Source organism: Arthrobacter sp. A5 (assembly GCF_051131705.1).
GTDB lineage: Bacteria > Actinomycetota > Actinomycetes > Actinomycetales > Micrococcaceae > Arthrobacter_M.
Genome location: NZ_CP180316.1, coordinates 57,672 through 113,942, shown reverse-complemented (window position 1 = coordinate 113,942; position 56,271 = coordinate 57,672). Strand labels below are relative to the sequence as shown.

At 63.8% G+C, this 56,271-nt stretch carries 55 protein-coding genes and 6 pseudogenes (2 of these 61 running past the window's edge); 22 read left to right on the top strand and 39 right to left on the bottom strand.

The features are described from left to right. Positions 1 to 814: the 3' portion of a GmrSD restriction endonuclease domain-containing protein gene (locus ACLLJI_RS00575; RefSeq protein ID WP_434616692.1), read on the top strand. Its footprint begins 86 nt before the window's first position; 814 of the gene's 900 nt are visible here — the last part of the coding sequence; the start codon falls outside the window, past its left edge; it ends in the stop codon at positions 812 to 814. A gap of 139 nt (positions 815 to 953) precedes the next feature. Here the strand turns inward: ACLLJI_RS00575 and ACLLJI_RS00570 are convergent, their stop codons facing one another. The 5 genes from ACLLJI_RS00570 to ACLLJI_RS00550 all read right to left on the bottom strand — a co-directional run bounded on the left by ACLLJI_RS00570 (position 954) and on the right by ACLLJI_RS00550 (position 6,390). Beyond that, positions 954 to 1,313 carry an isocitrate/isopropylmalate family dehydrogenase gene (locus ACLLJI_RS00570; protein WP_434616689.1) on the bottom strand — a complete coding sequence of 120 codons (360 nt, stop codon included), beginning with the start codon at positions 1,311 to 1,313 and terminating at the stop codon, positions 954 to 956. Positions 1,314 to 1,459: 146 nt separating this feature from the next. Beyond that, a complete protein-coding gene (locus ACLLJI_RS00565) occupies positions 1,460 to 2,929 on the bottom strand; it encodes an amidase (protein WP_434616686.1) in 1,470 nt (489 codons plus the stop codon). Positions 2,930 to 3,167: 238 nt separating this feature from the next. Continuing rightward, positions 3,168 to 3,302, bottom strand: coding sequence for a hypothetical protein (locus ACLLJI_RS00560; RefSeq protein WP_434616683.1), 135 nt, complete (start codon positions 3,300 to 3,302; stop codon positions 3,168 to 3,170). A gap of 174 nt (positions 3,303 to 3,476) precedes the next feature. Next, entirely contained in the window at positions 3,477 to 4,868 is a 1,392-nt protein-coding gene (locus tag ACLLJI_RS00555; RefSeq protein ID WP_434616680.1) for an aspartate aminotransferase family protein, read from the bottom strand. Between the two features lie 34 nt (positions 4,869 to 4,902). Further along, positions 4,903 to 6,390, bottom strand: coding sequence for a CoA-acylating methylmalonate-semialdehyde dehydrogenase (locus ACLLJI_RS00550; RefSeq protein ID WP_434616677.1), 1,488 nt, complete (start codon positions 6,388 to 6,390; stop codon positions 4,903 to 4,905). Positions 6,391 to 6,532: 142 nt separating this feature from the next. On the opposite strand from ACLLJI_RS00550, the gene ACLLJI_RS00545 reads away from it, so the two are divergent. From ACLLJI_RS00545 to ACLLJI_RS00530, 4 genes and pseudogenes are all read left to right on the top strand, one after another. Further along, entirely contained in the window at positions 6,533 to 8,179 is a 1,647-nt protein-coding gene (locus ACLLJI_RS00545) for a PucR family transcriptional regulator ligand-binding domain-containing protein (RefSeq protein WP_434616674.1), read from the top strand. Positions 8,180 to 8,240: 61 nt separating this feature from the next. Beyond that, positions 8,241 to 9,064 (top strand): annotated as a pseudogene (locus ACLLJI_RS00540) (amidase family protein); the annotation flags it as partial. A gap of 226 nt (positions 9,065 to 9,290) precedes the next feature. Further along, the gene (locus tag ACLLJI_RS00535) at positions 9,291 to 9,506 is read left to right on the top strand and encodes a hypothetical protein (protein ID WP_434621777.1); all 216 of its coding nucleotides are present in this window, start codon (positions 9,291 to 9,293) and stop codon (positions 9,504 to 9,506) included. Next, a complete protein-coding gene (locus ACLLJI_RS00530) occupies positions 9,503 to 9,694 on the top strand; it encodes a hypothetical protein (protein ID WP_434616671.1) in 192 nt (63 codons plus the stop codon). The genes ACLLJI_RS00535 and ACLLJI_RS00530 overlap by 4 nt, the downstream gene beginning before the upstream one ends. A gap of 163 nt (positions 9,695 to 9,857) precedes the next feature. On the opposite strand, the gene ACLLJI_RS00525 is transcribed toward ACLLJI_RS00530, so the two are convergent. Next, positions 9,858 to 10,661 carry a class I SAM-dependent methyltransferase gene (locus ACLLJI_RS00525; RefSeq protein WP_434616668.1) on the bottom strand — a complete coding sequence of 268 codons (804 nt, stop codon included), beginning with the start codon at positions 10,659 to 10,661 and terminating at the stop codon, positions 9,858 to 9,860. Positions 10,662 to 10,905: 244 nt separating this feature from the next. Beyond that, complete coding sequence (locus ACLLJI_RS00520; RefSeq protein WP_434616665.1) at positions 10,906 to 12,288, bottom strand: FAD-binding oxidoreductase; 1,383 nt, start codon at positions 12,286 to 12,288, stop codon at positions 10,906 to 10,908. Positions 12,289 to 12,385: 97 nt separating this feature from the next. Between ACLLJI_RS00520 and ACLLJI_RS00515 the strand changes: the two genes are divergently transcribed. The 6 genes and pseudogenes from ACLLJI_RS00515 (at position 12,386) to ACLLJI_RS00490 (ending at position 16,825) form a co-directional block, all read left to right on the top strand. Beyond that, positions 12,386 to 13,171 (top strand): SDR family NAD(P)-dependent oxidoreductase, encoded by a 786-nt coding sequence (locus tag ACLLJI_RS00515; protein WP_283559541.1) that lies wholly within the window; start codon positions 12,386 to 12,388, stop codon positions 13,169 to 13,171. Between the two features lie 2 nt (positions 13,172 to 13,173). Continuing rightward, positions 13,174 to 13,305: a hypothetical protein gene (locus ACLLJI_RS00510; protein ID WP_434616660.1), complete on the top strand. Its 132-nt coding sequence runs from the start codon at positions 13,174 to 13,176 to the stop codon at positions 13,303 to 13,305. A 76-nt stretch (positions 13,306 to 13,381) separates the two neighbouring features. Continuing rightward, positions 13,382 to 14,746 carry an MFS transporter gene (locus tag ACLLJI_RS00505; protein WP_434616657.1) on the top strand — a complete coding sequence of 455 codons (1,365 nt, stop codon included), beginning with the start codon at positions 13,382 to 13,384 and terminating at the stop codon, positions 14,744 to 14,746. Between the two features lie 269 nt (positions 14,747 to 15,015). Beyond that, positions 15,016 to 16,038, top strand: coding sequence for a patatin-like phospholipase family protein (locus ACLLJI_RS00500; RefSeq protein ID WP_434616654.1), 1,023 nt, complete (start codon positions 15,016 to 15,018; stop codon positions 16,036 to 16,038). A gap of 72 nt (positions 16,039 to 16,110) precedes the next feature. Then, positions 16,111 to 16,244 (top strand): annotated as a pseudogene (locus ACLLJI_RS00495) (ISL3 family transposase); the annotation flags it as partial. Between the two features lie 239 nt (positions 16,245 to 16,483). Next, entirely contained in the window at positions 16,484 to 16,825 is a 342-nt protein-coding gene (locus tag ACLLJI_RS00490) for a GNAT family N-acetyltransferase (RefSeq protein WP_434616651.1), read from the top strand. 215 nt (positions 16,826 to 17,040) lie between these two features. On the opposite strand, the gene ACLLJI_RS00485 is transcribed toward ACLLJI_RS00490, so the two are convergent. From ACLLJI_RS00485 to ACLLJI_RS00465, 5 genes are all read right to left on the bottom strand, one after another. Further along, positions 17,041 to 17,394, bottom strand: a complete 354-nt coding sequence (locus ACLLJI_RS00485; protein WP_434616649.1) for a hypothetical protein — start codon at positions 17,392 to 17,394, stop codon at positions 17,041 to 17,043. Positions 17,395 to 17,559: 165 nt separating this feature from the next. Further along, positions 17,560 to 17,745: a hypothetical protein gene (locus ACLLJI_RS00480; protein ID WP_434616646.1), complete on the bottom strand. Its 186-nt coding sequence runs from the start codon at positions 17,743 to 17,745 to the stop codon at positions 17,560 to 17,562. Positions 17,746 to 17,766: 21 nt separating this feature from the next. Beyond that, positions 17,767 to 18,228, bottom strand: coding sequence for an SRPBCC domain-containing protein (locus ACLLJI_RS00475; protein WP_434616643.1), 462 nt, complete (start codon positions 18,226 to 18,228; stop codon positions 17,767 to 17,769). A gap of 9 nt (positions 18,229 to 18,237) precedes the next feature. After that, on the bottom strand, positions 18,238 to 18,885 hold the full coding sequence (locus tag ACLLJI_RS00470; protein WP_434616640.1) for a dihydrofolate reductase family protein: 648 nt from the start codon (positions 18,883 to 18,885) through the stop codon (positions 18,238 to 18,240). Between the two features lies 1 nt (position 18,886). After that, positions 18,887 to 19,225, bottom strand: a complete 339-nt coding sequence (locus ACLLJI_RS00465; protein WP_434616637.1) for an ArsR/SmtB family transcription factor — start codon at positions 19,223 to 19,225, stop codon at positions 18,887 to 18,889. Positions 19,226 to 19,696: 471 nt separating this feature from the next. On the opposite strand from ACLLJI_RS00465, the gene ACLLJI_RS00460 reads away from it, so the two are divergent. The 4 genes from ACLLJI_RS00460 (at position 19,697) to ACLLJI_RS00445 (ending at position 23,293) form a co-directional block, all read left to right on the top strand. Further along, a complete protein-coding gene (locus tag ACLLJI_RS00460) occupies positions 19,697 to 20,932 on the top strand; it encodes an IS110 family transposase (RefSeq protein ID WP_434616634.1) in 1,236 nt (411 codons plus the stop codon). Between the two features lie 225 nt (positions 20,933 to 21,157). Then, positions 21,158 to 21,484 carry a hypothetical protein gene (locus ACLLJI_RS00455; RefSeq protein ID WP_434616631.1) on the top strand — a complete coding sequence of 109 codons (327 nt, stop codon included), beginning with the start codon at positions 21,158 to 21,160 and terminating at the stop codon, positions 21,482 to 21,484. A gap of 315 nt (positions 21,485 to 21,799) precedes the next feature. Further along, a complete protein-coding gene (locus tag ACLLJI_RS00450) occupies positions 21,800 to 22,390 on the top strand; it encodes a carboxymuconolactone decarboxylase family protein (protein ID WP_434616628.1) in 591 nt (196 codons plus the stop codon). Positions 22,391 to 22,393: 3 nt separating this feature from the next. Beyond that, on the top strand, positions 22,394 to 23,293 hold the full coding sequence (locus ACLLJI_RS00445) for an RNA polymerase sigma-70 factor (RefSeq protein ID WP_434616625.1): 900 nt from the start codon (positions 22,394 to 22,396) through the stop codon (positions 23,291 to 23,293). A gap of 148 nt (positions 23,294 to 23,441) precedes the next feature. Here ACLLJI_RS00445 and ACLLJI_RS00440 read toward each other — a convergent pair whose 3' ends face one another. The 3 genes from ACLLJI_RS00440 to ACLLJI_RS00430 are packed head-to-tail and all read right to left on the bottom strand — an operon-like array spanning position 23,442 to position 24,884. Next, positions 23,442 to 23,570, bottom strand: a complete 129-nt coding sequence (locus tag ACLLJI_RS00440) for a transposase (protein ID WP_434616622.1) — start codon at positions 23,568 to 23,570, stop codon at positions 23,442 to 23,444. A gap of 43 nt (positions 23,571 to 23,613) precedes the next feature. Further along, positions 23,614 to 23,790 carry a recombinase family protein gene (locus ACLLJI_RS00435; RefSeq protein ID WP_434616619.1) on the bottom strand — a complete coding sequence of 59 codons (177 nt, stop codon included), beginning with the start codon at positions 23,788 to 23,790 and terminating at the stop codon, positions 23,614 to 23,616. Between the two features lie 11 nt (positions 23,791 to 23,801). Further along, positions 23,802 to 24,884 (bottom strand): IS630 family transposase, encoded by a 1,083-nt coding sequence (locus ACLLJI_RS00430; protein WP_434616348.1) that lies wholly within the window; start codon positions 24,882 to 24,884, stop codon positions 23,802 to 23,804. 170 nt (positions 24,885 to 25,054) lie between these two features. Between ACLLJI_RS00430 and ACLLJI_RS00425 the strand changes: the two genes are divergently transcribed. Further along, positions 25,055 to 25,474 (top strand): VOC family protein, encoded by a 420-nt coding sequence (locus ACLLJI_RS00425; protein WP_434616616.1) that lies wholly within the window; start codon positions 25,055 to 25,057, stop codon positions 25,472 to 25,474. Positions 25,475 to 25,900: 426 nt separating this feature from the next. On the opposite strand, the gene ACLLJI_RS00420 is transcribed toward ACLLJI_RS00425, so the two are convergent. Next, on the bottom strand, positions 25,901 to 26,206 hold the full coding sequence (locus tag ACLLJI_RS00420; protein WP_434616613.1) for a type II toxin-antitoxin system PemK/MazF family toxin: 306 nt from the start codon (positions 26,204 to 26,206) through the stop codon (positions 25,901 to 25,903). After that, on the bottom strand, positions 26,196 to 26,432 hold the full coding sequence (locus ACLLJI_RS00415) for a hypothetical protein (protein ID WP_434616610.1): 237 nt from the start codon (positions 26,430 to 26,432) through the stop codon (positions 26,196 to 26,198). The genes ACLLJI_RS00420 and ACLLJI_RS00415 overlap by 11 nt, the downstream gene beginning before the upstream one ends. Positions 26,433 to 26,673: 241 nt before the next feature. Here ACLLJI_RS00415 and ACLLJI_RS00410 point away from each other — a divergent pair. Both ACLLJI_RS00410 and ACLLJI_RS00405 read left to right on the top strand, forming a co-directional pair. Beyond that, positions 26,674 to 26,778: pseudogene (locus tag ACLLJI_RS00410) on the top strand (type II toxin-antitoxin system RelB family antitoxin); the annotation flags it as partial. Between the two features lie 109 nt (positions 26,779 to 26,887). After that, positions 26,888 to 27,154, top strand: a complete 267-nt coding sequence (locus tag ACLLJI_RS00405) for a type II toxin-antitoxin system RelE family toxin (protein WP_434616607.1) — start codon at positions 26,888 to 26,890, stop codon at positions 27,152 to 27,154. Positions 27,155 to 27,195: 41 nt separating this feature from the next. Here ACLLJI_RS00405 and ACLLJI_RS00400 read toward each other — a convergent pair whose 3' ends face one another. The 11 genes from ACLLJI_RS00400 to ACLLJI_RS00350 all read right to left on the bottom strand — a co-directional run bounded on the left by ACLLJI_RS00400 (position 27,196) and on the right by ACLLJI_RS00350 (position 40,131). Continuing rightward, on the bottom strand, positions 27,196 to 29,172 hold the full coding sequence (locus tag ACLLJI_RS00400) for a hypothetical protein (protein ID WP_434616604.1): 1,977 nt from the start codon (positions 29,170 to 29,172) through the stop codon (positions 27,196 to 27,198). Between the two features lie 191 nt (positions 29,173 to 29,363). Further along, positions 29,364 to 30,446, bottom strand: a complete 1,083-nt coding sequence (locus ACLLJI_RS00395; protein ID WP_434616601.1) for a glycoside hydrolase family 130 protein — start codon at positions 30,444 to 30,446, stop codon at positions 29,364 to 29,366. Between the two features lie 5 nt (positions 30,447 to 30,451). Further along, positions 30,452 to 31,318: a carbohydrate ABC transporter permease gene (locus ACLLJI_RS00390; RefSeq protein WP_434616598.1), complete on the bottom strand. Its 867-nt coding sequence runs from the start codon at positions 31,316 to 31,318 to the stop codon at positions 30,452 to 30,454. A 1-nt stretch (position 31,319) separates the two neighbouring features. Next, on the bottom strand, positions 31,320 to 32,354 hold the full coding sequence (locus ACLLJI_RS00385; RefSeq protein WP_434616595.1) for a carbohydrate ABC transporter permease: 1,035 nt from the start codon (positions 32,352 to 32,354) through the stop codon (positions 31,320 to 31,322). Positions 32,355 to 32,367: 13 nt separating this feature from the next. Beyond that, on the bottom strand, positions 32,368 to 33,672 hold the full coding sequence (locus ACLLJI_RS00380) for an ABC transporter substrate-binding protein (RefSeq protein WP_434616592.1): 1,305 nt from the start codon (positions 33,670 to 33,672) through the stop codon (positions 32,368 to 32,370). Positions 33,673 to 33,702: 30 nt separating this feature from the next. Then, positions 33,703 to 34,776, bottom strand: coding sequence for a LacI family DNA-binding transcriptional regulator (locus ACLLJI_RS00375; protein WP_434616589.1), 1,074 nt, complete (start codon positions 34,774 to 34,776; stop codon positions 33,703 to 33,705). A 167-nt stretch (positions 34,777 to 34,943) separates the two neighbouring features. Next, positions 34,944 to 35,606 (bottom strand): GntR family transcriptional regulator, encoded by a 663-nt coding sequence (locus tag ACLLJI_RS00370; protein ID WP_434616586.1) that lies wholly within the window; start codon positions 35,604 to 35,606, stop codon positions 34,944 to 34,946. 104 nt (positions 35,607 to 35,710) lie between these two features. Next, a complete protein-coding gene (locus ACLLJI_RS00365; RefSeq protein ID WP_434616583.1) occupies positions 35,711 to 36,439 on the bottom strand; it encodes a maleate cis-trans isomerase family protein in 729 nt (242 codons plus the stop codon). Beyond that, positions 36,439 to 37,869 carry a dihydroorotase gene (locus ACLLJI_RS00360; protein WP_434616580.1) on the bottom strand — a complete coding sequence of 477 codons (1,431 nt, stop codon included), beginning with the start codon at positions 37,867 to 37,869 and terminating at the stop codon, positions 36,439 to 36,441. Before ACLLJI_RS00360 ends, ACLLJI_RS00365 begins: the two co-directional genes overlap by 1 nt. 4 nt (positions 37,870 to 37,873) lie before the next feature. Then, entirely contained in the window at positions 37,874 to 38,641 is a 768-nt protein-coding gene (locus ACLLJI_RS00355) for an aspartate/glutamate racemase family protein (protein WP_434616577.1), read from the bottom strand. A gap of 146 nt (positions 38,642 to 38,787) precedes the next feature. Further along, positions 38,788 to 40,131: an MFS transporter gene (locus tag ACLLJI_RS00350; RefSeq protein WP_434616574.1), complete on the bottom strand. Its 1,344-nt coding sequence runs from the start codon at positions 40,129 to 40,131 to the stop codon at positions 38,788 to 38,790. Between the two features lie 338 nt (positions 40,132 to 40,469). Here ACLLJI_RS00350 and ACLLJI_RS00345 point away from each other — a divergent pair, with 338 nt between their 5' ends. Then, positions 40,470 to 41,312, top strand: coding sequence for a fumarylacetoacetate hydrolase family protein (locus ACLLJI_RS00345; protein WP_434616571.1), 843 nt, complete (start codon positions 40,470 to 40,472; stop codon positions 41,310 to 41,312). Between the two features lie 453 nt (positions 41,313 to 41,765). On the opposite strand, the gene ACLLJI_RS00340 is transcribed toward ACLLJI_RS00345, so the two are convergent. Beyond that, complete coding sequence (locus tag ACLLJI_RS00340; RefSeq protein WP_434616568.1) at positions 41,766 to 42,590, bottom strand: DUF6602 domain-containing protein; 825 nt, start codon at positions 42,588 to 42,590, stop codon at positions 41,766 to 41,768. Between the two features lie 98 nt (positions 42,591 to 42,688). Here ACLLJI_RS00340 and ACLLJI_RS00335 point away from each other — a divergent pair. Continuing rightward, positions 42,689 to 43,989: pseudogene (locus ACLLJI_RS00335) on the top strand (ISL3 family transposase). Positions 43,990 to 44,965: 976 nt separating this feature from the next. After that, positions 44,966 to 46,048: an IS630 family transposase gene (locus ACLLJI_RS00330; protein WP_434616348.1), complete on the top strand. Its 1,083-nt coding sequence runs from the start codon at positions 44,966 to 44,968 to the stop codon at positions 46,046 to 46,048. Here ACLLJI_RS00330 and ACLLJI_RS00325 read toward each other — a convergent pair. From ACLLJI_RS00325 to ACLLJI_RS00285, 9 genes and pseudogenes are all read right to left on the bottom strand, one after another. Beyond that, entirely contained in the window at positions 46,045 to 46,767 is a 723-nt protein-coding gene (locus ACLLJI_RS00325) for a TIR domain-containing protein (RefSeq protein WP_434616565.1), read from the bottom strand. The two genes, ACLLJI_RS00330 and ACLLJI_RS00325, sit on opposite strands and share 4 nt — an antisense overlap. Positions 46,768 to 46,959: 192 nt before the next feature. Further along, a pseudogene (locus tag ACLLJI_RS00320) lies at positions 46,960 to 47,646 on the bottom strand (transposase); the annotation flags it as partial. 155 nt (positions 47,647 to 47,801) lie between these two features. Further along, the gene (locus ACLLJI_RS00315) at positions 47,802 to 50,945 is read right to left on the bottom strand and encodes a DUF3427 domain-containing protein (protein ID WP_434621747.1); all 3,144 of its coding nucleotides are present in this window, start codon (positions 50,943 to 50,945) and stop codon (positions 47,802 to 47,804) included. A 221-nt stretch (positions 50,946 to 51,166) separates the two neighbouring features. Beyond that, positions 51,167 to 51,691: a GNAT family N-acetyltransferase gene (locus ACLLJI_RS00310; RefSeq protein ID WP_434616562.1), complete on the bottom strand. Its 525-nt coding sequence runs from the start codon at positions 51,689 to 51,691 to the stop codon at positions 51,167 to 51,169. Further along, positions 51,688 to 51,984, bottom strand: coding sequence for a DUF1778 domain-containing protein (locus ACLLJI_RS00305; RefSeq protein ID WP_434616559.1), 297 nt, complete (start codon positions 51,982 to 51,984; stop codon positions 51,688 to 51,690). The genes ACLLJI_RS00310 and ACLLJI_RS00305 overlap by 4 nt, the downstream gene beginning before the upstream one ends. A 265-nt stretch (positions 51,985 to 52,249) precedes the next feature. Continuing rightward, positions 52,250 to 52,478 (bottom strand): annotated as a pseudogene (locus ACLLJI_RS00300) (LLM class flavin-dependent oxidoreductase); the annotation flags it as partial. A 328-nt stretch (positions 52,479 to 52,806) separates the two neighbouring features. Beyond that, positions 52,807 to 53,070 (bottom strand): type II toxin-antitoxin system RelE family toxin, encoded by a 264-nt coding sequence (locus ACLLJI_RS00295; RefSeq protein WP_434616556.1) that lies wholly within the window; start codon positions 53,068 to 53,070, stop codon positions 52,807 to 52,809. Next, complete coding sequence (locus ACLLJI_RS00290) at positions 53,067 to 53,333, bottom strand: type II toxin-antitoxin system Phd/YefM family antitoxin (protein WP_434616553.1); 267 nt, start codon at positions 53,331 to 53,333, stop codon at positions 53,067 to 53,069. The genes ACLLJI_RS00295 and ACLLJI_RS00290 overlap by 4 nt, the downstream gene beginning before the upstream one ends. Before the next feature lie 251 nt (positions 53,334 to 53,584). Further along, on the bottom strand, positions 53,585 to 54,649 hold the full coding sequence (locus ACLLJI_RS00285) for an LLM class flavin-dependent oxidoreductase (protein WP_434616550.1): 1,065 nt from the start codon (positions 54,647 to 54,649) through the stop codon (positions 53,585 to 53,587). Between the two features lie 182 nt (positions 54,650 to 54,831). Here ACLLJI_RS00285 and ACLLJI_RS00280 point away from each other — a divergent pair, with 182 nt between their 5' ends. Beyond that, entirely contained in the window at positions 54,832 to 55,293 is a 462-nt protein-coding gene (locus tag ACLLJI_RS00280; protein WP_434616547.1) for a helix-turn-helix domain-containing protein, read from the top strand. Here ACLLJI_RS00280 and ACLLJI_RS00275 read toward each other — a convergent pair. Then, positions 55,290 to 56,271, bottom strand: partial view of an IS630 family transposase gene (locus ACLLJI_RS00275; RefSeq protein WP_434612124.1) — the 3' portion only. The gene runs 101 nt beyond the window's last position; the window shows 982 of its 1,083 coding nt (coding positions 102-1,083); its start codon lies beyond the right edge, outside the window; its stop codon occupies positions 55,290 to 55,292. The genes ACLLJI_RS00280 and ACLLJI_RS00275 overlap by 4 nt on opposite strands.

Sequence of the window (56,271 nt, the reverse complement as noted above, 5' to 3'; positions counted from 1 at the left end):
GGCATTGGATCTGTTGGCTGCGCTGCCGGTCAAGGGTCGTGCGCCCAAGACCGGGTATGGCCGCACCGAATTTGGGCAGGCATGGGCCGACGTGGACCGCAACGGCTGCGACACCCGTAACGACATTCTGAAGCGGGATCTGACGGCCATCGCTTTCAAAGCCGGCACCGGCGATTGTTTGGTCCTGACCGGCAGCCTGCACGATCCGTACACAGCCACCGCGATTGCGTTCACCCGCGGCACGTCCACCAGCAGCGCGGTGCAGATCGACCACGTCGTGGCGCTCAGCGATGCCTGGCAGAAGGGTGCTCAGCAACTTACGCTGGCCCAGCGCACGGCGTTAGCCAACGATCCCTTGAACCTTCTGGCCGTGGACGGCCCCACCAATCAGAAGAAGAGCGACGGCGACGCTGCCACCTGGCTGCCGCCGGTCAAGGCCTACCGCTGCGACTACGTCGCCCGGCAGATTTCTGTGAAAGCCACCTACGGCCTATGGGTCACACAGGCCGAGCACGACGCAATGTCTACGATTCTGGGCGACTGTGCTGGCGCACTGGCGCCGACGGACCAGCCCGACCCGGTCCAGCCCGCGCCGGTGCAGCCGCCGGCCCCGGTGATCGCCCAGGCCCCGGTGCAGGAAGCGGCGCCTGTCCAGCCCGCCGTTCCTGCTCCCGGCGCCCAGCCCGCTCCGGGCCCCGCCTACTATGCGAACTGCACGGCCGTACGGGCAGCCGGCGCGGCGCCGATACGGGCCGGCCAGCCCGGGTATCGGGTCGGCCTGGACCGGGACGGCGACGGTATCGGCTGCGAATAATCCGCAGATAATCAGCGCGCGGTGCGCATCCCCGCCAGACCGTCCATCACGGATTACCCCGGCACCGCGGAAACCGTCCCGCCCGGAACGATCCGAGCTGTACGGACCAGCGCTGCGATATTCTCGCCGAGCTGCGCGGTTATACGTCCCATGCCGGGGCCGGAGAGTGCAGGCTGCTGGGCCAGGGACGTTCACCGTGGCGGCCTCGATCACGCTGGCCGCGACGCCGGGCCCGCACTGAATGACGGCGCCCAGGTCGGCGATGATGTCGCCCGAACAAATTGTCCGTGACCACCCCGTCGAAGCGTTCCGGAGCGACGGGCAGGTGGAAAAACATCGCATCGACGTGCACATAATCAAGATCCACCTCCGGGTAGTGGAGGCTCAGGTCGTTCACCGTGTCCTGCCACAGATTTCCAGCTTCAATCAGGCTGTTTTTCTTGTGGCAAAGTGTCAACTTCCCCCGGCGCTGCCGGGCCAGCCGGAAGGAGTAGTCCACGACGCGCTCCACGCCTACCCGCGGGTTCGGCACCCCGGGCGACCATTGACTGATGTGATGTGCGGAACCGACCCCCGTTACCAATCTCGGCTGCCGCGTGGGGTTTGTTTCGGGGGAACTGGCCGCAACGCGGGCATCCAAGATTCTTAGGGGAGGGCCGACCAGTCGGGTATGGCGGACTCCGGACGGATGGATTCATACCAGGCCGCGGCGCGCAGAATGTCGGCGTCGGCGCCTACCCGTCCTGCCATTTGTACACCGATGGGACGCCCGTCCTGGGTGAACCCGCAGTTCACGGTCGCGGCCGGCTGCCCGGACATGTTGTAGGGGACTGTAAAGGCAATGTGCGCCATGGTGCTGTCAGGATCATCGACCGGCATCGGCTGTTCGGCGGGGAAGGCCGCCATCGGCGCGACGGGTGAGAGCACGACGTCGAACGCGGCGGTGGCCGCCAGCGTCGCCTTCTGCATTTCACCTATTCGGTTGAAGTTCCGGATAGTTTCCGCCCCGTCGAACCGGGCACCGCGTGAGCACCAGCGTGCAATGTAGGGCAGAACCAGCTCCTGCTGCTCCGGCGGCAGGACGCTGTAGTCTGCCCACGAGCGGGTTCGCCAAAAGTTGTCCAACCCGTCCATCATCCCCTGATTGATGAACGCCCCGAGAAGGGTGACCTCCGCCCCTGCCGCCGCAAACTCCTCCGCCACGGCCCGAACCGCGGCCAGGACTTCCCGGTCCACCTCGGCTCCGGCACCGGCCTCCGTCTGCAGCGCCACCCTCAGTCCGCCGACGTTTAGCCCGGCAATATTGAATCCCGCAATATTGAATCCCGCAGCATTTAGCCCGGCCCGATCGGAGTGTCCGTCCACCCAATTCATCGGCGGATAGGGACGAGCGGTGTAGTCCCGGATATCGGGCCGGGCCAGCAGCGTCATGAACAGCGCCGCATCGGCCACCGTCCGCGTGAGGGGGCCTGCCACCCTGCCAAGATACGGCGCGTCGAGGGGAATCAGCCCCGCGCTGGGTTTGAGCGTGACCAGTCCCTGCCAGGTGCCTGGCAGTCGGATGGAGCCGCCGATATCGGTGCCGACATGCAACGGCCCATACCCGGCGGCCGCTGCTGCTCCGGCGCCGGCGCTTGAACCGCCCGTGGTCCAGGCGGGGTTCCAGGCGCTGCGCGTGATGCCATGCAGGCTGGAGACTCCGGATGACAGCATGCCCCAGTCCGGCATGGTGGTGGAGCCCATGATGACGGCACCGCCTTCCAGGATGCGGTCAGTGACAGGCGCGTTGGCAGCCGCCACCTTCGGGTTCGGCAGCGCCGTTCCGCCGGGCATCGGCACACCAATCCTGGCGATATTTTCCTTGACCGTGACGGGGACGCCGTCCATGGCGCTGCGCTGTGTTCCTTCTTTCCAACGTCTCTCGCTGGCCCGGGCAGCCTGAAGTGCGGCATCCGGATCAAACACGTAGAGGGCATTGAGTACGGGCTCGCGCACCTCGATGCGCTCAATTACGGCGGCACACACTTCCACCGGGAAAAGCTCCCCCGCGGCGTAGCCGGCGCTCAGCTCGCATGCGCTGAGCTGGTGGAGTCCGGTGGAGCTGATGGCTGGCATATGGTCTTCCTTCCCGCCGTGCAGTGCTCCCGTTGCCGGTGCTGCCAAATTGTTGTGCTGCCGAATTGTTGGTGCTTGTTAGTGCTGCCGAATTGTTGGTGCTGCAGTGCCGCTTCCCGGGCGACCGTTTCCGCCCGCAGGGACTTGGAGGCGCCCACCAAAGTACGGGTGTATTCATGATGTGGATGCTCATAGACCTGTTCCGTACCGCCGCTTTCCACGATATCCCCCTGGTTCATCATGACCACGTTGCCATGCCGGCGATGTTGGGCAGCACGTGTACCGGCACCGAAGACGGCCCGAACATAACGGCGACCAACAGCGCCGGGAAGGCCAGCAGAATGTCCGCTCCGCGGCGGGCCGTCCGCGTCAAATCCGGCGCTCATGTACAACCCGGTAGCTGCTGTGGGTCATCCCCCGAACCGGAGGTTGACGTGCCCAGATGGATCAGCTCGATGTCGCGGAGCAGGGGGCCGAAGAGGCTAATGCCCTCTCCCAAGAGCACCGGGACACGGGTAACCGTCAGTCATGGTCACATCCCTTTGTCTCAGGCGGCAAACCCGTCGGCGATGTCCAGCACACCGTCCACTATGGCGAGGCCCAGCCGTGCGTCGTGGGCGCTGATATTGCACGGCGGCACCACGTGGATCCGGTTGAAATTGGCAAAGACCAGCAGCCCGCGGGACTTTGCCTCAGCTACCAGCTGATTCATCTCCGGGCTCGAGCCACCGTAGGCGGCCAGCGGTTCCCGCGTTTCCTTGTCCTTGACCAGCTCAATCGCCCAGAACACGCCGGTGCCGCGGACTTCGCCCACCGAGCGGTGCCGCGCGGCGAAGTCACGCAGTGCCGGTCCGATGATGGTTTCCCCGGTGCTGGCCGCGTTTTCCACCATGCGCTCATCCGTCATCGCGCCGATGGTGGCGACGGCGGCCGCGCAGGCCAGCGGGTGGCCCGAGTAGGTCAGCCCGCCGGGGTAAACGCACTTTCCGAACGTCGCAGCTATCTCCGGGCTGATGGCGACGCCCCCCAATGGAACGTAGCCCGAGGTCACGCCCTTGGCGAAGGTGAGCAGGTCCGGCACCACATCGAAATGCTCGACGGCGAACCACTTGCCGCTGCGTCCGAACCCCGCCATCACCTCGTCCGCGATGAAAACGATGCCGAATCTCGTGGCCAGGTCCCGGACACCCGCCAGATAGCCCGGCGGGGGAAGGTAGATTCCCGCGGTGCCCGGGATGGACTCCAGCATGATGGCCGCGATGGTGTCCGGGCCCTCATAGCGAATCACCTGCTCCAGGTGTTCCAGCGCCCGCTCGCTCTCCTCCTCTTCCGTGCTCGAGTGGAATGCCGACCGGTACAGGTACGGCGGGAAGAAGTGGATGGTTCCGGAAGTACCGGTATCACTGGGCCAGCGGCGCGGATCCCCGGTGATGTTGACCGCGAGTTCGGTGCCGCCATGATAGGACCGGTAGGCGGACAGCACCTTGTGCCGCCCGGTGTGCAGCCTCGCCATCCGAACGGCGTGTTCATTGGCATCCGCGCCGCCATTGGTGAAGAACATTTTGTCCAGCTCCCCGGGTGTGCGCTCGGCAATGAGTCTGGCCGCCTCGGAGCGGGCGTCGTTGACGTAGCTGGGGGCTATGGTGCATAGCTTCGCGGCCTGCGCGGCGATCGCCGCCGTCACCCGCGGGTGTTGATGCCCGATGTTGGTGTTGACCAACTGGGAGGAGAAATCCAGTAATTTATTGCCCTCCCCGTCCCAGACAAAGGACCCCTGCCCGGCGCTGATGACCATCGGGGTGATCAGATCCTGCGCGGACCAGGAGTGGAAGACGTGTTTGCGGTCCAGCTCGTAAGCACGCTGCGCGCCGGCTGTATCTATAGGCGTAACGGCATCTACAGGCGTAACGGCAGTGTCCGATGCAAGAGTGAAAGTCATGATCTGTTCCTTTCTTCGGCGCTCGGACATCGGACTAATCGCTCTGCGGAAAGCCGAGATTGATCCCGCCGTGGCTCGGATCGAGCCAGCGCGAGGTGACCACCTTGCCGCGGGTGAAGAAGTTCACGCCCTCGGCACCGTGCGCGTGCGTGTCGCCGAAGAGCGAGTTCTTCCAGCCGCCAAAGGAGTAATAAGCCATCGGAACAGGCACCGGAACATTGATGCCCACCATGCCCACCTGGACCTCGTTCTCGAAACGGCGGGCCGCGCCGCCGTCGTTGGTGAAAATCGCTGTGCCGTTGCCGTACGGGTTGGCGTTGATCAGTTCCAGCGCCTCGTCGTAGCTCTCCACCCGGAGCACGGACAGCACCGGGCCGAAGATCTCGTCCGTGTAGAGGGACATGTCCGTGCTGACATTGTCGAACAGTGTGGGACCGACAAAGAAACCGTCGCCCTCCGCGTCGGGGGAGATCGTGCGTCCGTCCACCACCAAGGTGGCGCCTTCCGCCTGGCCTGCATCCACGTATCCCGTCACCCTGTCCCGTGCCGCAGCGGTGATAAGAGGCCCCATGTCGCAGCCGCGCAGTCCGTCACCGGTGCGCAACGCCGTCGCCCGGGCGGAGATCTTCGCCACCAGTTCGTCGGCAATGCCGCCGACGGCGATCAGGGCCGAGATGGCCATGCAGCGTTCCCCTGCGGAGCCGAAACCGGCGTTGATGGCGGCGTCCGCCGCCAGGTCCAGATCCGCGTCCGGCAGCACAATCATGTGGTTCTTGGCGCCGCCCAGCGCCTGCACCCGCTTGCCCTGCGCCGTCGCCGTCTCGTACACGTACTTGGCAATCGGCGTTGAGCCCACGAAGGACACCGCTTTGATGTCCGGGTGAGTCAGGAGAACATCCACGGCCACCTTGTCCCCGTGCAGAACATTGAAGACCCCGTCCGGCAGGCCCGCTTCCTTCCACAGTTCGGCCATCCAGTTCAGGGCTGTCGGGTCCTTCTCGCTCGGCTTGACCACCACGGTGTTCCCGGCGGCGATCGCGACGGGGAAGAACCACATCGGGACCATGGCCGGAAAATTGAAGGGGCTGATCACGGCCACCGGTCCGACCGGCTGGCGGATGGAATGGACATCAACCTTGGTGGAGGCATTTTCCGTGTACCCGCCCTTGAGCAGGTGCGGGATACCGCAGGCGAACTCCACAACCTCCTGGCCGCGCGACACCTCACCCAAGGCGTCGCCGAGGACCTTGCCGTGTTCGGACGTAATGATGGCCGCCAATTCACCCTTGCGGGCATTGAGCAGCTCGCGGAATGCAAACAGCACCTGGGTCCGCTTGGCGATGGATGTGTCCCGCCATGCCGGGAACGCCTCGGCCGCGGCGGCCACGGCGGCGTTGCTCTCCTCGACGCTGGCCAACGCAACCTGTCCCGCCTCTTTGCCGGTTGCCGGGTTGGTCACCGGGGCGGTGCGTCCTTGCGCCCCAACGTAGCTGCCGTTGATCCAATGCTCAATCGTGTTCAAAGTTTGTCCTTGGGGTAGATGTGACGCAAGTCGAGACCGGCTCCGGGCGTGATCAGGTGCTGCTGTCCAGTCTGGTCCGGTCACGGGCAGGCCGGAATAGGCACTGTGTAATGAATCGCGCCTCATCGCTTACACTGTGTAAATGCTCCCGACCGTTCGTCAGGTTTTGGACCTACCCGTCCTCCGCAGAGCCGTCCCCGAAGTGCTGGGCGGAGCCGCCGGGCTGGACCGGCCCGTCCGCTGGGTGCATGTCAGTGAGGTCAGGGACCTTTCCGGGCTGCTCACCGGCGGCGAGCTGCTGCTCACCACGGGGTTGGAACTCGGACCTTCGGCCGCGCAGACGCTGACGTATCTGAAGGCGCTGGAATCAACCGGTGCGTCAGGTCTTATTGTGGAGCTGACCGGCCCGCGCTCCGGCACAGAAGCCGCCCTGCGCGCCGCGGCGGCCGACGTTTCAATGCCGGTCATCACCGTGGCCGCGGCGCGTTTTGTTGAAATCACCGAGATTGTGCACCGGCTCATCGTGGCGGAACAGCTGGAACTGGTGGAGCTTTCCCGGAGCGTCCATGAAGCCTTTACGCTGCTGAGCCTGGAGAGTGCGGGTACGGAGGAAATCGTCTCCCGTGCGGCCCGCTTCGTGCAGGCGCCGGTGATTCTTGAAGACCTTTCCCACCTGGTGCTCGCTCATGCCGCCGCCGGGCATTCCACGACCGAACTGCTGGCGGATTGGGAGCGGCGCTCCCGGGTCACGCAGGCGGGGCAGCAAACCGTGCGCACGGGTCCGGAGGGCTGTCTGCAGACCCCGGTGGGACTTCGCCGGCAGCTGTGGGGGCGGCTCATCATCCCGGTTCCGCTGAAAAGCGATGCCGTCGCGGCCATGGTGCTGGAGCGCGCCGGGCAGGCCCTGTCCATCAATCGGCTGGCGGAGCGGGACCAGCGCCAATTGAGCCAGCAGGCGCAGGCTGGCCTGCTCAATGAGCTGCGCCAACCGCGCACCCTGACCGAAGCGGAGGCCGTCACCAGGGCGGCGGCGCTGGGCCTGCACCCCTCACCCCTCTACCTGCCGGTGGTGGTACGGGTGGGCGGTGCCGGGGGTGACGGAAGCAGTCCGGACCCGCTGGCTGGCCAGCGTCATGAGCGCCTGCTGCTGGACCGGCTGGCCCGCGTCCTTAAATCCGCGGGCAGCAGCGCCCTCACCGCCAGCCTGCAGGCCGGCTACCTAGGCATGATTTTGGCGCTGCCGGCAAAGCAGCTGGAGCAACAGCTGCTGGAGCGGATCTGCAACGGGCTCGCGGACCGCAACGGAAGGAACGGTCCGGAAACCGACCCGGACGCGGGCGCGGACGGCTGGACCATGGGGGTGAGCCACGCCCGCGCCGGTCTGCTCGAAGCAGCGGCCGGTCTTGATGATGCCAGCCATGTGGCCCGGACGGCCAGCACCCTAAAGGAGCGCAGCCGGCCGTTCTTCCGCTCCGCCGATGTCCGCCTGCGCGGACTGCTGGCGCTGCTGCGCAATGACTTCCGGGTCCAGGCCTTTGCCGAGTCGGAGCTGGCCGGCGTACTCCGCCATGACGCGCACGACGACGACGATTACCTTACGCTCCTGCAGTCCTATCTGGAGCACGGCGGCAATAAAGCCGCCATGGCGCGCGACGGCTTTCTCAGCCGGCCGACCCTCTACGCGCGGCTCGCCAGGCTCGAGGAGATCCTGGGCCTCAACCTGGACGATCCGGAATCCCGGACCTCGCTGCACGTAGCCCTGCTGCTGCACCAGCTTCGCGGTCTCTGACCTCCCGACCGGCCGGGGCGCCGTTGCAGCGGCAGCGGCTGGCAATATTGTTGCTGGCACTATGGGAGGCATGACCAAACCTTTCACCCTGACCCAGCTGCGGTATTTCGCGGTGGTGGCCGAGCTGGAAAGCATGACAGCAGCCGCAGCGCGGCTGCTGGTAACGCAGTCCACGCTGTCCACGGCGATCGCGCAGCTCGAGGCAAGCCTGGGTACGCAGCTGTTTGTGCGCCAGCGCGGCCTCAGGCTCACCGCCGGCGGTCGACGGCTTGCCAAAGACCTCAATGGCTTCTTGGAGCATGCGGACAAGGGAGACATTCCCGCCCTGCTGGGAGTACCCGTGGCGGCGAAGGAAAAGCACGGCATCGGTGGCCGGACGCTGTCCCAAGGGCTGACGGCACATAAGGACGCCATCGCCAACTCCAGCCACCCGGTGATCCAACGGATCCAGCGGGCGGGAGGCATTATCCATGCCAGACCCACCACGCCGGAACACAGCTGCGCCACCGTCACGCACAGCCCGTTGTGGGGCGTGACCCGTAACCCGTGGAACAAGCGCTATTCGCCGGGCGGATCCGCCGCCGCCGTGGCCGCAGGCTTCAGCACGCTGGCCACTGCCTCCGACATCGCCGGCTCCACACGGCTGCCGGCATCCTTCACGGGACCGTCGGTTTCAAGGCCCCGTACGGCAGAATTCCGGGCCTGGCACCGCTCTCGGCGGACCACGACCGCGGCGACGGACCGCTGGGACGGACGGTGGCTGATACGGCCCTGCTGGCCAATGTGATGTCGGGGCGCGGCGGCGGCGATCATGCGTCGCTGGCCGGGCAGCTGACGCTGCCGGCCACCTACGAAGCCGTCGCGGGAATGCGGATTGCGCTGTGCCTGCGGCTGGGTGACTACCGGATTTCGCCCGATATCGAGATGAACACGCGCGCGGTAGCCGATACCTCCGGCAGACCGGAGCAGTGGTCGAGGAGATTGAACTGCCCTGGCGCAGCCGGGACATCAGCGAGACCATGTTCACGCATTTTGGTTATCTGCTCGGCCCGGCCATGGAGGATGAACCGCCGGCGCCGAAGAGCTGCTGGCCCCTTACACCCGGCGCTTCATGGCGGATGCCCGGGCCGCGGCCGCCACGCACCGCCATTTGGACGGAATCCGGGCGGAATCGCGCATCCAGGCGGAGCTGGCCGCTGCGATGAAGGGCTTCGACGCCCTGCTGTGCCCGGCGTCAGCCATTCCAGCGCTCGAGGCGGATGCCAGCCACCTGACGGCATTGAGCTGGATGGCGCACCGCTGGAGCACTACTGGTAGGCCCACATGACGGCGCCGTTCAACATCGCCAACCGGTGGCCCGTGCTGGCAGTTCCGAGCGGGATGGCGGACTGCGGTATTCCCACCGGGGTGCAGATTGTCGGCCACCCCTTTGACGACGCGGCGGTCTTCCGCATCGGGGCGGCGGTGGAACAGCTGCGGCCGTGGTCCGGGCGGCACCCGGAGCCGGGTGCCTAAGCCGCGGGGCAGGCCTCTGGCTGGCATCGGACCGGAGCTCAGAAGGGGAGGCTTTGCCCGACAGTGACGAGCACTGCCGAGGTGATGCCGGGAAGGATTCCGCAGGTCAGAATCTCATGGTCACGCACCGTCCCGTCGGGCTTGGGGGCCCGCTCGCCCGGTTCTACGAAGGCGATGACGTGGCAGCCGCGGTCCTGGCCTGCAGCTCGTGTACAACGTAGGGACTGTGGACGAGGAAGCCGTTCGGGTCTTCGTTGGCCTCCCGCAGGACGGAGGTCATCGCCTCCCGTACCTGTGCTTCGGCATCGGCCCGGTGCAGGATCTCGCGGACCGCAAGCGCCATCGGATGTTCGCTCTGCGCTGCGACGTAGGCCGCGGGTGAGGTGGCACGGATCGGCAATTCGGCCCTGGTCGTACGCTTGAGCATGAGACCTGCACCGGCCGCCAGCGGAGCCAGGGCGGCGGAGTCGGACCACGCAAAGCGCTGCGGCGGCGGGGCGTCGGTGACGCGGCCGACAATGCGGCCCATTGCGGCCAGCATGTCGTCAATGGGGCCCGCTGGAACCCAGGCGCTGAGCAGCACCCGCCCGCTGGTTCGCAGGACGCGGGCGATCTCCCGCAGCGCCCGCCCCGGATCCGGCGCGAAGATGACAGCGAAGACAGACAGGACAATGTCGAAGGCCGCGTCGTCCACAGGCAGGGCGAGCAGATCGCCCTGCCGAACTTCAAGCATGACCCCCTGCGCCCGCGCGCGCTGGCCTGCGACCTCCAGCAGCCGCGGCGCGCCGTCCACGCCGATCACCCGCGCGCCGCCCGCAGCCGCTAGCAGCGCGGCATTGCCCGTCCCGCAGCCGACGTCGAGAACGTCATCGCCAGCCGACGGCGCGGCCTGCTCAACGACCGCTCGGGCGACAGGCTCAAGCTCGGCCGCCGTCGTCTCGTATCTTCCTGCTCCCCAGTCGACCATGGCCCGGATCCTGACTCTTCAAAGCAACCAAGCGAGACAGCACGCGCTGTTCCGACGGCCTGGAGCCCGACGTGCAGACCAAGACGCCGGTGCTGATCACCGCGCCGTCACTGCGTCCCGCACCGCGCGCAGCTGCCATACCGTCATGGCCCGATCCTACGCGGGTCCGGGCGTAGCCGATACCCAGCGTTGACAAGTAAAGACCTCTGCGCAGAAGGCTTTGGCGCATAGGGAGCGGCCCATCTCAGGCCGGGAAGGCTTTGCCCGGATTCAGCAGTCCCTGTGGATCCAGCGCATTCTTGACGCTACGGTGCATGTCGATGACCCGCGGCGCGAATTCCGCCAGCATTCCGGGAAGCTTCAGGAGTCCAACGCCGTGTTCGCCCGTCGTTGTTCCGCCCAGTTCCAGCGCGTCCGCCACAATCTGGTCGAACGCGTCCTTCGCGCGCGACTTGGCGTCGTCGTCGTCCACGGGCGCAATGATCAGTGGATGCAGATTGCCGTCACCCGCGTGGGCGATGTTCGCGATCACCGTATTGAATCGTCGCGCGGTGCTCTCGATCCGCTGAAGCATTTCCGGCACCGCAGTGCGCGGCACGCAGACGTCCTCGGTGAGGACCGGGCCCAGTCGCTCCAGTGCCGGGTAGGCCAGTCTGCGGGCCAGGAACAGTTCCTCGGCATGCGCAGCGCTCAGAGAACGCTCCGCCTTGGTGGCTCCGGCTGCGGTAAATATCCCGTGCAGCTCCCTGGACAATTCCTCGCCGCGGGCCCCAGGCTCGTCCACCGAGGCCAGCAGCAGCACGCCGCCCTCCTGGGACAGCCCCAGTTGCTGCCAATCGTCCACGGCCTGCAGACATGTCCGGTCCACCAGTTCCAGGGCGGCGGGAATGATCCCTGCCCTGCTGACCGCTGCGACGGCATTTCCGGCGTCCACCAGATCGTTGAAGTACCCCGTGACAGCGCGGTTTTCCCTCCCGTACAGCGGCAACAACTTCAAAGTTGCCTCGGTGACGATGCCCAGCGTCCCCTCCGAGCCGACGATGAGGGCCGTCAGGTCGTATCCGGCGACGCCCTTGGCTGTTCGCCGGCCGAGGTCCACCACGGAACCGTCCGCTAGCACCACTTTCAGCCCCAGTACGTAATCCCGGGTCACGCCGTACTTAACGCAGCACAAACCGCCCGCATTGGTGGCGATGTTGCCACCGATGGTGGAAATTTTGTAACTGGCGGGGTCCGGCGGGTACCAGAGGCCCTGCGCCGCGACGGCCTCGCGGAGCGAATCGTTGAGCACGCCCGCCTGGGTTCGGACGAACCGCTCATCGGGGTTGATCTCCAAGATCCCGGTCATCAGTTCCAGTGTGAGCACCAACGAGTTCGCTACGGCATTGGCGCCGCCGGAAAGCCCGGTTCCGGCTCCCCGGGGCACAATCCGCACGGCGGTGGACGCAGCAATTCGAACCACCGCGGAGACTTCCTCTGTGGTCTTGGCGCGTACCACAGCCAGCGGCGGGACAAATTCAGCCCATTCGGCGTCGTCGTGGCTGTAGGCAGCCAGCGGTTGTGGATCGGTCAGAATGCGATCCGCCGGGACCACTTTGCGCAGGCGCGCCAGGAGTTCAGTGCTCATTCTCCGCACGCTACCATGCAACGCCCGCCCGGCATCCGCTGTCCGAGGGCGGGGTTAGACTCGGCTGACCAACATCGGACAACGCGAGGAGACCGTCGTGGCACCATCGGTAAAGGCATTGTTTGATCTGACCGGACGCAAGGCCGTGGTGGTCGGTGCGGGCAGCGGTCTCGGGCAGGCCGGGGCGCTGGCGCTGGCCGAATTCGGCGCTGAGGTGGTGGTGGCGGACCTGAATACGGCCGGGGCGGAGGAGACGGTCCGGCAGATTACTGCGGCCGGCGGAACGGGCCGGACTCTGGCCTTGGACGTCACGAGCACCGACGCCGTCAATGCCGCCGCTGCGGAACACGCCGACGCAGAGGTCCTGGTCATCACGCCTGGCTACAACGCCCGCAAGCGGCTGGTGAACACGACCGACGATGACTTCGACAAGGTAATCGACATTAATCTCAAGGGCACCTACCGGCTGATGCGGGCCTTCGGTGACTCCATGGCCGAGCGGGGCGGCGGTTCCATCATCACCTTCGCCAGTTTCCGCGCTCTCGTGGTGGAACCGGGGCAGGGCCTTTACGCGGCCGCGAAGGCCGGCGTCGTCCAGCTCACCAAGACCATGGCCACCGAGCTGGGCACCCGCGGCGTGCGGGTGAACGCGCTGCTGCCCGGCGCCTTTGAAACCCCGCTTACGCAGCAGATCAAGGCCGATCCCGATTGGTGGAGTGCCTACGAGCAAAAGAGCCCGCTTAGGCGCTGGGGTCAGCCGCACGAGATCGGTGGTGCCATCGTCTTCCTTGCCTCCGACGCGAGCTCCTTCGTCACCGGTTCCGCCATGCTGGTCGACGGCGGCTGGATGGCCAATGACGGGCGCTTCGAACCGAAGGTCTAGCCTTGACAGCGGTGACCGCGGCGGCACGCGCCGTCGCCGTCGTCATCGTCATCGTCATCGTCATCGTCATCCTTGACTTCACTGTCCCGCGAACGGCGCGCCGAAGCTGGACGCAGCCCGAGCCTCCAGAGTAGACAAGAGGCAACACGAAGCCGCAGAACGCCGCCAGTGCACCGGCCGCCGATGCACCAGCTCAATGAGGAGCCCTTCATGACGATCAGTTCTCATCCGGTGCCGGCCGCCGACGTGGCCATGCGGAAGCGCGTCATGCGCAAGGTCGCCTGGCGGCTTTCGCCGTTCCTCGGCTTGCTCTACTTCATCAATTATCTGGACCGGACCAACATCGCGTTTGCCGCCCCGCACGGCATGAACGCCGCGCTCGGCTTCACCGCCAGCACCTTCGGGCTCGCATCCGGGCTGTTCTTCGTCGGCTACCTGCTGCTGGAAGTGCCCAGCAACCTGGCCCTGCACAAATTTGGCGCCCGGCGGTGGATCGCAAGGATCATGGTCAGTTGGGGCATCATCGCCACCATCATGACCTGGGTGCCCAACGCGGGCACCATGTACGTGCTGCGCTTCCTGCTCGGCGTGGCGGAGGCCGGCTTCTTCCCCGGCATCATTTTGTACCTGACATTCTGGTTTCCCAAACGCGAGCGCGCCCGCGCCGTCGCACTGTTCATGCTGGCCGTGCCGCTCTCCTCCGCGATCGGATCCCCGTTGTCCGCCTGGCTGATCACCACCGGACATCAGGTGTTCGGCGGCCTGGACGGCTGGCGGTTCATGTTCCTGGTCGAAGGCCTGCCGGCCATCATCGTGGGCGTGATCTGTTGGTTCTACCTGACAGACCGTCCGGCGGACGCTAAGTGGCTCGACGGCGACGAGCGGGCCTGGTTGAGCCGCGAGATGGACGCCGAAGACGCACAGACCGCCAAGCGCTACCACGTGACACTCAAGCAGGCCCTGACGCAGGGGCGGATCTGGGCGCTGGCATTCGTCTACTTCGGCATTGTCTACGGCCTCTACGCGATCGGATTCTTCCTGCCCACCATCATCGCCGGGTTCAAAAAGGAATTCCACACCGATTTCTCCGTGCTGCAGCAGGGCTTTATCGTGGCGATTCCCTACGTTTTCGGCTGTTTCTCCATGTACTTCTGGGCCAGACACGGCGACAAGACCGGCGAGCGCGTCTGGCACGTGGCCCTTCCCACGATTGTTGGCGGGATCGCGATCCCGATCGCGCTCTACCTGAGCTCCCCCGTCGCGGCGATGATCGCCATCACCGTCTGCACCATGGGCATCTGCGCCGCGCTTCCCACGTTCTGGCCGTTGCCCACGATGTTCCTTTCCGGAGCCGCGGCCGCCGCCGGCGTGGCGCTGATCAACTCGATCGGCAATACGGCCGGTTTCATCGGCCCGTACGTCACCGGGTGGCTGGCTGATATCACCGGCACGCAGCAGGCGGGCATGTGGGCCGTGGGGCTGGCGATGGTGGCCGCCGGCGTGGTGGTGCTGATTCTTAAGGCCGCGCCGAAGGCCGACGACGGCGAAACCATTCAGGCGGACCGGCTCGGCTAGCGCTTCCCTCCCTTACCGCTAAATTGTCCAATTTAGCGGTAAGCAAGACGACGGCGACGGCCGCCCGGCAGAGTTGGGATCATAATCAGAAAACGGAAAAAATCGTAGGCTAAGGGCGTGCTAAATTGAGTCAATCGTGATCCATCGGCAGGAGGTGATACCCATGAACGCAGTATCCGCAGTGGGTGCTCCTCTGAATTCCACGATCGCGCGACTGAGGTAGTCGCCACCGGGAGCGCCCTACAGGCAATTCGCGAAAGGCGACTCCCATGAACACAACACCTTCTTCAACTCTGCACCTCACCTCGACGAGGACCTCCGACGGCATCACCGAGCACGAGGCGCCAGGGCATGGCGACCGGTCGAGGCCCGACCAGCAGGTCGACGCCGCAAGGCGAGTGCCCGCCGCGGGTGAGCGAGCGTTGGTCCTCGCCGGTGCCGGATCGGCAGGCAACGCTTGGGAGATCGGCGTCATCGCCGGCCTCTTCGAAGCCGGGTTGGATGTGACCCAGCCCGACCTGACCATCGGGACGTCAGCCGGATCGACCGCCGCGGCCCAGATAACCAGCGGAACCCAACCCGCCGAACTTCTTGCCGCCATCCTTGCCGCTGAGACCCCACCGCGGACCGCCCCGGCAGGATCCGACGGTGGACGAGCGCGGATTATGGAGGCGGCGAACATGATGGAGAAGACGAGCGCCATCATCGCGGCCGCTGAGAATCCGGCCGACATGCGCCGCAGAATGGGCGCGGCGGCGCTCGAGACGGACCCGGCGGCGCACAGTTCTGCGCAAAAGAAGTGGCGCGCTACCGTCGCCGCTCGGCTGCCCAGTCAGCACTGGCCACAACGGCCGATGCTCATCGTGGCGGTCGATGCCGATACCGGCGAGCCGGTCGTGTTCGACCGCCACAGCGGAGTCGACTTGGTGGACGCCGTGGCCGCCAGTACCTCCAACGGCTCTCCCTACAGCATCGGCGACAGCCGATACATCAACGGCGGCTACCGAAGAAACGAGAATGCCGATCTGGCAGCCGGATACGCACGGGTGCTGGTGCTGTCACCATTCGGCGGCAGATCACGGCATCCGCTGGACTGGGGGATGGATCTCGCGACGCAGGTCGACGAACTACGCGCACGCGGCAGCAGAGTCGAAACGATCTTCCCGGACAGCAACTCCGAGAACATGTTCGGCGCCAACATGATGGATCTGTCGACGCGTCCGCCCGCCGCTCGAGCCGGTTACGACCAAGGCAGAGCTCTTGCCCACCAGCTCACCGAATTCTGGCCCTGACGCCTACGAACCCCGTAGACTCGGTAGGCGTGAGGACACCTGCTCGTGCCTCGGAGGGCCGATGGGCGCGACGTGCCTGACGCTACCTTCGCCTGCCTGACCTGACCACATTCACGCGCCTGGACGAGCTCGGACTTGAAGTCATCGTGCAACGACTCGAGCCAGATTGCGCTGTCCTCGCCCGCCGAGTCGTCGATCCCGACGACTCGGCGGGCTAATTTCGTCGGTGCGGACGCGAAGGGGCACCGCACGACAGCGTGACGTTCCAAGCACGCGTTCAAGCAGTGGCTCGCGGGCCGCCCCGAACCCTGGCGCCGCGATCTGGCGGTCGTCGCGATGGACGCCCTCGCCGGGTTCAAGACCGCCACCAGCGTAGAGCTGCCCGACGCCGTCGCGGCGATGGGCCCTTCCACGGCGTGTGCCTGGCCGCTGCCGCCCTGGATGAGTGCCGTCGCCATGGGGTGGCTGCGTGGGATCCAATGCGAGGGAGGCATTCCCCCAGGCTGTAGAGATCAACCACATTCAGGTCCGCGATGAGTATCGCGGGCAGGGGGTCGGCAGCGCCTTGATAACAGCAGCGGAGCAATTAATTGGGCGACAGGGATTGCGTCAGACAGCGGTCGGCGTGGCCGATGACAATCCCAACGCGAAACGTCTGTACCTGCGCCTGGGTTACCGCTCGACCGGGGTCTTCGATGTGAGCGGATACGAATGGGCCACGGACGGCGGAACCGTCCGACATGCCATCGAACGCGACCAGCTGCTCGTCAAGGACCTGATGCTGTAACCAAAACTGCGAAGGGCCATCTCTGCATCGAGCCGAATCGCTGAAGTAGTGCGTCCGTGGACCCATGGCGCTACTCGCTTGACATGATGTGCCGTCAAAAAGCTTGTCGATAGTGTCTCCATTCAGCTCGAAAACCGACACCGTAAGCGGAACGATCACCAGGACGTCTCACCTTTCCGAACCGGGTTGCTGACGGAACGCTCTCACGATGGCTGTCACCAGCGACGACGGACCGTTCCCTTGGGCCCGGCGACCATGCTCGCTGCCGGAACGTCATCGGCAACGACGGTGCCAGCCGCGATAACGGCGTCACGGCCGGTGGTAACGCCGGGCAGGATCATCGCACCGGCCCCGATCCAGACGTTCTCCGCCACATCGATCGGCGCACCCGTGAGAAACTGACGCCGTTCATCTGGGACATCAGGATGCCCCATCGTGATGAACGTGGCCTTTGGCCCGATCATCACACCCACGACGAGCCGCCCCCAGTCGACGGTGGCGAGCCATTCGAAGAGGGTCATGAGGAAAGTCTCGCGCGATCCGTAGCTCAGAAGCCACTCGCGGATCACCGTCCAGGGTCAGTGCTCGATCGCTTTCGGATCTCGGCAAGAACTTCATCGAGGACGTAGCCAGGATGCACTTCGATGAGCTGGCAGCCGTTGGCTTGACACAAGTCGCGCTTGCGGGCATCCCGCTCCATCTGTCGCTCGTAGGCGAGCTGTCCACCGAACGGCTCACCGGGCGGCTGTGCTGCGCGCCTGATATTCGATGCCGATGTTCTGGTCCGGCAGATAGATGTCCAACGATTGCTGCCCGAGCCAGCTCGGGCGACTTTGGTGAATCACTCGGCGTTCTGGGAATGCTTCGCGCACCGACCGTACATGGGCCACGAAATCGGCCCGGACTGGTTGCTCAGCCACCGCCCAATCGCCGGAGGTGCGTCACGCGAGGTAGACGCCCAGAGCCTCGAGCAGGCCCCGGCTGCCTTCCTCGCGGCCTGGCCCGTCGGCCCAGAACTGGTCGAAGAAGACGCCGTGCTCGACGTGCGTGAACCGGGTGTCCTCGTTGATCGGCTCGAACTCGAACGACGCCACGGACGTCGACATGTGGACCCCGTCGAGCCACATGTTGTACGTCGTGACGATGCGGACGTGCTCGACGATGTCGGTGTACGTGGCCTCGTACCGCGAGACCGGACCGTCATGAAACGTCCCCTCGGCGACGTCGCGTCCGCCGACGCGGAAGTCGAACGCCCACTCGCCGGGCTCAATGGTGTCGCCGGCGCCGTACCAGGCCAGCTTCTGGTCCTCTTCGGCGAACGCGTCCCAGACGCGCTCGAGAGGAACGGGGTAATCGCGGGTCAGGGTGAACCCGGCGCGGGCCAGTCGGCGTTCGATCGTCATGAGTGCGTCCTATCGCGTGAAGGTGACGTGGGTCGTGCCACTCTCGGCCACTTCCGTCGTCACCTGGTGGGTGAGTTCGAGGCCGCGCAGGTCGTCCCACAGTCGATTGCCCCGGCCGAGGAGGATCGGGGCGACCATGAGGTGCAAGTGGTCGACCAGGCCGGCGCGCAGGAAGTCGCGCGCGGTGCTGTGCCCACCGCCGACGCGCACGTCCAGGCCGCCGGCAGCCTCGGTCGCCTCCGCGAGCACGTCCTCGATTGCGGCGCTGCGGAAGTGGAACGTCGTTCCGCCCTCCATCGGGATCGACGGACGCGGTGCGGTGTGGGTGAGGACATAGACCGGGGTGCCGAACGGCGGCTGGTCACCCCACCAGCCCTTCCAGTCCGGATCGTCGGGAAACGAGTGCAGGCCGAACATGGTCGCGCCCATGATCTCGGCGCCGACGCCCTCGAAGAACGCGGCCGCGTAGGAGTCGTCGATGCCGGTCGTTCCGGTGCCGCTGGTGTCGCCGAAGACGCGCTCGTGGAACGTGCGGGTCGCGGCGTAGGCCGCCGTGAGGCGCGCCCAGTCCTCACCCATCGGATTTTCGGGGGCGTGGTCGGTCGTCGAGGTGTAGCCGTCCAGCGAGATGAACAGGTCGATGCGCACGCGGGTCATGTCAGATTTCCTTCGTGGTGGTGCGGGTCAGGTGGATGCCGAGCCGGTCGGCTTGGCGTTCTGCGGGGGTTCGTTGCTCGCCCAGCCACAGGTGCAGGACGTCGAGGGCGCCCGGTCGCAGGCTCACGGTGCGGACGCGTCCGTGCTTCTGCGACGTGACCAGTCCCGCGTTCTCGAGGACGCGCAGGTGCTGCATGAGCGACGGCAACGCCATCGAGAACGGTGCCGCGAGTTCGGACACGACGGCTGGGGACTTCGCCAACCGTTCCACGACGGCCCGGCGCGTCGGATCCGCGAGAGCGCGGAGCACGGCGTCGAGCTCGTCGTAATACTTAGGCACATATCTAACTATTATTGAAAGGCAGGGATTCGTCAACCGGCTCGGGGTGACTTGTGCATAAGTGAAATGTCCAACGCTAAGGTTTTGCCGTTTCGGGGTCCGAGGAGGAACGGTACGGAAATTCACGCTAAGGGGTCGGCGGCCTGCGAACAGGGTGCCGTTGGTAATTTGCCTGTCATCATTTCAGCGGTGTGGTGACGCTGTCGCGCCGTGGGGGTTGAAAATATGGCCGTGGCTGGCTCCCGCCCTGTCGTTGGGGTGATGGTGGGCGAATAATTGTTTTTGTCTGTTGCGGTTGACGCCGGTTCTTCTTGGTGCCGAGTTGGAGCCTGTTTTTCAGCGTGGCGTGGAGGGCTTCCACGGGAACCGTGGATTGTTGCTTCGAGCACGAGTGCTAGATTCCTGATTTTCTCCCTGTCCTCCCCGTGGCAGACACTCATATGTACCCAGAGTTGAAGAAGGGTTACGGGAATGGACATTGTGCATGAGCGCTCCGTTGGGATGGATATTTCCAAACGTGACGCGAAGGTTTGTCTCAGGGTTCCAGGTAAAGTCAGGGGCCAGTTCACCTCGACAGTGACGACGTGGGGTGCCACCACGAATCAGATTCTGGCCTTGCGCACGTTTCTGGAGGAACAGAACGTCACGGTTGTGGTGATGGAATCAACCAGCGATTACTGGAAGCCGTTCTATTATCTCCTTGAGGGGAGTCTGCCGTTGATGCTGGTCAACGCCAAACACGCGAAGAATTTACCCGGCCGCAAGACCGACGTTTCCGACGCCGCCTGGCTGGCTCAGCTCGGAGCGCATGGGTTGCTGCGTGCCTCGTTCGTTCCCCCCGAGCCCATCCGGGAATTGCGGGACCTAACCCGTGCTCGGGCTGTCACCGTTCAGGATAGGACGCGGGAACTGCACCGGCTGGAGAAGTTCCTCGAGAGCACGGGCATTAAACTCTCCGGCGTTGTCAGTGAGTTGACCGGTGTCTCATCCAAGGCGATGTTGGAGGCGCTAATTATGGGAGAGCGGGACCCGCAGGTACTGGCACAGTTCGCCCGCGCGAGTATGAGGTCAAAGATTCCCGAGCTCACCGAGGCGCTCACCGGGATGTTCGGCAACCATCACGCGTTCATGGTTCGTATTCATCTGGACCGCATCGATCAGCTTGACCAGACCATCAAGGACTTCACCAAGCGCGTCGAGACGATGATCGAGCCCTTTCGCGCAGCGCGGGAAGCGCTGATAACCATCCCGGGAGTCTCGAGCTTGGTCGCCGACGTGATCATCGCCGAGACCGGCGCCGACATGAGTGTCTTCCCCACCTCAGCGCATCTGGCGTCCTGGGCTGGTGTCTGTCCAGGCTCCAATGAGTCCGCCGGCCGGATCAAGTCGACCAAGATCATGCCCGGCAACAAGTACCTGAAAGCTGCTCTGGGTATCGCCGCGATGTCTGCTTCCCGAAGCAAAAATACCTACCTCAGCGTCAAGTACAGGCGAATTGCCGGCCGGCGCGGCCGGGTCAAAGCGATCGTCGCAATCGAGCACGTCATCCTCACCGCTACCTGGCATATGCTCGCCAATGGCGAGATTTACCAGGATCCCGGAGCCGACTACTACCTCAAACGCGATCCCGAACAAGCCAAGAGCAGAGCTATCCGCCAGCTCAAAACTCTCGGTTACGAGGTCAGCATCACACCAGCAGCTGCCTAACTCACCTCTACTTTCGTACTAGCTCAAAACTCTCGGTTACGAGGTCAGCATCACACCAGCAGCTGCCTAACTCACCTCTACTTTCGTACTAGAAGGTGACTGCACAGTGATTCCGTGTCCGTAAGGGGAACGCTAACCGACGCACCTCCTCGCCCTGAGAGTCATAGCTCTTCGGAACGATGTGAGCTATGTGCCAGCGCCATCGCTTTACCTATCATGTTGACTATGAACATTGAGGAAGTAGACGAGCGAGATAGTACCTGGGAGCAGCATGACTCCATTTTTCGGGTCTACTTCGCCAAGGGAATCGACCGCGCAATCACTACAGTTGACGTTTCCGATGCCACTTTCAGCGAAGTTCACAAATGGGCAAAGGAAAAAGCTGCCGATGACACACTTATCGCGATCGCACTTGTCGGTCGCGACGCCCGGGGGCTAAAGGGTTTGACGTGGTTGTTTGGGACGGACCCGAACGACCAGTCGGCAGCCGATATTGAGTTCCGGATGCGTGCGGAAATGATCGCAGAAAGCTCCTCTACCGGACTTTTATAGCCTGGGCGGGTTTGTTCTCGATCTTTCGTGGACTGACAGGTGTCCCCGATGTAGACCGTGCCACAGTCCCGTAAGCCGGTCGGCGGACGGAGCCGCTGAACCCAAAATGGTGGTTTTGAGACTTCGCATGGGTAGCGTTCCGCAGCGGAACGCGCTGTGGGACTGGTTGAGCCCGCGGTGAGCGGGCTCGCGGTCCGCTGTGGAACCCCTTGGCGTTTCGGCGCCATCTCCGGAGCGGATGTCACACGCGAGCGTTGGTCGGTGTCTTCATGTTGAAAGACCCGATCCATCGACGACATTGGAGCAGGAGCAGATATGACCAGCGAGACACGCATCCCCGCGACTAAGATCACCGGCGTGTACGGAGCGATCGTGAAGTTCGCAGCCCGCAAGATGATGGGCCACGTACCAGATTCGGTGGGCGTGTTGTGGCACAACCAGGCCGTAATGAAGGACGCCATGGGAATTGGACGCAAGGTCGAGGGCTGGCGCGAGCTCAAACCGGACCTCGCGTCGTACGCGGCTATGGCATCGGCTGCCACGATCGGCTGCAGCTTCTGCCTGGACTTCAACTACTTCATGGCGCACAATCACGGACTTGACGAGACAAAGGTCCGCGAGGTGCCCCGCTGGCGGGAGTCAACCGTTTTCACGACGCTCGAGCGCCAGGTCATGGAGTACGCGGAGGCGGCGAGCCAAACGCCGCCGGCAGTTACTGACGAGCTGTCGGCGGTGCTCCTCGGTGAACTCGGGCCCGCGGCGCTCGTCGAGCTCGCGGCGCGCGTGTCCTTCATGAACATGACGGCTCGTATGAACGTCACGCTCGGCATCCACTCCGAGGAGTTCGCCGCGGCGTGTGGCCTGCCTCCGTTGACCGTGCCGTCGGCCGACTCGGCCGCCGCGTAGGCTATGGGCATGAGCCGCGCCGGGCACGCCGATGACGATCAGTTCGTCGTCCACCGGAGCCTCCTGTTCACCGTTGCATACGAACTCCTCGGCTCGGCCGCTGACGCCGAGGATGTGCTGCAAGAGTCCTGGCTCCGGTGGGCGTCGGTCGACCCGGTCTGGATCCGTGAGCCGCGGGCTTACCTCGTGCGCATCGTGACACGGCAGGCGCTCAACCACCTCCGCACCGTGTCGCGGCGTCGAGAGGAGTACGTCGGGGAGTGGCTCCCCGAACCGCTCCTGACCAGTCCTGACGTCGCGGAGGACGTCGAGCTCGCGGAGAGCGTCTCAATCGCGATGCTTACCGTGCTTGAGACGCTCGCGCCGACCGAGCGCGCCGTCTTCGTACTGCGCGAGGTGTTCGACGTGCCCTACGAAGAAATCGCGGATGCCGTCGGGAAGACCCCGGCGGCCGTGCGGCAGATCGAGCACCGCGCGAAGGACCACGTCTCGGCGCGACGCCCAAGAATACGTGTCGTCGACTCCGAACACAAGGACGTCGTCGACCGGTTCGTGGTCGCGCTTAACACGGGCAATCTTCAGGGCCTCATGGACGTGCTCGCGCCCGACGTCGTGTCGGTCGCCGACGGCGGTGGCAAGGTACGGGGGGCCGCTCGTCGCCCAGTCATCGGTGCTGATCGGCTCGCGCGCTACCTCGTCGGTAGCATCTCGAAGGTGGAGGGCGAACTCGTGGCTTCCGCAGTATGGGTAAACGGTCGGCCCGGCATCCGAGTCGAGTTGAACGGGCAGCTTGTGGCCATTACGAGCCTCACCGTCGAGAACGGGCAGATTACACGGGTCTGCTCGATCGCCAACCCCGACAAGCTCAGCCGAGTCAACGAAGAGACTGCCCTCAGCCGATGATGGCGTTGCAGACTGGTGTGGCCGAGGCAATTACCCCGTCCCAGCACAACCTGACGAGTCACCCAGGGGCGTTTGAGAAAACGGAACTTGAACTACGCTAAGCCGATTTTTGCGGTCCGGTTAGCGTGGTCGGGGCTCCATTTTCCGCTCAGCGGCCGGCGGCGGGGATCCACCCGTAGAGCGTCGGGATGGAGACCCCGACCTTGTGGGCGACGTCGGCGGCAGAGGTGCCCTGGGCGAGGAGCTGTTTCGCCGCGGTGATCTTTCGGTCAGTCATGAGGCGTTTTGCGGCCGGGAGGGCGCCCGTTCTTACGGGAGGACTAGACTCCAGCGCGGGTGCGTTCAACGGTGAGCTCCCGTTCCATCTGAGGGAGGGAGGCCATGACGTGGAAGAAAAACCGGCCGGCCGGGGTCATGGTGTCAATCTGGTCGGTAAGGGAACGGAACCCGATCCCGGTGGCCTGGAGCTGGTCGGTGAACGCGCTCAGGTTCTTCACGTGATCAGCAACTAGTGTTCCGTGTTAATGGTTTGTTTGCGTTTCATCTTGCCCAGGAGATACTCCGCTGACTTGGTCCAGGTGAATGGTTTGGCGTCCTGGTTGTAGTTCTCGATGTAGCGTTCCATGGTTTCCTCCAGCTCTTTCACGGAGCTGAATGCTCCGCGTTTGAGGCACTGGCGGGTGATGATCCCGAAGAAGATCTCCACCATGTTCAGCCAGGAACAGCTGGTCGGGGTGAAATGCAGGCTCACGCGCGGGTTTTCGGCCAGCCAGTCCTTCACGTTCTGGTGCTTATGGGTCGCATAGTTGTCGCAGATGACATGCAGCTCAACCCCGGGGTGGGCGTGGGCGACCCGGCTCAGGAAATCGACGAACTCGATGTTGGTGTGCTTTGGGTAGAAGGCGTTCGCGCTGAGTTTGCCGGTGAGAACCTCCAAGGCGGCGAACAAGGTGGTGGTGCCGTTGCGCTTGTAGTCGTGCGTCTGCTGCAGCGGGTGGGTCGGGGACAGCGGCTGGTCCGGGCCGGTGCGGGACAGTGCCTGGATTTGGGTCTTCTCATCAATGCTCACCACCACCGCGTTTTCCGGCGGGGACATGTACAGGCCCACCACGTCCCGGAGCTTGGACTCCAGGGCCGGGTCGGTGGAGAATTTAAACGTCTCGATCCGATGCGGCTGGATCTTCCAACGGCGCCAGATTCGGGCCACGGACGAAAAAGAGATTCCGTGGCGTTCGGCCATGATGCGCGCGGACCAGTGCGAGATCCCCAGCTCCGCCGGCGGGTTCCCGTCATTGGTCAGGGTGTCGGCAATCAGGGCGAGTTCGTCGATCTCCCGCTCCCGGCCCGGGCGCTGGACATCGGACAGGGCCTCGATCCCGCCCTCGGCATAGCGGTTGCGCCACTTCAAAACCGTGGGCGCCGAAAACCCGGTGATCTTCTCAATCTGGACATTCGGCATCCCGTCAGCAGCCAACAAAACCGTGCGCGCCCGCAACGCCAACGTCGCAGTGGAAGAATTCCCACGAGTCAACGCTTCCAGGGCGCCCCGGTCCCCGTCGCGCAACTGAAGTGCCTTTGCCAGATAAACCATGGATCAAGTCTGACAAACAATCAGACCCAAAGGAATCAACGACACGCTACACTAGAGCGTGCCTCCTAGATCGCATAGCTGTGTGAGAATGGCGCTGATCGTGATGGCGGCGCGATAGGTGATCAGGATTCGCGAGGATCGGGCCGCCTCAGTTCTCCTAGGATTGGAGTGTGAGCCGCGAAGCCGAAGAACTCAACCGGCGATTGTTGCGCGCCCGTGACGCGATGGACCGGGACTACGCCGGACCGCTCGACGTTCGCGCTGTGGCGGCGGTGGCCCAGGGCGATTATCGCTGGCTAACCGTTCGCGTACCTGGCGGTGGTGCCACCGAAATCTCACTTGAGCAGCCCGGTCCGCCGCTACACGACGAAGAGACGGCAGACCGAATCCGCGAGTTGATCACCAAGGGTGCTCTGGGCGGCGGACTCGTCTTCATCACTGACAACGCGCGCGCGATGTACGACACGCTCCGTGAGCGGGGCGTCACCGATTTCACCCAGGAGCCCACCGAGCACTTTTACGGTACTGACATGGGCGTTCGAGACCCCTTCGGCAACGCCATCCGGATTCTGCAGCAAGGAAAGGTCTGAACGCAGGGCGCCAACCAAAAAGTCCGGCCCGGAATCCACGGCCGAAGAGCGCGCGGCCGCCCGCCAGGGGGCCAAGGAGCTCAAAGCGCAGGAAGCTGCTGCAGAGGCACTGAAGTCGGTGCTCGACAAGATCCGCCGTGCTCGCCTCTGCGGTAACGCTGGTCGGACACCGGCGATGGCTGCAGGATAGCGCCACGGCGGTCGGCGGCGGGGCCGGCGGGGGGACCGGCGCTGGGGCCGACGGCGGGGCTCGCGGCGGCGGGGCCGGCACCGGGAATGCAGCCTCTGTTTCAGCCTGACGCTACGGCTGGCGGACCGTCCCGCTGGCCGGTCCCGCAATCGTCGTAAGGGAACCAAGCCTGCCGGACGGCGACGACAGCATCGCGTTCAGTGCAACAGCCGCCTTAGGTTCGGGGCAAAGATCCGTTACAGGTCCAAGACCAGTGCGAGGGCCTCGTCGACCCGCTGCATCTCCTCGAGGGTCAGGAAACCGGCCCTCTCACGGAGGCGGTTGAGGTCTACGGCGGCAAGCTGGTCGCACATGACCAGCGTCTGCCTCCCGGCGACGGACACCAGCGGCCGAAAGCTGGTCGCCCGTGCGCTGGTGCTGGTGAAGGCGACGATCCAGGTGCTGAGCGCGAGCCAATCCGGCTGCAGCACGACGGCGTAGCGCCGGCCCTTCTGTTCGTGGCCCTTGCCGCGCGCCGGCAGCCGGTAGACCTCACCCCTCATGCAACGCGGCCATATCCTGCTGGATCGCCCGAATTTCGGAAAGGTCCGCTGCGTCGTCCTTGATGGCACGGGCTTCGGCGGCCGCGACGTGGCGGCGTTCGTCACGCCGCATCGCTGTCAGAGCGGCCAGAATCACTTGGTCGGCGCTCTGGCGTCGGGAAGCTCCGATCTCCAGGAGCAGATCGCGGGTGCTGGTCTGGACCTTGACCGTGGTGGTGTCTGCCATGCTGAAAAGTATACTCCTGGTAGACCATTAGGGAACCGTAGAGAGAACACCGACGATGCCGCACCCGTTGTAGACGGATGCGGCTGCTACAGCGGGTGCGCTCGTCTCTAGCGGGTGCGGAACGGTCCGGCCGGCGAAGCCGGGGTTGACCAATCCGGGACCCGGCCGTTCGTCATGGCCCCTCCTTCCGCGCCCCTCCCCCTCCGCTCTATATTTGTATAGAGCCGAAGGGGACGAGTCCATGCCACAGATGAACGTTCGATTGGATGCGCTGACCATGGAGCGGCTGGAGCGCCTAGCCTTGGGTACAGGGCGCACCAAGACGTTTTACACGACCGAGGCCTTGACGCAGTATTTGGACGAGTATGAGGACTATTTCCTCGCCAAGGATGCTTTGGAAGAATTACTCACTCCAACGACGACGCCGTGGACCTCGCCTCCATCGACTGGCCTCATTGAGCTACGCCGTCCGTTTTACGCCCGGGGCCGCGAAGCAGGTCAAGAACCTCGACCCAGTGGCGGCACGACGGATTCGGCGGTTCCTGGAAGAAAAGCTCCAGCCGCTGGAGAATCCCCGGCTCCTCGGCAAGAAACTGGTCAATGAGGATTTCTGGCGCTACCGCGTCGGCGACTACCGGATCCTTGCCACCATCGATGACCAACAGATCCTCGTCCTCATTGTGGACGTGGCCCGTCGAAGAGAGGTCTATAGGAATCTCTGAACATCCTCACCCTGCCGCGCCTTTTCCGGCAGGCGCTGGCGCTACTTTCGAACCAGCGTCACCCAGGTAAATCCGCCGGGGACCACCGTGACCCGGCCGGAGTGGTCGGCTCCGTTGCCGTTCGGGCCGGCCGGGACAGGGCGGCCGGAGGAGTCGAACGCCTGCTGCTGCAGCTTGAACCCCTTCGGCAGATCAACGCGTTGGACGGCTGTGCGCGCCGCTGCACTGACGTACAGGCTCGAGTCCCCGCCGGGTCCGCTGACAGATACGGAGGAGATTTCCGGCTGGATCAGCAGCGCATCGATGGCTGCGGTCCCGCTGGAACGCCCGACGACGGAGGCCGTGTTTCCGGCCGGCAGCGGCGAACCCAGCGCGAACGGGTAGAGGATCCCCGGCGCTCCTGTCACTCCCTGCGCTCCCGCGCAGGCGTTGGGGGTTGTGCCCAGCATGGTCCGCCCGGACGTCCACGAGGTATTTCCGGCCGGGGCGATGCTGCGGTTGACGATCGGGTAGACGTTGCGGGCCTGGTTGTCGGCGGGAACCGGGATGGTAACGGACCCCCCGGCAGTAAGGTAGACATATGCTCCACCGGATATATTTGCTTCTCCGGTCCAGGTGGAGGCCGGTTTCACCACGGTTCCCCCGGTTATGCTGCCGGATTCGGCCTCCACGACGCTGAGGCCATGGGTGCCGACCGTCTTATTGATGGCGAGGGCCTTGGCCTTAAGCGACGGGTTCGCGTCAAGGGTGAGCATGCTCAGCAGCGTATGGATGGTGGATTCGGCGCCGGAGTTGGGGTTGGTCCGGCCGTCCGTTTCGATCCCGTCGATGGCGGTGCCGGTGGCCGGGTTGTAGGCGGGGGCACCATTGTGGTTGGCCCCGAAGAACCAGGCCGCGGCAACCGCCGCCACGTCCAGCAGCCCGGGCGCATTGGCGGCCTTCGCCGTCGCCACCAGGGACTCAACGCGCGAATCCACGCCGTAGGCAATCTGCGCCTCGCCCGGCGTCGGGCTCCACGCGTTGTCCGGGCCGCCCGCGGCGAGCAGCTGGGGGGTGAACCCAGCGGAGTCCTTGATCGCGGCGGCCAGCAGGTCCGGCCGGTGGAGGACGGAAGAGGCCGTCGCGACGGCGGCCGGGGCCATGCCGCCCCACGCATGCCAGAGGGACTGGGAAGTGACGGAGGGCAGGATGGCGCCGAACGGCCACTGCCGAAGGGAGCCGGAGGGCATCCCCGCGATGCCTTCGGTCAGCTCGCGCAACGCGATGGTGGCGCCATCGTCGCCGGGAGCGGCCGTGACGTACGCGGCGAGACCGAGCACCGCTTCCGCGGAAGCATCCGCGCCCCCGGTGATCAGCCACGCCGGTACCTGCACGCCGTCGGCCACGTAGAAGTGCCCGTACTTTGCCAGCGACTGACGGTTCAGGGAAGCCAGAGCCAAGTGCAGCCGGTCGGCCAGAAAGGCAGCGAACTGGGGGTCCGCGGATTTGAACGCCGCGTACCCCTCACCGAGGGCCCATACCGTCCGGGCCAGCCAGTAGGACTCGGCCGAATCCGATGGATCGGGCAGTTCCACCGGCTTGGCGCTCGGGTTCAGCGTGCCGTCGGCCTGCTGCCAGAGCACCACATTGCCGGCGTTGGGACCGGCTGTGGTCTGCAGGTACGTCAGCGAGCGCAGCGTCTGGAAGGCGTGCTCCCGGCTGCCGGCGTTCCCGGTCTGCTGCCAGTGCCGCAGGTAAACGACGGCCGTACGGGCAATATCGTCGGCATTGAAGGCCCCCTGGCTCCAGTACCCGGTGGCACTGTCAAGGGTGCCGCCTCCCAGCCGCGTGTAGCTGCCGTCGGCGTTCTTGTCGGCATACGTCCACGGCGCCTGCGCGGCCGGCTGCTGCTCCAGCTGGTACGTGGTGTGCCCGCTCATGGATTTCAGCGCGACGGCGTCCAGCAGAAAGTTCAGATGGGCCAGGTTGGTCAACGGGACGGACGACGGCGGCGCAGTTGCCGGTGGCGCGACCGTCACCTGAGGTGCCGGGGCGCCGCGGCGGCCGTTTCCGCCCCGAGCAGCAGCATCGACAAAGCGGCGACGATGGCCACCGGTTTGGTCATTATTCGTGGAATAGTGGCTATGCGGACCATCTCTGCCTCCTGATAATATGCGGGTGTTGGGTCTCCACGCGGCCGCACCGGCCGCGGCCGTTCGCCGGGCGTGGGTCAGATGCGGTCGAGCCTGGCGACTCCGATCTTGGAGTCGGCCATGCCGTAGAAGACGAAGAGCTGGCCGGCGACTTCTTCGATGGCCGTCGGAAAGACGACATTCGGAACGATCCCCGACTTTTCATCCGCCGTTTCCGGCGCCAGCAGCGGCGCAGCACTGCGGGCAACCACCTTGGAGGGGTCATTGGCGTCCAGGATCATGGCCGCGGCGGCGTAGTTGACCTTCTGTTGGAGGGCGAAGTCTGACTTTTCCATTTCGCCGGAAACGCCGTGGTGGATCAGCAGCCAGCCCTCGTCAATCCTGATGGGCGCCGGCCCGGCGCCGATCTTCAGTTCCTCGAACGGGAATTCGCTCAACGCCACCAGCCGGTGCTTAGACATGTGCACCAGGTTGCGGAAATCCCGCTCCACCTCGGCCACCGGGACATAGGAGATCCAAATGCCCGGCCGGTTATCGGTCAGACCGGCGGGCAGGTGTTCCCCCTCGCCGTCGCGGACCCAGCCCAGGTCCCACATCGGCCGGTGCAGCATCGCGTAGGAGGGGACGCCGTCGGGGTCGTTCACCGGCTCCGGAAAAAAGACGGCATCCTTGTTCGGAAACAGATTCAGATCCATGGACAGATCCGCCTGATACTCAAAAAAGCACGGACCCAGCCGGTGCCAGGAGCGCAGGTCCCCGGACCAGGCAAAAGCCAGCCGCGGACCCAGCGGCCCGTACGCCACGTAGGTCATCAAATGCCTGTCCAGTGCGGGGACCCAGGTGGTGCGCGGGTCCTCGGTGCCGGCGTTCTGCAGCCCACGTTCCCAGCCCTCATCCGGTGCCAGCACAATACCCTCGCGCTCCACCGACGCGGGGACGCCGTCGTCGTTCATGACCACTTTGGCCAGCCCCACGCGGGAAACGTTGCCGGCGGCCACCAGCCGGGGCAGCAAATACAGCTCGCCCTCACGGGTCCATCCGCTGGCAGGGTTGAGCACGCCCGCTGCCTCGAAGTCGTTGCCCTCCTGCGGAACCATAATGACGCCGGCGCGGATCAGTGTGAAGGGGACCGCCGGAAACGCCGATGGTGAAGAACTCATGCTCATTAGCCCTTCACGCTGGATCCGATATTGGTCGAAATGAATTGACGCTGGAAGAAAATGAAGAGCACGACGGCGGGCGCCGCGAGAACGCAGGCACCGGCCAGAATGGCGCCAAACGGGTTGGACGCGGTGGCGGCAATGTTGGAAATGTAGTTGGCAAGCGACACCGCCAACGGCTGCAGCGACTGGTCCTTGGTGACCAGGAACGGCCAGAGGAACTCGTTCCAGGGACCAATGAAGGTCAGCAGGATCGCGGTGACAATGGCCGGGCGGACCAGCGGGATGGCAACCTGCCACAGGATCCGCAGTTCGCTGGCGCCGTCGATCCGTGCCGCCTCGAACAGCGTGGACGGCAGCTGCATGAAATACTGCCGGAACACGAACACCGCGGTGGAATTGATCGCGAACGGCAGGATCATGCCCAGGTAGTTATCGCCCAGGCCGTAGTCGCGGACGATCATCACGTACAGCGGAATGAGCAGCAGCTGGAACGGGATCATCTGCACCAGCAGCATCATGGCGAACACCACCCCGCGGCCGCGGAACTGCATCTGCGCCAGCGCGTAACCCACCAGCAGGCCGAAAACCAAGGTGGCCAGGATGACCCCGCCGGTGAAGATGCCGGAATTCAGCAGCCCCTTGAACAGATTGATGGAGCCGTTGATGTTGACGTAGTTCTCCCCCGTCAGGTTGCCCGGCTCCGGGAACGCTCCTCCCACGGAGGTGTCCGGGGAGGTCTGCAGCGAGCCGATCAGCATGTAATAGAAAGGGAAGAGGAACACGAAGGCGCCGAGGGCCAGCAGGATGAAACTGCCCACGCTCAGATTCCGGCGCTTCTCCACCGACGCCTTTTTCGAGGTGACCGACATGTTATTCCTCCCCGCTTTTGCCGCCGACGAGCCGGTTCTGGATCAGTGCAATCAGCAAAACGCCGATGACGAGCACCACGCCCAGCGCCGCCGCCACGTCCGGATTCCCCTGCAGAATGCCCTTCTGGTACATCAGGAACACCGGAGAACTTGAGGCACCATCGGGCCCTCCGCCGCCGGTGAGCAGATATGGCTCGGTAAAGAGATTGGCGCCGGTAATGGTTGCCAGCAGGGTCACCAGGACGCTGGCGGAGCGGACCCCGGGCACCGTGATGTTCCAGAACTGCACCCATTTGTTGCCGCCGTCCACGGACGCCGATTCGTACAGCTCGTCCGGAATGTTCTGCAGTGCGGCCAGGTACAGCAGAATGAAAAACCCCAGCTGCTTCCACGTCACGTACAGCGCCACTGTCGGCATCGCCAGCCAGGAATTCACCAGCCAGGACGGGTTCGGCGCCAGCGGGCCCAGGAGCGAGTTGATCAGCCCGTTTTGCTGGAACAGGAAAAGCCAGACGCCGATCACGGCGACGCTGGCCGTGACATAGGGAACGTAGTAGCTGACCCGGAAGAATGTCTTGAGCCGGGTAATGCGGTTCAGCGCATTTGCCAGGATCAGGGACAGGCCCACGGTCAGCGGGACGTTGATCACCATGAACACCAGGATGTTCAAAAAGGACCGCTGCACCGCGGGGTCGGAAAGCACCGTGATGTAGTTGTCGATGCCCACGAACGGCCGCGCCACCTGTACGCCGGGGGCGGTGAAATAGAACTGATGGAAAGAGATCCAGACGGCATAACCCAGCGGATACGCCAGCACGCCCAGAATGAAGATCACATACGGTGCGCTGAACAGCAGGCCCAGCGGCTGCTTACCCAGTGGCCGGAACTTCTGTTTGATCTCCGGGCGGCCGGATTTGCGCCGCAATGGTTTCCTGCCTGCCGGCTGCTGACCGGCCGACGGCGGCGCACCCGCCTCCGGGCCGGTTGCCGGCGCGCCGTCCCGGCGGGATGCGCCGCCGGCGGAACGAAGTGACATGGCCGATCACCCGTTACTTCTGCGCCGCAAGTTGGTTGATCTTGTCCGCCGCGCCCTTGAACGCGTCGTCAATGCTTTGGTTGGCGAAAATTACCGACTTGTTCCAGGCATCGCGGAACGCCTGCCAGATCTGCACCGAGTTCGTCACATTGGGAACTTCCACGGTCCGGCTGGCCTGGTCCGCGAAGTCCTTGTATAGGGGGTTCGCGGTGAAATAGTCCGCGTACGTGGCGGGCAGGTCCTTGCGCATCGGCATCTGGCCGGTCTCGGAGAGCAGCTTGCCGTCCTCGTCCTTGCTGGTGGCGAATTTCAGCACCTCCCAGGCCGTGCCCTGGTTCTTGCAGGCGGAGTACAACCCCACGTTCTTCGCGTCGGAGAAGGTATACGACTTGTCCTGCTTTTCGGTCCCCGGAATCGGCACGGACCCCCAGTTCACCTTGTCCTTGTAGGACGCGATGGCCCACGGGCCGGCGAGCGCCATGGCGGATTTCCCCTCCGCAAAGGAATCGCCCTGGTAGACCTCCTTGGAGGCCAGGTTCTCCTTGTACAGCGTCGCGAACATGGACGCGACCTGCTTGCCCTGGTCGTCGTCGAAGGTGGCCTTGCCGTCCTTGATCAGCTGCGTCCCCTTGCTGTTGGCGGCGTAGAACGGGTAGAAATCGAACCAGGACTGGAAATAATCCCCCGCCGGCGAGGGCCAGATGGCCTTTTGCGCGGCTCCGGACTTCACCAGCGTGCGTGCCGTGTCCAGCAGCTCGGACTCCGTGCCCAGCTTGGGGTTCGCCGGGTCCAGACCGGCCTTGGCGAACAGATCCTTGTTGTAGAACAGCACCACCGGGTTGGACTTCCACGGCAGCTGGTAGAGCTTCCCGTCCGTCGATTTGTATTGGTCGGCCAGATCCCCGGTGCGGTCCTTGATGTACTGAGCGCCGTCCGGGAAGGAGTCAAGAGCGACAAGGCCGCCCTGCTTCTGGAACTGCGGCACGGCCACCGGTGCGGTATTAAAGACCAGGCACGGCGCGTTGCCCGCTGTGATGGCGGCGCCGATGGTTTCTTCGGAGCTCTTTCCGGCCGGGATCTCCTGCGCATCGACCAACTGATCCGGATGGGCCTGGTTCCAGGCGGCCACCATTTCCTTGCCCCATTTGACCTCAAACTCGTTGTTTGAGTACCAGATCTTGATCGGGCCCTTGGCCGTGGTGGCCGAGGAGGCCGAACTGCTGCCTCCTCCCCCGCCGCCGCAGGCTGCCAACCCTGCGCCCAGGACGGCGATCGCCGCCATGGACAGGATCCGGACACTGCTTGTGGTGCGTTTCATTGCGTCTCCTGACGATGGATTGATTCCTGGCTAAGTCCCTGCTGTCGAAATGTGCTGGTAGCGGCCGCCGGCGACGGCAGGTACCGCGTGCGGCGGCACCGCTCCGGTGGAGCCCCGCAGCAAAAGGCGCGGCGGGCCGAGAACCAGGTCGCCGCCGTCGTGCGTTCCATCCAACTGGGCCAGCAGCATGGCCGCGGCCTGCCGTCCCCACGCCAGCGGATCTGCAGCAATTGTGGTCAGCGGCGGATTCAAATACCGCGCGAACTGCGCATTGTCATATCCGGTGATGGACAGGTCAGCCGGCACATTCAACCCGTGTGTCTGCGCGTAGGACTGCCCCGCCGTGGCCATCAGATCGTTGGCGTAGACAATCGCCGTGGGCCTGTCCTTGCGCGTCAGCAGCCTTGCCGTCGCCGCAACGCCGCCGGGTGCCGTGAAGTCCGCCTCCGCGAACAGGTCCGTCGCCAACCCGGCTGCGCTCAGCGCGCTTTCCCATGCCCGGCGCCGGCTGCGGCCGTGGATGTAAACCTGTGCCCCGCCAACGTGCGCGATGCGCGTGTGGCCGAGCGAAATGAGGTGCTCGACGGCGGCCGTAATGCCGGCGGCGTCGTCCATGCAGACCGCGGGAAACGGCGACGGCACAGCAGGCCGGCTCAGCGTCACCGCCGGAAGCCCGAGCCTGCGGAGCAAGGCAATGCGCGAATCGTCGTGGCGCACGTCGGTGAGGATCACCCCGTCCACCCGGCCTCCGTCGGCAAGCTTGCGGTAACTGCGCTCCTCGGCACCCGGCTCGGTGGCGACCGTCAGCACCAACGTGTACTCATGCTTTTCCAGCGTCGTCTCAACCCCGGCGATGAACGCCGGGAAGAACGGATCCGAGCCCAACAGCTTGGCCTCACGGGCAATCACCAGACCCAGGGCGTACGCCTTTGCGGACCTCAGGCTCTTCGCGCGAAGGCTCGGCGTCCAGCCCAGCGTCTTCGCGGTGTCGAGAATCCGCTGCCGGGTCTGGTCCCCCACGCCTGCATGGCCGTTGAGCGCAAGGGAAACCGCACCCTTGCTCACCCCCGCCGCACTTGCGACGTCGCTGATCGTGATTGCCACTGGTTTCTCACCTGCCCCGCGTGCTGCCGCCGTGACGTGGTTCACTAAATCGATTTAGTAACCGACAGTCAACCTGCTTAGTTGCGGGTTGTCAAGGGTTTGCTGGGCAGGCCAGCCGTACGCCGCAACGCTACGGGGCTTCCGCCCGGCGCAGATCCGCTCTCCTGCTACTGCGCCCGCTGAAATAACGCGTGCAGGGTCCGGTGCCGGCTGGAGCGCACGTGCTGCTCGGCCACCTTGGCGGCCAATTCCGCGTCCCCGGAGGCGATGGCGTCCAGCAACTGCTCGTGCTCGCTGCAGAGCAGCTCCAGATCGTCCGTCTGGCGGAAGAGCCATTGCAGGCGTCCGTGGAGCGGTTCCAGGATATTGCGGAGCAGTTCGTTGTGTGCCAGCCGCGGAATCTCGTCGTGGAATTTGCCGTTGGCTTCGCGGGCGGCGCCGACGTCCTTGCGCGCGGTGGCGTCTTTCGCCTGGTCCAGGATCTGCTTCAGGGCCGACAGGTCCGCGTCCGTGGCCCGTTGGGCTGCAAGGCGGCAGCTCATCCCTTCTAGAGCTTCACGGACGTCAAACAGCTCCTCCACGTCGGCGCGCGTCAGTTCCCGCACTACAAGCCCGCGGGTGGGCCGTTCGGTTACCAGGCCTTCCTCACGGAGCATCCGCAGCGCTTCCCGGATGGGAAGCCGGGAGACATCGAACTCCGCGGCCAGATCGCGTTCGATCAGCCGGATGCCGGGTGCGTACCGGCCGTTGTAGATCCGCTGCCGGATCTGGTCCCGAACCGTTTCGCGTAGCGGCTGTTCGCGGAGGGTGCCTTCGCTTAGAGATGGCAAAACTGTCCTGTCCTGGCGTACCGATGTATTGAGGTGTCCTTTGCTCTTTATGTTAGCCATGTCGAGTGCTGCCGCGTGCGGATGCGGGCGCCGGGAGGGTGTGATCACGACAGCAGGCGCCCCCACTGCGGATCCAGGCCGGATGCCCCGGCCATGGACAGGCACTTCCACAGGGTCACGGCAACGGAATCCAGAACCGGAACACCGTGGTCGCGTTCCATCTGGGCAACAATGGGTGCGCCGTAAAGATTCGTGCACAGATAGATCAGCGCCTGGGGCTGGGCGTCGGCGTCGCTGAGGAGTTCCTTCGACGGTGCCAGCAGTTCGGCCGGATCAACCCGGGCGAAGGATTCATTGACGCTCAGGCCCAGGTGCCTCTCGCCGACGATCGAAATGCCTTCCGTCCGGTAGCTGGTTATCACGGCATCGTTAACGTCCTGGGTGTAGGGGGTGACCAGCCCTACCCGGGAGATCCCGAAAGCCTGGAAGGCATCAAGGTAGGCCAGCGTGGACGTCGTCGCCGGTATGCCAGTGGCCGCAGTGATCTGCCGGACCATTTCCCGATCGTGGTCGGCTCCCAGCCAGGAACCGGCAGTGCCGTTCCAGGCCAGCACGTCAACTTCGGCGGTTTTGAGCAGCTCGGCCGCGTCCAGCATGGTTCGGAAGTCGAACTGCTGGTCGGACCCGGAATCCAGTGCGATGCGCGTGACGCCGATCCGGGTGGAATGGACGGTTACGTCGGTTCGGTCGCCCAGGATCCGGTAGGTCTGCGGTTCCAGGCAGGTATTGGAGGACGGTACGATCATGCCGATCCGTACGGGGCGTGTGGACATTAGAGAGCCTTTCCGGCCAAAACGGCCTTTTTGCTTGTGTCGTAACGATTCAGGAAGCGGCCGGTGGGTCCTGGATCGGTGAATTCTCCGGCGTGCAGCACCACCCGCCCTCCCATCACCACGGTGGCGGGCCAGCCGGCCAGTCTCATGCCGTCAAAGGGGGAAAAATCGGTCCCCATGTGCAGCGCCTTACCGTCCACCGTTCGCACCTCGTCCGGATCGAAGATGACCAGGTCCGCGTCGTAGCCGGGGGCGATATTGCCCTTGCCTGGCAACTTATTGATCCGCGCCGGCCCTGCGGCGAAAAGCTCAACAAACTGCTGGACGGCCATGCCCTGCTCCATGACCAGGGTGGTGAAGGCCACCGGCATCCGGGTCTCGATGCCCGGCAAGCCGTGCGGCATGAACCGCACGTCGTCGCTCCGGGACTGCTTCTGCGCCAGGTCATAGCAGGAGTGGTCCGAGGAAATGGTGTGCACTTCCCCGGCCCTGACCCGCTCCAGCAGGGCCGCCACCGTTTCGCGGCTGCGGATAGGCGGGCAGCAGGCAAACTTTTCCGGGAATTCGGACGCGTAGACCTCTTCATCCAAGGTGAGGTAGTGCGGGCACGTCTCGGAGTAGGCCTCCAGCCCGCGGGACCGGGCGTCCTGGACCAGAGCAACGGCCTCCGGAATGGTCTGGTGGACAAAGTAGACGGGCGCGCCGGTGTATTCAGCCATCGAGAGGACTTCCGCTACGGAGGCCGCTTCCGCCAGTTCCGGCCGGGTATGGTGCAGACGTCCGGCGGGAACAGGCACCGAGGCACCGTGTTCATCAATGCTGTGCTGCGCCAGGCAGTCGACGATAATCGGATCGTGCTCGGCGTGGATGTAGGTGAGGCCGTCCAGCCGCACCATTTCCCGCATCACCTTCACGATGGTGTCGCCGTTGGCCATGGTGGAGCCGCGGTTGGTGGTGTACATCTTGACGGAGCGGATGCCGAGTTCGGCCAGCCGGTCCAGCTGCGCGGGGACGGACTCGTCCCAATCGATGACTGCTCCGTGCAGGGCCACATCGCAGCGCGAGACTTCGGCCAGCCGTATCTTGTTTTCCGCGGCCGCAAGCGGAGTTTCGCTCAAGTCCGCCGGAATACCGAAGTCCATGATCGTCGTCGTGCCTCCCCAGAGCGCGGCGATGCTGGCGGTTTCATAGGTGTCCAGGGATTTATAGGCACCGGTCACCTGTTCCACGTGGGCGTGGGAATCCACTCCGCCGGGGATGACGGTACGGCCGGCGGCGTCCAGTGTCCGGGTGGCCGCCGGCAGGAGCTCCGGGGACGTGGCGGAGTCGTAGAGGGCGGCAATCCGGCCGCCGCTGACGGCAATATGGCCTTCTATGGTGCTGTCTGCATTGACGATGGTGGCGTTGGTGATGAGGAGATCCACGGTCATGGTGCTACCGAACTTTCTGGCTGGTCTTCGGGCCCCGGTCAAGGGTGCGGGTGATGTCCGCAGAGAGTCCTGCGTTGGTTTTTAGCGGCGGCCGGGCAAAGCTGCCCTTCCGGTGGGTGCCGCCGTTGAGGCTGATGAGCAGCTCGCACTGCTTCACCCCGGCGGAGATGCCGTCCACGACGGGGACGGGGATTTGGCCGCCGATCTCCCGCGCCAGGCCGGCGAGCGGTGCACCGGCCAGTATGACGACGTCGGCCCCGTCCTTTTCGACGACGTCGTGGGCCAGCTGCAGCAGCTTGTCCTTGAAATCCTCCTGGACGGAGCCGATGCTGCCCAGCGAATCCTGCAGCGAACGGATCGAGGCGAGGCTGCTGCCCATCCCGTTGCGCTCCACGCATTCCCGGTACCAGGCCTGGATCCGCTGGGAAATGGCAACGATGGAGAACCGGTTTCCCTGCAGGGCCGCCGTGTGGATCGCCGCCTCCGTGATGCCGACGACGGGAATATCGACGAGCTCCTTCAGTGCGGGCATTCCCGGGTCCCCGAAGGCCGCCACGACCACGCCGTCCACGTTGCCCTCCTCCTCGGCGATGATCTGGGCCACGGCGGTGCCGGCGAGCAGCGCCTCAACCCGCGTTTCGATGTATTCGACACCAAACGCAGCGGTACGGACAGTGATCTCGGTACCCGGGAACGCGGCACGCTCCGCCTCGGCACGGATCAGCGCGGACACGCTCTCGCTGATATTGGGGTTGATGACCAGAATCTTCATGGCACGTACCTGTCTGCACTAGGGAGGGTTGATGGGGCGTTGTCAGGGTCGCGAAAATCCGCGTCCCGACGACGGGGATCCGGCTGCCGGAAGAGCAGGGGCGGGCGCAGGCGGATCCCCGTGAGGGCGGTGACGCTTCGGCTGGCTCAGACCGGGAGGCGGCGGCTGTAGTCCATGGTCAGGACCGAGACGGCCATGATGACGGCGGAACCGACAAAGTAGAGCAGCGCCCAGGTGTAGCCGCCGGTGGCTCCGACGATCAGTCCCACCGCGATGGGTGTGATGAATCCGTTGATGTTTCCGCTCAGGTTCATCGCTCCGCCCAGAATGCCGGCGTTGGCCCGGCCGCCCAGGAGTGCGGGGATACTCCAGAACAGGCCCACCCAGCGCAGGAAGAACAGGACGGCGGAGAGGAGCAGGACGGCGGTCAGGGGGTCGGATACGACGGTCACGCCCACCAGGCCGAGGACGACGATCAGGCTGGAGATGCCCAGCAGCGTCCGCATGACCAGGTTGGCGGAGGCGCCCTTGGTCTGCCACCAGTCGGCGATGAAACCGCCCAGAAGTTCGCCAACGAAGCCGGCCCCGAAGATCGCGAAGGTTCCCCAGCCAACCGCCGCCAGGTTGAAGTGCTTTGCCTGGGAGAGGTACAGCGGGCCCCAGGTCAGCAGGCCATAAAAGACGCCGTTGAAGCCGAACCAGCCAAAGCACATGGACCAGAAGGAGCGGTATTTCAGGTACGGCAGCAGTCCGCGCCGGCCGGCGCCCTTGGCGGCTTCAGCCTTGGCGTCCTCTTCGGCGTGGCTGGCCTCGATGTAGGCGAGTTCTCCCTCGTTGACGTTCTTGTGCAGCCGGGGATTGTCGCGGATGTACCACCACGCCAGGAAACCGAAGGCGGCGGTGGCGATGCCGACGGCGATGAACGCTCCCCGCCAGCCTCCGGTCAGCGCGATGAGACTGGCAATGATCAGACCGCCGAGACCCGCACCCAAGGGTGCTCCGGCGTCCAGAATGGTTGCGCCGCGGCCGCGTTCCTTCTGCGGCATCCAGGTTGCATTCAGCTTGCCGCCGGAGGGCATGATCCCGGCCTCGGTGATACCGATGGCGGCGCGGGCGGTGAAGAGACTGGCAAAGTTCCAGGCCAGCCCGCAGGCGGCGGTGGCTAGGCCCCAGCCAACACACGAGGCGGTGACCATCTTGCGGGCGCCGAAGCGGTCAATCAGCCAGCCGGCCGGGACCTGCATGAGCGCATAGGCGAAGAAGAAGGCCGACAGCAGCAGGCCGATCACTTCAGGGGAAAGGTTGAATTCCTTTTGAATCAGCGGCATGGCCACGGAAATGGAGCCGCGGTCCACATAGTTCAGCGTGACCAGAACAAGGAGCAGGACGAAGAGCTTCCAGCGCACCTTCGTGGGCCGGCGTTTAATCAGTGGTTCGGTGGTTGGTGGCCTTTCGGCCTCAACCTCAACGGTGGGTTCATTGATAGTCATTGGAGAAATCCTTTGGATGGACTGACAGCTCGGGGTGCGGGCGCCGTCGCCTCGACGGTGAGGTAAAGATTTGGGATCCCAAAAATGAGAGTACTGCGTGGTGTAGATCACTGTCAACCAAAAATTGAGAAAAGTATCTTGTATCGCGGATTATTTCCTTCACCTATTCGCCACTGACTCCACGGATTGGACTCAACGGGCGACACAATAGTCACCGGGCTTGCAGTGCGCCTACCCCCGCGGCATACACTTTGGTATCCCATGAGGAGCGGGACGGGATAGCCAAGCCGCTCCAGCCGTTGACCATTTACTGCCGGACAGCAACCAAAGGAAGCCAGATGAAATTCGCCCGAATCGGACCCCGCGGCGCAGAGACTCCCGTCCTGGTCCATGATCAGCGGCTGTTTTCGCTCCAATCCCTGACCGCGGACATCGACGGCGCCTTCCTCGCCGCAGGGGGTCCCGCCAAGGCCGCCGCCGCTCTGGCAGCCGGCGAACTGACCGAAGTTCCCGCCGACGGCGTCCGCTACGGCGCCCCCATAGCCCGCCCGTCCGCCGTCATCGGCATCGGCCAGAACTACGCTGCCCATGCCGCCGAGTCCGGCTCCCTGCCGCCAGAGCAGCCCATCATCTTCCTGAAAACCCCCAACACGGTGTCAGGTCCGAATGATCCGGTCACCATTCCGCACGGATCCACCAAAACCGACTGGGAAGTCGAACTCGGGGTAGTCATCGGGAAGACCGCGTCCTACCTGGACTCCAAGGAAGCCGCCCGGGATTACATCGCCGGCTATGTCACAGTCAATGACCTCTCCGAACGCGACTTCCAGCTCAACGTCTCCGGCGGCCAGTGGTCCAAGGGCAAGAACTTCCCCGGTTTCTGCCCCACCGGCCCCTACCTGGTGACCCCCGACGAAGTGGACGCCGGCAATCTCCGGCTGCGCAGCTGGGTCAACGGCGAACCCCGCCAGGATTCGACGACGGCAGGTATGGTTTTCGACGTCGAGACCCTGATTCATGACCTCAGCCAGTACCTGGTCCTGGACCCGGGCGATCTGATCTGCACCGGCACACCCGAGGGCGTCGCGCTCTCCGGCCGCTTCCCGTACCTGAAAGCCGGTGACGTGCTGGAGATCGAGGTCGAGGGGCTGGGCCGGCAGCGCCAGATGTTTGCGGGCTGACCCTTCTCTTCCGGTGGTAAAGCCCGGCGAAACCAACGAACCTTTCGCCCCAACCGGTGTCGATCAACGACCCATTGGCCCCGGCCTGAGGTCCACGAAACGAGCCCTGCAAGCGCGTGAAGACCCGGCGCCCCTGTCGCTATTGCCTCTGCCAGCTCGACCTCAGGCTCCTTTAAAACGAGACATTCCGAGCCGGCCATGCGTCCGCGCACCGTCAGGGATTCGCCCTACTTTGGTTCTCCTGCCCGGGGACCGCCGCCACGCATCGCGGAGTTCTCCTTCAGGAAGACATTGGACTGTCATTTCCAAGGATCACGCGGCGAAAGATCAAACATTTTGGCGACTGGGTAGCGAGATCCTGGCCCACTGGCCACCGACCAATCGTTGGCTTCGTGGTGGCCATCCATGGGTACTCTCTCGTGGCCGCTGACACAACACGACCATCAGAACCGGTTACACCACGTCAATAGGTGTGACCCGCGCTTCCGCTGGTGAGGTCAGGTAATTCAGCATTTTGATGGGGTAGTGCTTGGCTTGGAACCATACGGCTGAAGCAGCAAGGTACCAATAGAGGAGCGCATGTGGGCTACGGCCGAAGTGATGCAGGGTTCCTTGGCTTGGAAGGGGGACAGATTCACCCACTGGCGTCAGGTTGAGCATGGCGCCCTTGTCAAGAAAGCAGGCGTTATCGATACGGCTCTCGACCGGAAGGGAACCGTTAGCAGCGTTGAAGGCGGGCGCCAGATTTTCGAAGCTCGAGGACTCGTATGCGAAAAGCGAGTACGTGATGGGCCAGGGATGGACGGATCCTGCCCCGTACACGTTGTACCCTTCAACCGCTCCGTCGCCCGGCAGGAAGTAGGCCGTTTTTTTCATGCTCTTGACTGCGCTCATGTTCGCAATGACCCCCGGCAGATCGACGGCGGAGAAGCTGGCCTTCACCTCAATTACGGCAATTACGCCCTCTACGGGGACGAGCGAGCTGCCGCCTTGGGCACTTGTGAGGACAAGCGGCGTTCGGTCTGCGTCGTACAGTATTACGTCACTTTGCTTGCTGACACGCCCGGCGCTATCGAAAATCTGTCCTTGGGTTACTCCGATGGAAGCCGGCAGCTTGAGCTCCAGGAGTTCACGAAGAGCTTCTTCCGCACCGCTACCGGAGGTCCCATTGTGCCGGAACCCAGCGCGCAGCTGCGCAAGCTTTGCTTTTAGACCCTCAGCTTCGGCACCCCAAAGCCCTGCAAGATCAACTGCCTTAATTTCCGGCTCTTGTGACATATCCGTGGGCGTGACCTGCGCGCCTTAACGACCACACGCCGCTTTCTACCTAGGATTTTTGACTGTCAAAGGTACAAAAATCGAGGTTGGAAAACGGCGTGCAGAAATCAAGCATATGGTGCACCCTGCTGGGTGTCGAAAAAACGATTGTCCGGGGTCTGGATTTCGAGGAGGACACCGGTGTTTTCATCGCCTTGGTGAGCCCCATGAAGTCCATGCGCAACCGGTGCGGGATCTGTTCCAGGCGGTGCCGCCGATACGACCGCGGCGGTGGTCCCAGGAGATGGCGGACCCTGGATCTGGGAACCATCGAAACCTACCTGGTCGCCGAATCACCGCGGGTGCGCTGCCCCGAGCACGGGGTCACCGTCGCCGCCGTCCCGTGGGCCCGGCACCAGGCTGGCCACACAGGATCTTTGACCAGCAGATCGCCTGGCTGGCCACCCAGACTTCCAAGAGCGCTGTCACCCAGTTGATGCGCATCGCCTGGCGCACCGTGGGCTCGATCATCGATCGGGTTTGGAAGGACACCGCCGCGACCTTCGACCCGTTCGCGAACCTGACACGCATTGGCATTGACGAGATCTCTTACAAGCGCGGACACAAGTACCTCACCGTGGTCGTGGACCATGATTCGGGCCGGCTCATCTGGGCCTCGCCGGGACGGGACAAGGCCACCCTGGGCAAGTTCTTCGACGCTCTGGTGGACGAACGGTGCACCGAGATCACGCATGTATCCGCGGATGCGGCCGAGTGGATCGCCACCGTCGTGGCCGCGCGCTGCCCCCAAGCGGTCCGCGTGGCCGACCCGTTCCACATCGTCATGTGGGCCACCGACGCCCTGGATGCAGAGCGGCGCACCGCCTGGAACCGGGCACGGAAAGCGGCCCGGGAGAACGAACCGGCCCGTGGCCGCGGACGACCACCCAAGGTCGCGCCGGAGAGGCCCGACAGTGAGCGGGCCACCAAGCTGAAGAACAGCCGCTACGCACTCTGGAAGAACCCCGAGGACCTCACCGAAAAGCAGCAGGCGAAGCTGTCCTGGATCGTGCAGACCGACCCCGTCCTGGGCCGGGCCTACTACTTGAAGGAAGGGCTGCGCACGGTCTTCAAGCTCCCTTATGCCGAAGCCGTGGTGGCCCTGGACCGATGGGTGTCCTGGGCCAGGAGATCCAGGATCCCCTCCTTCGTGAAACTCCAAAAGGCCATCGTCAAGCACCGCGACAGCATCCTGGCATCCATCGAACACGGGCTGTCGAACGGACGGATTGAATCCATGAATACGAAGATCAGGCTGATCACCCGGGTGGCGTTCGGGTTCAAGTCCCCCGAGGCCCTGATCAGCCTGGCCATGCTCAGCCTGGGTGGCCGTAAACCGGTGCTCCCGGGACGGAAATGACCCACGGATGTGTCAGGAGAGCCTAATTTCAATCATGAATCCGACACCATGTCGAAATATCCTGGGCAGCTAATGGCCTTGTCCCACACGAGGCGAACACTCTCAGAAGACCCTGATGAAACGCCCGTGACAGCGCATATAACCCACGGGGCCGGTGGTGCCGGAGGTCCGGGAAAATCAGGTTCTTGGTGGGGAATCGGCATGTTCCTGGTGGCTCGGGCTCAACAATCACAGGACGAGGCCTTGACAGGGCCGGCCGATTACTGGGTAATCCCACACCCGCGACCAGCACTAGGCCTCCCGGATCCGCACATGATTGGGATAACAATGAGCGACCAGATTATCAGTGCAGCCACACCTGGCGTGCGGCCAGACCTGTTCGCACTGGAGCAGGATTAAAACGAATGACCATGTCTGCGTGTGAGGCGGAGCGCCGGACCCGCCAAACCCTGCACGCCGTGAAAGCCGGCTGGCAGGGGCATGTTCGAGTGGGTGGAGATCCCGGCAATACTGGCCGGCCGCAGCCTCGAACGATTCCAGCGCGGCCACGGGATTGCCGACGAACGCCCCAACAGGGCCGCCTGATCCCCCGTTAGGCTGCCATCGCTGAGCGCGGAGGATGAGGACAACACCCAGCACACCTCGGCGATACTCACCTGCCGGCTGCTGAAGTGCGTCGTTGGAGGAGCGCATCACCGGTCTGGGCCTGGAACGACCGACGAAACGAAGTGCCTCAAGTGCGGGCTCCTATGGTGGTCCGGTCAAAGCCGCGGCCACTGGTCCCCTAGCACGGCACTAGCGATGACTAGGCTTCTTGGGCCGCCACCCGCACCGACACCGGGGCGTCCGCAATTGCTGGTGCACGGGTAACGACCAACAGGGAGCTACGCGAACAGACGACAGTCAGACGCGCATTGTTACCTAGTGTAGCGTGTCGTTGATTCCTTTGGGTCTGATTGTTTGTCAGACTTGATCCATGGTTTATCTGGCAAAGGCACTTCAGTTGCGCGACGGGGACCGGGGCGCCCTGGAAGCGTTGACTCGTGGGAATTCTTCCACTGCGACGTTGGCGTTGCGGGCGCGCACGGTTTTGTTGGCTGCTGACGGGATGCCGAATGTCCAGATTGAGAAGATCACCGGGTTTTCGGCGCCCACGGTTTTGAAGTGGCGCAACCGCTATGCCGAGGGCGGGATCGAGGCCCTGTCCGATGTCCAGCGCCCGGGCCGGGAGCGGGAGATCGACGAACTCGCCCTGATTGCCGACACCCTGACCAATGACGGGAACCCGCCGGCGGAGCTGGGGATCTCGCACTGGTCCGCGCGCATCATGGCCGAACGCCACGGAATCTCTTTTTCGTCCGTGGCCCGAATCTGGCGCCGTTGGAAGATCCAGCCGCATCGGATCGAGACGTTTAAATTCTCCACCGACCCGGCCCTGGAGTCCAAGCTCCGGGACGTGGTGGGCCTGTACATGTCCCCGCCGGAAAACGCGGTGGTGGTGAGCATTGATGAGAAGACCCAAATCCAGGCACTGTCCCGCACCGGCCCGGACCAGCCGCTGTCCCCGACCCACCCGCTGCAGCAGACGCACGACTACAAGCGCAACGGCACCACCACCTTGTTCGCCGCCTTGGAGGTTCTCACCGGCAAACTCAGCGCGAACGCCTTCTACCCAAAGCACACCAACATCGAGTTCGTCGATTTCCTGAGCCGGGTCGCCCACGCCCACCCCGGGGTTGAGCTGCATGTCATCTGCGACAACTATGCGACCCATAAGCACCAGAACGTGAAGGACTGGCTGGCCGAAAACCCGCGCGTGAGCCTGCATTTCACCCCGACCAGCTGTTCCTGGCTGAACATGGTGGAGATCTTCTTCGGGATCATCACCCGCCAGTGCCTCAAACGCGGAGCATTCAGCTCCGTGAAAGAGCTGGAGGAAACCATGGAACGCTACATCGAGAACTACAACCAGGACGCCAAACCATTCACCTGGACCAAGTCAGCGGAGTATCTCCTGGGCAAGATGAAACGCAAACAAACCATTAACACGGAACACTAGGCGGCACTGGGATACTCTCGTTCGATCGTTTCCAGTACCTCCATGAAGGAGGCCTTGATATTGTTGGGAGGGTATGCAATGTACTGGATGCCGTCCAAGTTGGAAAAAGGAGCACAACCCTCTTCACGCATGACGATGGCGCGTTCATAGCCCAGCCGGCCTTGAAACAACCCAGTCTCGTGAACGACGTTCTCCCTCGCTCTCACGGTCTCGTCGCCGTGTTCGTCTTCCGCCGTGTGAACCAAGAAGGCCATCGAGGCACGGCCGATCATACCCTTAATCACATCTTTGACGGACATGCCGGCTCGGGGCGACGACTCGAAGGTTTCGACCTGATATCCCTTCTTCTGCAAGAAGTCCTTGAGGAACATGTAATCCGCGCTTCGTCCGTGCCCGAGAAAGACAGTGGGCTTGTACGCGATGTCGGTATTGGCAGAAGGTACACCGAATGAACGTCCATCGCGAATGTTGTCGAAGGTCTTATTAACAATGTTTCGGCCGGCTTCACCCAGCCCGTTGTACGTTGCGGACATGAAGGCCAGCGTGCTGGCAGCCGGCCCGTTGAACGCCCATCGACACTCGTGGAATTTGCATCGAGACATGCCAATCCCACTGATAGCGGAATAGGAGAACCGCACTTGACGGAAGATGCAATTCTCATAGACGTGACCGTCCAAAATGATGTCTTCATCTTCAAAGGTTCGACCGACAAATTTCACTTCTGCACCCCTATTGCATGGCGTAAACGATCACATAAGTCATGTAACCATCATGAACGGCCAGCAGCACCTCTGATCTTTTGCGGATTGAGTGCTGCGGTCGTTCATAAGTTAAACGTCATTGCGACGAGTAGTCCAAGTTTACGGAGATCCCTGCGGGACGCACGCCCAGATACTAGTATTAGCGGCTCTTCAGAATTGACAGTGCAGTCGGGGTCTGAATCCGCCAGATTCCAGGAGTGATTTGGCAATGTAGTCGGTGGGATTGCGGAAGCCGAGGACAGAGCCGCGGAGGTGTTCAAGCCGACCATTGATCGCTTCCTTTGGCCCATTGGAGGTACCTCGTCTGTCAAAGTATGCCAGCACATCGAGGCTCGGCGTTCGAGTGTGCGGCCGAGGGTCCTGAGCTCGGTCAGCGCGATGGGGACGCCTGCGCTGAGGGAGTCGATCACGGCTTGCATAAGTGCACGCCCCTAGGCACGGTCTGGTTCCCGGTAGGCGGTAACCATGCGCTGGTAGATGCCCCAACTCGCTTCCACCTCGACATGCACGTCAGTGGAGAATTGGGTCTCCAGCCGTTGGCGCTGCTTGTCGGTGAGCAGATCCGCGCCGGTATTTAGCGTCCGCCTTGCCGAATACGGCGGATCGCCTGCCCGCGGTGACCGCAAGTCTGCTGTAAAACGCGTCCGCGGCACGTATCCAGCGCCTCCCCAGCCAAGCGGACCACCCGGAATGGATCCATCACCGGAACGGCACCAGGGATTCCTTCGGCAACGGCACTCTTGAACCCGGAAAACCCATCCATTGCCACCACTTAGACCCGTCCCGCCACTCCTCTGGGCGTGCTTTCAGCCAGGTGGCGAAGACTTGTTTGGAGCCGGAAGGTGCAAGACATATGGCAGCATGCGGCCGAAAGAGGGTCTCTCACTCTACATCAGATCCCACTCCTGATGCCGGCTCCTACTGTAAAACGGCTCCCTTGTTAGCGAGTTCGCGCTTCGTCCCGGATATCGAACACCGAACAAAATTGGGGATTACTGCGCCACCGCGCTAGCCTCCACAAACACGTCCGCTGGCATCGGCCGCTGCAGCTTCCAGGTGATGCCAATCGGCTTCGACCCCGAGTGCTGCACATAGTCGACCTGGCCGAGGCAGGTGTATGGCATGGTCATACCGTTGTCATCGTTTTCGCGGGGCCGGGTGAAGAGCAGGATCTGCGAGCCGAACGCCTTGTGGTCCAGGTACCGCCGGCCAACTGGGCTCTCGGGTGAGGTGGAGTTCTGTGATTCCCAGTGGAACAGGTCCTCACTGAGCGCATAGTCCTTGTACATGATGGACGCGGCGCGGTCCTTGGTGTCCTTCTCCAGAGTCACGAAGAACGCGTCCGTCTTCGTCTCCGCGCTCCAGGCAACGCCCTCGCGATGCCGCGCTTTCCGGCCATGCACGGATAGATATCCGAGGGCAGCAAGGATCTCTTCACGCCGGTAGGTGGCGTGCGAGTAAAGCGGGACGCGTTGGAGACCGTGCCCCAAGCCCTTTGGCGCATACCGCGAGCGCTTGAGGCCCAGCGCTGCGAGCTGCTGAATTTCGGCACAGGCATGCGGGAACTGCCGGAGATAATCGAGGCCTTCGTCGTAGGACGTGAATCCCCCGGCTTCGGGCCAGAGCGCGAAGAAGAGCATCCGCGCAAAGATCTGTTCGCGCGGACCCAAGTCTTCGTAGCGCGAAGCGTCGGACGAGGTGAGCAGCGTATAGGCATCGGCCCGTTCGGGATCATCGATACACAGAAGCTGGGTCATGCGCTTGAGAACAAGAAGCTCTTCGGCAACGGAGCGTTCGGGCTCGGCCGAGAGCGACGCCGGACTGTAGCCGCTGGCCGGATGATCGTCGTCGAGAGGACCTGCGTCGAGCAGACCAGCATCGCGCAACAGCGCGGTCCACGAGTCGCCGGTCTTCCGGTACACGTCGTGCAGCGAATTCCCAGATTCACGCAGGAAGTCTTCGAGCAGCAGTTCGGCATGCGAGCGCACGTCGGTGACCAGCTGGGCCCGGTTGAACCTCAGCTGCGCTTTGATGTTTTGTAGCACAATCTGTTGAGCCACCCGGTCCAGCACGATCTGCGAGCCGGACGGCAGGAACGGGAATTCGTCGATGACGGCTTTTTCCAAGGCCTTCCGGCTGAGCCCGGTCAATGCGCGGTACTTGGCGTCGAAGCGGAACTCCCGGCGCTGCTGGCCGATGTAGTCCAGCACGGTGAGCACGGACTTGTCCTTGGCACGGCGCAGCCCGCGGCCCAGTTGCTGCAGAAAGACCGTGGCACTTTGGGTGGGCCGCAGCAGCATGATCGTGTCTACCTCTGGCAGGTCGAGCCCCTCATTGAAGAGGTCGACGGCGAAGATCACGTTCAGATCGCGGCTCCTGAGCCGCCGCAGCGCGGCCGCACGTTCGGCGTCGGGCGTCTGTCCTGACACGGCGACGGCAGCGATGCCGGCGGTATTGAAGACCTCGGTCATGTAGTGCGCGTGCTGCACGGACACGCAGAAACCGAGCGCACGCATGCCACCGGTGCTGGTGACCTTGTCGCGGAGCTCTTTGATGACCTTGGCCGCGCGGACGTCATTGCCGGTGTAGAGCCGGTCCAGCTGCCCGGTGTCATAGTTGCCGCGCTTCCACTCCACCTGGCTCAGGTCGACGTCGTCGGCCACACCGAAGTAGTGGAACGGGACCAGCAGATCCGCCTCCAGCGCGTCCCACAGCCGCAGCTCGCTGGCGGTCCGGCCGCCGAAGAACTGGTCCGCAACGTTGATCCCGTCACCGCGCTCCGGCGTAGCCGTCAGACCGAGCAGTTCCTGTGGCTGCAGATGGTCCAGGATGGCCCGGTAGGTGGGCGCTTGGGCATGGTGGAATTCATCAATCACGACGACGTCGAATTGGCCCGGTTCGACGGTCCCGATTCCGAGTGCGGCCAGGGACTGCACGCTGGCGAAGACGTGCTTCCAGTCCTTGGGCTTGTGCTCACCGACGTAGAGCTCACCGAATGAGCCACTCTGCAGGACGTTCCGGTAGGTGGCCAGGGATTGCTTGAGGATCTCCTGCCGATGCGCAACGAAGAGCAGCGTGAGGTCACGGCCGGCTGCTTCGCACAGCCGCTGGTAATCCAGTGCTGCGACAACTGTCTTGCCGGTGCCGGTCGCGGCGACTATCAGATTGCGGTGCCGGCCGTGAATTTCGCGCGCCGATTCAAGGTCCTCGAGCATCTCCTGCTGATGAAGGTACGGCTGCACCTCCAGACCCGTGAAAGCGTCCGGTCGGCTTACTGCCCGCCCGCCATTCCGCGCCAGCGCGGCATCCAGCTTGTCGCCGTCATTCTCCGGATCGTAGGGCTGGAAGGCCCGCTGCTCCCAATAACTGTCAAAGGTGATTTCGAACTTCTGCAACAATCGCGGCGTGCCCACCGAGGACAGCCGGACATTCCATTCGAGGCCATCCAGCATGGCCGCGGCGCTGAGGTTTGAACTGCCCACGTAGGCCGTATCGAAACCGGTGCTGCGGCGGAAGAGCCATGCCTTGGCGTGCAGGCGCGTGGCGTGGGTTTCATAGTTGATCCGTACCTCAGCACCGTACTTGGTCACCAGATCATCGATGGCCCGGCGTTCCGTGGCACCCATGTAGGTGCTGGTCAGGACGCGCAGCCGGATGCCCCTGTCCCGCAGCTCCTCCAGTGCCGGTTCCAGCAGACGAAGCCCGGTCCAGCGGATGAAGGCGCAGAGCAGATCAACCCGGTTGGCGGAGGCCATTTCGGTGCGGATCTCCGCGGCGAGGTTCGGATCATCCTTGCCGTTGGTGAGCAGGGCAGCGTCGCTCAGCCTGGTGGTGGGGCGGCGGAGATTACGACGGCGCAGACCCGCCGGAGCGGTGAGGGACCTCAGTTCCTGCGGACCCGGGTGGATGGTGTCCGGATGCTGCATCGCGTGCAGGAGATTGTTGGCCAGGGCGACCCGCTCTTCCGGTCTGGCCTGCACAAGCGCCGCGCGTGCCAGTTCGCCGATGTGCCGGGCCAGCACGTCAGGGGATGCATCGTCGTCGACCGCTTCGAACACGGACAACAGCTCCTGTTGCCCGGCCACCCGCTCGCTCAACCGGCGCGTGCGCAGCGACTCGTACAGACCCTCGGCCAGCAGCTCCGCCGGTTCTCCCCCACTAATGTTCACTGTGCCAGGGTATGTGGTGCCGGAGACATTCAGGAACCGGGGGCCGCTGGCCAGCCGCTCCGGTTCCGTCGGCACCGGAACCAGCCTGACGCCGTCGTCCCTCATAGCCTGGACGAGCGGCACGGCAAGCACTTCATCCGCATGGACGGACTGCCTGCCGCGGGTAGCCGCTATTCGGTATTCGGTATTCAGCGGCCTGGCAGGAAATCGGCGAACTCGGCACGCAGAGCCTGCATGGGAATCATGAGCTGCAGGTCATCCAACGGGGAAGGATGCGCGTCCACGTGCCGGTCGTAAAATGATCTGGCGGCGGCGTCGCGAGCATGGATAAGCACAGCCATTGCCCCGACGCTTTCGCTCACCAACACCGAGCGCTTCAATGCATCCTGAAGGAGTCCCGTCCCGAGTCCGGTGCCCTGATACCGCTTGTCCACTGCTAGACGGGCCAGAAGAATGCAGGGTATTTCCGAGGGGCCACCTTTTGTTATTGCCGGCGGAGCTCCCTGTTTTGCGACGGCCCCGACGGCTATCGCGTAGTAGCCGACCACGGAGTTCCCGTCGCAGGATACATAGGTGACTGCACTGTTCGCGCGCTGATCCTGGAACGCGTACTTGCGAAGCCACTCGTCCAGTTCCTCAGGCCCGGAAGCGAAGGCGTCTGGGTTATCGGTGCGCAGCAGCTTCCGGGGCGCGCCAGGCAATGCTTGGCTCATTCTCGCTGGAACGGACTTGGTCGGCGTGCCAGCGTGGCTAGTTTGGCAGTGGATGTCAAAGGAAGTTCCAGCAGCCGATTGAACTCGGCCCATTGCAGCTCGTCTGCGACGAACCACAGGCGGGCGGCCAGTATTCTCTCCGCCTCCACGCTGGCACTTTCCAAGATGAAATCCGTCATGGAGCGGTCTGTAGCTTCAGCGGCCCGGCGCAGCAGCTGTTCCTGGCGCGGCGTAGCCCTGACATTGATGCGCTGGCTTCGTACAGGCTTGGGATGCAGGGAACTGGTACTCATCACATTCTCCTTTGTATGTACAGTGTGCGCACATCACGCTGATTCGTCAAGGTCAACGGGACGCGGCCGTCCGCGAGCGTTCGGCGGATAGTTCGACCTCCACGATGCTGATATCGGGGAACGAACGCAGGTCGCCGGGCTTCCGGACAGGTCGGTGAGTCTTGCCGCGCACCCGCCGTTCCCCGCCGCCGCCGTCCTCGTCTTGATCGCAACCGCACCGCACCGCATCTAGCCCGAACCAACGCCTATGCGACGCCGTCGCCTTCCAGCCGGGCGCCGGGGCAATGTACTTCGCGACGTTGGCCAGCAGCTTGACGTTGCACTCCACTCCCAGCTGGTTCGGCACGGTCAGCAGCAGCGTATCGGCGGCCCGCACGGCTTCGTCGACGGCCAGCTGCTCGGCCAACGCGTCCGGCTCGCCAATGTAGCTCTTACCGAAACCGGGACATGGCACCCTCAAGCACCCCGACCTGGTCCTGACTGTCCAGCAGGGCCGCAGCGCTGAGGTTTGAACTGCCTACATACGCCGTATCGAAAACGGTGTTGCGGCGGAAGAGTCATGCCTTGGCGTGCAAACGCGTGGCGTGCTACGCTCCGGCCCAGGACGTGAAAGCCATTGAGGCTAAGATGATCAACGCTTTTGCTCATCGCCTTCCTAGCGAGCTAAAAACCGAGCTCTATGATCCCTACCGTGTGGCTCCATTCGCAAACGTCAACGTGCCAGGACTCGGGGACGAGCACCACGGGTTCCGAAACCACAAGCTTATCAAGGGCACGACGTCGCCCGCCAGCTGACAAGGCAGCCGAGCACGAGATTGACCTTCATTTCGATTGGTAAATCCCGCGTCGGTGGCCCACAGCAACGACCAGAACAACAAGCCGATCGTCATGAATTTCATAGACGATCCGGTGGTCTCCGGTCCTGATACGCCAATCGCCCGTGTTCCCGGCGAGCTTTTTCGTGCCCGGAGGGCGTGGCGTTACAGCCAGCAATTCGATCGCGGCCTGAATTCGCCGGCGAGACTCAGGAGGGAGCTTGCGCAATTGGCGTGCCGCGGCCGGTGCGATCTGGATGGCATAAATCACGTGAGGCCGAGTTCAGCCTTAACTTTTTCCCAAGGTATCGGCGCTTGGCCGCTTTCAGCCATCTCCGCCCGGGCTGCGTTTGCGGCCCGCAGGTCGTCCAGATCCTCCGCAGCCTCGATCAGATTGGCTAGGTCCTCTGCATCTATCAAGGCAGCGACCCGTCGGCCGTGGCGCAACAGGTACACCGGCTCATGCGTGACCCGGGCTGTATCAACCGCTTCGGACAAGCGACTCCGTGCGTCGGTCACGCTCATCTCACTCATAAACTAATACTAGCTTCACTGTACAGAACGTACATAACCGCGGAAACCGCCGCCGCCCGCAGCGCGTACTTCGGCTAAGAGTATGTCGGGATGAAACTGCTGAAGCTGCATTTCCGGGGCAACGGTGGAGTGTTTGCATTTTGGGTTCCAGAGTCAATCGCAACTCGTGCCAGCAGCAAGATGTCCAAAAGCCTGCTAGTTGCGGGAATAACGACCGTCGTCCTCGCCGTCATGCACCTAGCCGCACTCGCCTATGCCGGCGCCGCCGCCTTCCAGCCGAGCGCCGGGGCAATGTACTTCACGACGTTGGCCAGCAGCTTGGCGTTGTACGCCATGCCAAGCTGGTTCGGCACGGCGTGCAGGAGCGTATCGGCGGCCTGCACGGCTTCGTCGGCAGCCAGCTGTTCGGCCAGCACGTCCGGCTCGCCGGTGTAGCTCTTGCCGAACCGGGACATGGCGCCATCAAGCACCCCGACCTGGTCCTGGCTGCCTGCCTGCCCCTGCAGCCCGAAGTAGTAGCGGTCCTCGTCGTCGACCACGGGCAGCACGCTGCGGCTGACCGATGTCAGGGGCCGGCGCGCGTGCCCGGTCTCCTGCCCGGCCCCGCTCCACGTCTGGTTCCAGGTCTCGTGGAACAGCCGCAGCTGCTCGGCCTGCAGCTGGTCGAACGGCACTCCGGTGTCCTCGGTGAGCAGGGTGGAACTCATCAGGTTCATTCCCTGCTGGGCGGCCCACACGGCGGTTGCGCGGGTTCCAGCGCCCCACCAGATCCGCTCCCCCAGCCCGGGCGACGACGGCTGGACCGGCAGCAGGGCGGCCGGACCGCCGCCGTGGTAGCCCGTGCCCGCGCGCGCAATACCGGCGCCGGTGAGGGCATGACGGAATTCTTCCGTGTGCCGACGCGCCATTTCCGCCTGCGTCTCGTCCTGCACCGGAACGTGGCCAAACGACGCCGGGCCGTCAAGGGCGGGCTCGGGTGAACCACGGCTGATGCCCAGCTGCAGCCGTCCGGCGCTGATCAGGTCCGTGGCAGCGGCCTCTTCGTCCATATAAAGCGGATTTTCGTAGCGCATGTCGATCACGGCGGTGCCCATCTCGATCCGGCTGGTCTTCGCTGCGATCGCGGCCAGCAGCGGGAATGGCGCGGCCAATTGCCGGGCAAAGTGATGCACCCGAAAGAATGCGCCGTCTATACCCAGCTCTTCCGCAGCCACGGCCAGGTCGATGCTTTGCAGCAGCGCGTCCGCCGCCGTGCGGGTGCCGGAGCCTTGGAGGGGACCCCAATGGTCAAAGGAGAGGAAACCTATTCGCTTCATATGCTCTCCAACCCACGCACGCGGCTGGTATTCGGCCGGGGGTGGCCCGCCGCCGTCGGCCGTTTCCGACCATCAACGATGCCTTCCTGTCGAGGTTCGACACTACTTTCGCGATGGTGGCCACGCTTGCACTTATTTCACTTATGCCAGATGATTGATACAAGTGAAAAGGAGATGTTGTCATGGCTGCGCTTACCGCCATCCAAAATGTTCGCACGATCGACGTTACGCCATCGCAAAGTGAAGAGGCCAGAGAAATGTCTCGGCGTTTTCACGAGGTTGATCCCAGCGATCTCCAAATCAAGATCCAGTCTTCGTCCGGAGAGGCGGTCATCGTGCCCGACGACCTGAGTGGTCTATTGCAGACCATCCTGCGACTCGCAGCTTCTGGCCATGCAATCGGGATCACCCAATTGCCGAAAGCCCTGACAAGCGTTGAAGCCTCCAAAATGCTGGGTATCTCTCGGCCGACATTGCTAAAGCTCGCGGCAAGCGGAGAAATCGCGTTCCACAAAGTTGGATCGCATACTCGATTTAGTCGCGCTGACCTTCGGGTCTTCGCAGAGTCGCATCTGGGCGACCAACGCAAGTCATTCGACGAGCTTCGGGAGCTGGAAGACTCCTTGGGTTTCAATCAGGACTAGTGTTCCGTGTTAATGGTTTGTTTGCGTTTCATCTTGCCCAGGAGATACTCCGCTGACTTGGTCCAGGTGAATGGTTTGGCGTCCTGGTTGTAGTTCTCGATGTAGCGTTCCATGGTTTCCTCCAGCTCTTTCACGGAGCTGAATGCTCCGCGTTTGAGGCACTGGCGGGTGATGATCCCGAAGAAGATCTCCACCATGTTCAGCCAGGAACAGCTGGTCGGGGTGAAATGCAGGCTCACGCGCGGGTTTTCGGCCAGCCAGTCCTTCACGTTCTGGTGCTTATGGGTCGCATAGTTGTCGCAGATGACATGCAGCTCAACCCCGGGGTGGGCGTGGGCGACCCGGCCCAGGAAATCGACGAACTCGATGTTGGTGTGCTTTGGGTAGAAGGCGTTCGCGCTGAGTTTGCCGGTGAGAACCTCCAAGGCGGCGAACAAGGTGGTGGTGCCGTTGCGCTTGTAGTCGTGCGTCTGCTGCAGCGGGTGGGTCGGGGACAGCGGCTGGTCCGGGCCGGTGCGGGACAGTGCCTGGATTTGGGTCTTCTCATCAATGCTCACCACCACCGCGTTTTCCGGCGGGGACATGTACAGGCCCACCACGTCCCGGAGCTTGGACTCCAGGGCCGGGTCGGTGGAGAATTTAAACGTCTCGATCCGATGCGGCTGGATCTTCCAACGGCGCCAGATTCGGGCCACGGACGAAAAAGAGATTCCGTGGCGTTCGGCCATGATGCGCGCGGACCAGTGCGAGATCCCCAGCTCCGCCGGCGGGTTCCCGTCATTGGTCAGGGTGTCGGCAATCAGGGCGAGTTCGTCGATCTCCCGCTCCCGGCCCGGGCGCTGGACATCGGACAGGGCCTCGATCCCGCCCTCGGCATAGCGGTTGCGCCACTTCAAAACCGTGGGCGCCGAAAACCCGGTGATCTTCTCAATCTGGACATTCGGCATCCCGTCAGCAGCCAACAAAACCGTGCGCGCC

Coding starts and splice junctions, on each gene's coding strand:
- ACLLJI_RS00565 (WP_434616686.1), bottom strand. CDS start 2,929: ATGCCAGCCATCAGCTCCACCGGACTCCACCAGCTCAGCGCATGCGAG.
- ACLLJI_RS00555 (WP_434616680.1), bottom strand. CDS start 4,868: ATGACTTTCACTCTTGCATCGGACACTGCCGTTACGCCTGTAGATGCC.
- ACLLJI_RS00545 (WP_434616674.1), top strand. CDS start 6,533: ATGCTCCCGACCGTTCGTCAGGTTTTGGACCTACCCGTCCTCCGCAGA.
- ACLLJI_RS00535 (WP_434621777.1), top strand. CDS start 9,291: ATGGCGGATGCCCGGGCCGCGGCCGCCACGCACCGCCATTTGGACGGA.
- ACLLJI_RS00530 (WP_434616671.1), top strand. CDS start 9,503: ATGACGGCGCCGTTCAACATCGCCAACCGGTGGCCCGTGCTGGCAGTT.
- ACLLJI_RS00525 (WP_434616668.1), bottom strand. CDS start 10,661: ATGGTCGACTGGGGAGCAGGAAGATACGAGACGACGGCGGCCGAGCTT.
- ACLLJI_RS00520 (WP_434616665.1), bottom strand. CDS start 12,288: ATGAGCACTGAACTCCTGGCGCGCCTGCGCAAAGTGGTCCCGGCGGAT.
- ACLLJI_RS00505 (WP_434616657.1), top strand. CDS start 13,382: ATGACGATCAGTTCTCATCCGGTGCCGGCCGCCGACGTGGCCATGCGG.
- ACLLJI_RS00500 (WP_434616654.1), top strand. CDS start 15,016: ATGAACACAACACCTTCTTCAACTCTGCACCTCACCTCGACGAGGACC.
- ACLLJI_RS00475 (WP_434616643.1), bottom strand. CDS start 18,228: ATGACGATCGAACGCCGACTGGCCCGCGCCGGGTTCACCCTGACCCGC.
- ACLLJI_RS00470 (WP_434616640.1), bottom strand. CDS start 18,885: ATGACCCGCGTGCGCATCGACCTGTTCATCTCGCTGGACGGCTACACC.
- ACLLJI_RS00460 (WP_434616634.1), top strand. CDS start 19,697: ATGGACATTGTGCATGAGCGCTCCGTTGGGATGGATATTTCCAAACGT.
- ACLLJI_RS00455 (WP_434616631.1), top strand. CDS start 21,158: ATGAACATTGAGGAAGTAGACGAGCGAGATAGTACCTGGGAGCAGCAT.
- ACLLJI_RS00450 (WP_434616628.1), top strand. CDS start 21,800: ATGACCAGCGAGACACGCATCCCCGCGACTAAGATCACCGGCGTGTAC.
- ACLLJI_RS00445 (WP_434616625.1), top strand. CDS start 22,394: ATGGGCATGAGCCGCGCCGGGCACGCCGATGACGATCAGTTCGTCGTC.
- ACLLJI_RS00440 (WP_434616622.1), bottom strand. CDS start 23,570: ATGACTGACCGAAAGATCACCGCGGCGAAACAGCTCCTCGCCCAGGGC.
- ACLLJI_RS00430 (WP_434616348.1), bottom strand. CDS start 24,884: ATGGTTTATCTGGCAAAGGCACTTCAGTTGCGCGACGGGGACCGGGGC.
- ACLLJI_RS00420 (WP_434616613.1), bottom strand. CDS start 26,206: ATGAGGGGTGAGGTCTACCGGCTGCCGGCGCGCGGCAAGGGCCACGAA.
- ACLLJI_RS00415 (WP_434616610.1), bottom strand. CDS start 26,432: ATGGCAGACACCACCACGGTCAAGGTCCAGACCAGCACCCGCGATCTG.
- ACLLJI_RS00395 (WP_434616601.1), bottom strand. CDS start 30,446: ATGAGTTCTTCACCATCGGCGTTTCCGGCGGTCCCCTTCACACTGATC.
- ACLLJI_RS00390 (WP_434616598.1), bottom strand. CDS start 31,318: ATGTCGGTCACCTCGAAAAAGGCGTCGGTGGAGAAGCGCCGGAATCTG.
- ACLLJI_RS00385 (WP_434616595.1), bottom strand. CDS start 32,354: ATGTCACTTCGTTCCGCCGGCGGCGCATCCCGCCGGGACGGCGCGCCG.
- ACLLJI_RS00380 (WP_434616592.1), bottom strand. CDS start 33,672: ATGAAACGCACCACAAGCAGTGTCCGGATCCTGTCCATGGCGGCGATC.
- ACLLJI_RS00365 (WP_434616583.1), bottom strand. CDS start 36,439: ATGTCCACACGCCCCGTACGGATCGGCATGATCGTACCGTCCTCCAAT.
- ACLLJI_RS00360 (WP_434616580.1), bottom strand. CDS start 37,869: ATGACCGTGGATCTCCTCATCACCAACGCCACCATCGTCAATGCAGAC.
- ACLLJI_RS00355 (WP_434616577.1), bottom strand. CDS start 38,641: ATGAAGATTCTGGTCATCAACCCCAATATCAGCGAGAGCGTGTCCGCG.
- ACLLJI_RS00350 (WP_434616574.1), bottom strand. CDS start 40,131: ATGACTATCAATGAACCCACCGTTGAGGTTGAGGCCGAAAGGCCACCA.
- ACLLJI_RS00345 (WP_434616571.1), top strand. CDS start 40,470: ATGAAATTCGCCCGAATCGGACCCCGCGGCGCAGAGACTCCCGTCCTG.
- ACLLJI_RS00340 (WP_434616568.1), bottom strand. CDS start 42,590: ATGTCACAAGAGCCGGAAATTAAGGCAGTTGATCTTGCAGGGCTTTGG.
- ACLLJI_RS00330 (WP_434616348.1), top strand. CDS start 44,966: ATGGTTTATCTGGCAAAGGCACTTCAGTTGCGCGACGGGGACCGGGGC.
- ACLLJI_RS00310 (WP_434616562.1), bottom strand. CDS start 51,691: ATGAGCCAAGCATTGCCTGGCGCGCCCCGGAAGCTGCTGCGCACCGAT.
- ACLLJI_RS00305 (WP_434616559.1), bottom strand. CDS start 51,984: ATGAGTACCAGTTCCCTGCATCCCAAGCCTGTACGAAGCCAGCGCATC.
- ACLLJI_RS00290 (WP_434616553.1), bottom strand. CDS start 53,333: ATGAGTGAGATGAGCGTGACCGACGCACGGAGTCGCTTGTCCGAAGCG.
- ACLLJI_RS00285 (WP_434616550.1), bottom strand. CDS start 54,649: ATGAAGCGAATAGGTTTCCTCTCCTTTGACCATTGGGGTCCCCTCCAA.
- ACLLJI_RS00280 (WP_434616547.1), top strand. CDS start 54,832: ATGGCTGCGCTTACCGCCATCCAAAATGTTCGCACGATCGACGTTACG.